This is a genomic window from Xanthomonas sp. LF07-6 (genome assembly GCF_034105445.1).
Lineage (GTDB): Bacteria > Pseudomonadota > Gammaproteobacteria > Xanthomonadales > Xanthomonadaceae > Xanthomonas_A > Xanthomonas_A sontii.
The window spans coordinates 115,343-173,013 of the sequence record NZ_JAXGGI010000004.1; the positions used below are offsets into that span (position 1 = coordinate 115,343).

The 57,671-nt window shown below is 70.5% G+C and carries 39 protein-coding genes and 1 pseudogene (1 of these 40 cut by a window edge); 13 read left to right on the top strand and 27 right to left on the bottom strand.

The annotated features are described in order from the left end of the window. Positions 1-37: 37 nt before the first annotated feature. From SLW56_RS09485 to xerD, 18 genes and pseudogenes are all read right to left on the bottom strand, one after another. Positions 38-871, bottom strand: coding sequence for a hypothetical protein (locus tag SLW56_RS09485; RefSeq protein ID WP_043093238.1), 834 nt, complete (start codon positions 869-871; stop codon positions 38-40). Between the two features lie 4 nt (positions 872-875). Then, complete coding sequence (gene gspD, locus SLW56_RS09490; RefSeq protein ID WP_043093240.1) at positions 876-3,164, bottom strand: type II secretion system secretin GspD; 2,289 nt, start codon at positions 3,162-3,164, stop codon at positions 876-878. Between the two features lie 11 nt (positions 3,165-3,175). Further along, positions 3,176-3,949: a type II secretion system protein XpsN gene (gene xpsN, locus SLW56_RS09495; RefSeq protein ID WP_026143492.1), complete on the bottom strand. Its 774-nt coding sequence runs from the start codon at positions 3,947-3,949 to the stop codon at positions 3,176-3,178. 172 nt (positions 3,950-4,121) lie between these two features. Beyond that, a pseudogene (gene gspM / locus SLW56_RS09500) lies at positions 4,122-4,766 on the bottom strand (type II secretion system protein GspM); the annotation flags it as partial. Further along, positions 4,747-5,871 (bottom strand): PilN domain-containing protein, encoded by a 1,125-nt coding sequence (locus SLW56_RS09505; RefSeq protein ID WP_152237094.1) that lies wholly within the window; start codon positions 5,869-5,871, stop codon positions 4,747-4,749. The pseudogene gspM and the gene SLW56_RS09505, both read right to left, overlap by 20 nt. After that, entirely contained in the window at positions 5,868-6,725 is an 858-nt protein-coding gene (locus SLW56_RS09510; RefSeq protein ID WP_017908494.1) for a type II secretion system protein GspK, read from the bottom strand. Before SLW56_RS09510 ends, SLW56_RS09505 begins: the two co-directional genes overlap by 4 nt. Beyond that, entirely contained in the window at positions 6,722-7,375 is a 654-nt protein-coding gene (locus SLW56_RS09515) for a type II secretion system protein J (protein WP_017914611.1), read from the bottom strand. Before SLW56_RS09515 ends, SLW56_RS09510 begins: the two co-directional genes overlap by 4 nt. Next, positions 7,372-7,788 carry a prepilin-type N-terminal cleavage/methylation domain-containing protein gene (locus SLW56_RS09520; RefSeq protein ID WP_017908496.1) on the bottom strand — a complete coding sequence of 139 codons (417 nt, stop codon included), beginning with the start codon at positions 7,786-7,788 and terminating at the stop codon, positions 7,372-7,374. Before SLW56_RS09520 ends, SLW56_RS09515 begins: the two co-directional genes overlap by 4 nt. Then, a complete protein-coding gene (locus tag SLW56_RS09525; RefSeq protein ID WP_043082891.1) occupies positions 7,785-8,234 on the bottom strand; it encodes a GspH/FimT family pseudopilin in 450 nt (149 codons plus the stop codon). The genes SLW56_RS09520 and SLW56_RS09525 overlap by 4 nt, the downstream gene beginning before the upstream one ends. Before the next feature lie 78 nt (positions 8,235-8,312). Beyond that, positions 8,313-8,750, bottom strand: a complete 438-nt coding sequence (gene gspG / locus SLW56_RS09530) for a type II secretion system major pseudopilin GspG (protein WP_026143220.1) — start codon at positions 8,748-8,750, stop codon at positions 8,313-8,315. Between the two features lie 675 nt (positions 8,751-9,425). Next, positions 9,426-10,640 carry a type II secretion system F family protein gene (locus tag SLW56_RS09535; protein WP_152237093.1) on the bottom strand — a complete coding sequence of 405 codons (1,215 nt, stop codon included), beginning with the start codon at positions 10,638-10,640 and terminating at the stop codon, positions 9,426-9,428. A 139-nt stretch (positions 10,641-10,779) separates the two neighbouring features. After that, positions 10,780-12,510: a type II secretion system ATPase GspE gene (gene gspE / locus SLW56_RS09540; RefSeq protein ID WP_017908692.1), complete on the bottom strand. Its 1,731-nt coding sequence runs from the start codon at positions 12,508-12,510 to the stop codon at positions 10,780-10,782. Between the two features lie 280 nt (positions 12,511-12,790). After that, on the bottom strand, positions 12,791-14,686 hold the full coding sequence (locus SLW56_RS09545; RefSeq protein ID WP_320694758.1) for a S8 family peptidase: 1,896 nt from the start codon (positions 14,684-14,686) through the stop codon (positions 12,791-12,793). A gap of 156 nt (positions 14,687-14,842) precedes the next feature. Next, the gene (locus tag SLW56_RS09550) at positions 14,843-23,065 is read right to left on the bottom strand and encodes an ESPR-type extended signal peptide-containing protein (protein WP_320694759.1); all 8,223 of its coding nucleotides are present in this window, start codon (positions 23,063-23,065) and stop codon (positions 14,843-14,845) included. 1,097 nt (positions 23,066-24,162) lie between these two features. After that, entirely contained in the window at positions 24,163-28,254 is a 4,092-nt protein-coding gene (gene purL / locus SLW56_RS09555) for a phosphoribosylformylglycinamidine synthase (RefSeq protein WP_320694760.1), read from the bottom strand. 300 nt (positions 28,255-28,554) lie between these two features. Next, complete coding sequence (locus tag SLW56_RS09560; protein ID WP_148829808.1) at positions 28,555-29,361, bottom strand: DsbC family protein; 807 nt, start codon at positions 29,359-29,361, stop codon at positions 28,555-28,557. Between the two features lie 106 nt (positions 29,362-29,467). Next, the gene (locus SLW56_RS09565; protein ID WP_320694761.1) at positions 29,468-31,669 is read right to left on the bottom strand and encodes a hypothetical protein; all 2,202 of its coding nucleotides are present in this window, start codon (positions 31,667-31,669) and stop codon (positions 29,468-29,470) included. Positions 31,670-31,726: 57 nt separating this feature from the next. Next, positions 31,727-32,701: a site-specific tyrosine recombinase XerD gene (xerD, locus tag SLW56_RS09570; protein WP_320694762.1), complete on the bottom strand. Its 975-nt coding sequence runs from the start codon at positions 32,699-32,701 to the stop codon at positions 31,727-31,729. A gap of 286 nt (positions 32,702-32,987) precedes the next feature. On the opposite strand from xerD, the gene SLW56_RS09575 reads away from it, so the two are divergent. After that, a complete protein-coding gene (locus SLW56_RS09575) occupies positions 32,988-33,464 on the top strand; it encodes an RDD family protein (RefSeq protein ID WP_320694763.1) in 477 nt (158 codons plus the stop codon). Positions 33,465-33,649: 185 nt separating this feature from the next. On the opposite strand, the gene SLW56_RS09580 is transcribed toward SLW56_RS09575, so the two are convergent. From SLW56_RS09580 to lptF, 3 genes are read right to left on the bottom strand one after another with little or no spacing between them, the layout of a single operon-like run. After that, positions 33,650-33,979 carry a hypothetical protein gene (locus SLW56_RS09580; protein WP_267124479.1) on the bottom strand — a complete coding sequence of 110 codons (330 nt, stop codon included), beginning with the start codon at positions 33,977-33,979 and terminating at the stop codon, positions 33,650-33,652. A 2-nt stretch (positions 33,980-33,981) separates the two neighbouring features. Further along, the gene (gene lptG, locus SLW56_RS09585) at positions 33,982-35,088 is read right to left on the bottom strand and encodes an LPS export ABC transporter permease LptG (RefSeq protein WP_017916644.1); all 1,107 of its coding nucleotides are present in this window, start codon (positions 35,086-35,088) and stop codon (positions 33,982-33,984) included. Further along, positions 35,085-36,170 carry an LPS export ABC transporter permease LptF gene (gene lptF, locus SLW56_RS09590; protein WP_010343579.1) on the bottom strand — a complete coding sequence of 362 codons (1,086 nt, stop codon included), beginning with the start codon at positions 36,168-36,170 and terminating at the stop codon, positions 35,085-35,087. The genes lptG and lptF overlap by 4 nt, the downstream gene beginning before the upstream one ends. Positions 36,171-36,277: 107 nt before the next feature. Between lptF and SLW56_RS09595 the strand changes: the two genes are divergently transcribed. From SLW56_RS09595 to SLW56_RS09605, 3 genes are all read left to right on the top strand, one after another. Further along, positions 36,278-37,762: a leucyl aminopeptidase gene (locus tag SLW56_RS09595; RefSeq protein WP_320694764.1), complete on the top strand. Its 1,485-nt coding sequence runs from the start codon at positions 36,278-36,280 to the stop codon at positions 37,760-37,762. Positions 37,763-37,886: 124 nt separating this feature from the next. Next, positions 37,887-38,312, top strand: coding sequence for a DNA polymerase III subunit chi (locus SLW56_RS09600; RefSeq protein WP_026144777.1), 426 nt, complete (start codon positions 37,887-37,889; stop codon positions 38,310-38,312). A gap of 109 nt (positions 38,313-38,421) precedes the next feature. Continuing rightward, entirely contained in the window at positions 38,422-41,325 is a 2,904-nt protein-coding gene (locus SLW56_RS09605; RefSeq protein ID WP_320694765.1) for a valine--tRNA ligase, read from the top strand. Positions 41,326-41,772: 447 nt separating this feature from the next. Here the strand turns inward: SLW56_RS09605 and SLW56_RS09610 are convergent, their stop codons facing one another. The 4 genes from SLW56_RS09610 to pssA form a co-directional block, all read right to left on the bottom strand. After that, on the bottom strand, positions 41,773-42,927 hold the full coding sequence (locus tag SLW56_RS09610) for a pectate lyase (RefSeq protein ID WP_153752129.1): 1,155 nt from the start codon (positions 42,925-42,927) through the stop codon (positions 41,773-41,775). 616 nt (positions 42,928-43,543) lie between these two features. After that, entirely contained in the window at positions 43,544-44,032 is a 489-nt protein-coding gene (rimI, locus tag SLW56_RS09615; RefSeq protein WP_010343574.1) for a ribosomal protein S18-alanine N-acetyltransferase, read from the bottom strand. Next, complete coding sequence (locus SLW56_RS09620; RefSeq protein WP_295936750.1) at positions 44,029-44,505, bottom strand: alanine acetyltransferase; 477 nt, start codon at positions 44,503-44,505, stop codon at positions 44,029-44,031. The genes rimI and SLW56_RS09620 overlap by 4 nt, the downstream gene beginning before the upstream one ends. 14 nt (positions 44,506-44,519) lie before the next feature. After that, on the bottom strand, positions 44,520-45,296 hold the full coding sequence (pssA, locus tag SLW56_RS09625) for a CDP-diacylglycerol--serine O-phosphatidyltransferase (RefSeq protein ID WP_017913906.1): 777 nt from the start codon (positions 45,294-45,296) through the stop codon (positions 44,520-44,522). Between the two features lie 77 nt (positions 45,297-45,373). Between pssA and SLW56_RS09630 the strand changes: the two genes are divergently transcribed. From SLW56_RS09630 to SLW56_RS09640, 3 genes are all read left to right on the top strand, one after another. Continuing rightward, positions 45,374-45,766, top strand: coding sequence for a DUF4124 domain-containing protein (locus SLW56_RS09630; protein WP_043093277.1), 393 nt, complete (start codon positions 45,374-45,376; stop codon positions 45,764-45,766). A 100-nt stretch (positions 45,767-45,866) separates the two neighbouring features. Continuing rightward, a complete protein-coding gene (locus SLW56_RS09635) occupies positions 45,867-47,561 on the top strand; it encodes a proline--tRNA ligase (protein ID WP_320694766.1) in 1,695 nt (564 codons plus the stop codon). A 250-nt stretch (positions 47,562-47,811) separates the two neighbouring features. Beyond that, positions 47,812-48,273 (top strand): H-NS histone family protein, encoded by a 462-nt coding sequence (locus tag SLW56_RS09640; protein WP_017907458.1) that lies wholly within the window; start codon positions 47,812-47,814, stop codon positions 48,271-48,273. Between the two features lie 59 nt (positions 48,274-48,332). Here the strand turns inward: SLW56_RS09640 and SLW56_RS09645 are convergent, their stop codons facing one another. After that, the gene (locus SLW56_RS09645) at positions 48,333-49,592 is read right to left on the bottom strand and encodes a threonine/serine exporter family protein (RefSeq protein ID WP_043093281.1); all 1,260 of its coding nucleotides are present in this window, start codon (positions 49,590-49,592) and stop codon (positions 48,333-48,335) included. A gap of 100 nt (positions 49,593-49,692) precedes the next feature. Between SLW56_RS09645 and SLW56_RS09650 the strand changes: the two genes are divergently transcribed. The 4 genes from SLW56_RS09650 (at position 49,693) to SLW56_RS09665 (ending at position 53,310) form a co-directional block, all read left to right on the top strand. After that, positions 49,693-50,805, top strand: coding sequence for an ABC transporter permease (locus tag SLW56_RS09650; protein ID WP_010340194.1), 1,113 nt, complete (start codon positions 49,693-49,695; stop codon positions 50,803-50,805). Positions 50,806-50,886: 81 nt separating this feature from the next. Continuing rightward, positions 50,887-51,708 carry an ABC transporter ATP-binding protein gene (locus tag SLW56_RS09655; RefSeq protein WP_267085163.1) on the top strand — a complete coding sequence of 274 codons (822 nt, stop codon included), beginning with the start codon at positions 50,887-50,889 and terminating at the stop codon, positions 51,706-51,708. Between the two features lie 4 nt (positions 51,709-51,712). Next, positions 51,713-52,639 carry an MlaD family protein gene (locus SLW56_RS09660; protein WP_152246356.1) on the top strand — a complete coding sequence of 309 codons (927 nt, stop codon included), beginning with the start codon at positions 51,713-51,715 and terminating at the stop codon, positions 52,637-52,639. Beyond that, positions 52,636-53,310 carry an ABC-type transport auxiliary lipoprotein family protein gene (locus SLW56_RS09665; protein ID WP_320694767.1) on the top strand — a complete coding sequence of 225 codons (675 nt, stop codon included), beginning with the start codon at positions 52,636-52,638 and terminating at the stop codon, positions 53,308-53,310. The genes SLW56_RS09660 and SLW56_RS09665 overlap by 4 nt, the downstream gene beginning before the upstream one ends. Positions 53,311-53,565: 255 nt before the next feature. Here SLW56_RS09665 and SLW56_RS09670 read toward each other — a convergent pair whose 3' ends face one another. Next, positions 53,566-54,186: an alpha-ketoglutarate-dependent dioxygenase AlkB gene (locus SLW56_RS09670; RefSeq protein WP_320694768.1), complete on the bottom strand. Its 621-nt coding sequence runs from the start codon at positions 54,184-54,186 to the stop codon at positions 53,566-53,568. Positions 54,187-54,299: 113 nt separating this feature from the next. On the opposite strand from SLW56_RS09670, the gene SLW56_RS09675 reads away from it, so the two are divergent. Together SLW56_RS09675 and SLW56_RS09680 are read left to right on the top strand one after the other, a co-directional pair. After that, positions 54,300-55,943 (top strand): electron transfer flavoprotein-ubiquinone oxidoreductase, encoded by a 1,644-nt coding sequence (locus tag SLW56_RS09675; RefSeq protein ID WP_320694769.1) that lies wholly within the window; start codon positions 54,300-54,302, stop codon positions 55,941-55,943. A gap of 11 nt (positions 55,944-55,954) precedes the next feature. After that, positions 55,955-57,671 carry the 5' portion of a glycoside hydrolase family 99-like domain-containing protein gene (locus SLW56_RS09680; protein ID WP_320694770.1) on the top strand. Its footprint extends 350 nt past the window's final position, so only the first 1,717 of its 2,067 coding nucleotides appear in the window; it begins with the start codon at positions 55,955-55,957; the stop codon falls past the right edge of the window.

A 57,671-nucleotide genomic window follows, 5' to 3' on the forward strand; every position in this document is an offset into this window, starting at 1 on the left:
CCAGCGATGGGCAAGCCGCAGGTCGGGCGGCGACAGGCTAGGCATCGAACAACGCCCGTTGCGGATCCGGCGGCGGCAGCGTGTCGTACAGGCGCTGCAGCTCTTCGCGGCAGGCGCGCAGCGGATCGTGCATCAGGAAGCCGGCCAGGCGCGCGTGCCAGGCCGGCCAGCGCGTGGCCAGCGCATCCATGTCGCCGTCGGCGGCGCGGCCTTCGCCGCTGCAAGCGACATGCGCGGTCTCGCACAGCACGTTGCGCCAGCCGAGTCCGGCCATGCGCAGCGACAGGTCGGTCAGCGCCGCATACCAGGAGCCATAGCTGCTGGCGTCCAGGCCGCCGGCACGCTGCCGGGCCACGCCACGCAGCACCACCGCATGGCACACCGCCGACGGCAGTTCCGGATGCAGCGGCGGCAGCGCCGCGCAGGCCCGCGCCAGGCGCTCGGGATCCTCCGGCGGCGGATTGATCTCGCCCAGCCGCGGCCACGCGCAGGCTTCGCCGGCATTGCTCCACGGCGTGGCGCTGGCGATGGCCGCGTCGCGCGCCAGGCAGGCGCTCAACTGCAGCAACCAGCCCGGCCCGGGCTGCGCGTCGGCCGCCAGCACCGCCACGTCCGCATCGCCGCAGGCACGCAGCATCTCGTCCACATGCGCCACCTCGCCGAGCATGCGCGGCCGCCGCGTGTAGTCGGCCTGCAGGCGCGTGCGCGCCAGCCAAGCCTCGATCACCCGGATGCCGCGCGGGCCGGCCTGCGCATCGTCGGCCAGCCACACGCGGGTGCCGGCCGGGGTGTTCGCTTCCAACGCGCCCAGGCAGGCGTCCAGCGCGACGTCGTCGACGCCGACCGCCAGCAGCACGATGGGCAGGCTCACCCGCTTACTTCTTGCCGCGTGCCGGCAGCGGCTTCATGGCCTCGAACTTCTGTCCGTATTCGTCGGTGAGATTGCGCGCTTCCTGCGGGTTGCGCACGATCGAGGGGGTCAGCAACACGATCACTTCCTGCCGATTACTGTCCTGGGTCTTCTGCCCGAACAGCGCACCGACCACCGGCAGCTTGCTGAGGTACGGCACGCCGTTGCTGCCGTCGGTGGTGCTGTCGCTGATCAGGCCGGCCAGCATGATGGTGTCACCGCTCTGTACCGCCGCCTCGGTCTTGACGCGACGGGTGTTGATCGGGACGTTGCAGGCGACGCTGGTGCCGGCGCTGGTGCCGCAATTGGTCGGCGCCGCGCCGGGCGAACTGACTTCCTGGACGATGTCCAGGAACACCATGCCGTCCTTGGTCACACGCGGACGCACCTTGAGGATCACGCCGGTATCCAGGTAGTTCACCGAGGAATATGTAGCGCCGGTGCCCAGGCCCGTGTCGACGCTGACTGAATTGATCGGGATGCGCGTGCCCACGTTGAGTGTTGCTTCGGCATTGTTGCGAACGAACACCGAAGGCGTCTGCAGCAGTTTGACATTGGTGACCTGATCCAGCGCAGAAATCACCGCGGCTGCGTTCCTGCCCAGGAAGGTCCAGCCCAAACCGCTGCTGCCAGTGATGCTGCCGGCGATGTCGCCCCAGATCTTGCGGCCGGCCGCGCTGGGCAGATTCGCGCCACCGCCAATGCCGATGTTGTCGGCATTGGCCGGCGCATTCACCGCCTGCTCGAAGTACCAGTTGACGCCATACTTCAGTTTACCGGTCAGATTGACCTCGGCCACCTGCGCCTCGATATGCACCTGCATCGGCATCACGTCGAGCTTCTCGACCACGTCGCGGATCGAGCGCCAGGCCTGCGGGGTCGAGCGCACCAGCAGGGTGTTGGTTTCCTCCACCGCCGACACGCCGACCTTGTCGCCCTGCACTTCCAGGGTCACGCTGCCGTTGCCGGACGTGCGCGGCGACAACTGCAGGCTGCCATTGCCCAGGCCGCCACCGCTGCTGCCGGAGGAGCTGCTGCTGCCCAGGCTGTCGCTGCTGCTGCCCAGGCTGCCGCCCAAACTGCCGCCGCCCAGGCTGCTGCCGTCGCTGCCGTTGAAGCCGCCCAGGCCGCCGCCGTTCAACTGGCTCATCTGCGAGCCCGGCATCAGCGAGGCGTTGGAGTCGCCTCGGTTGCCGCCGCCGGCGCCGAACACTTCGGCCAGGCGGTCGGCCAGATCCTTGGCCTTGATGTACTTGAGTTCGTAGGAGAACAGCCGCGCGCCGCCGCCGGCGCTGTCGATGCGGTCCAGCCACTCCTGGATCTGGTCCAGGTAGCGCGCCTGCGGGGTGATCACCAGCACCGCGTTGGCGTTCTCCAGCGGCATGAAGCGGAACATGCCGGCGCTGGGGGTCTTGCTGTTCTCGCCGAACACCTTCTCCAGGTCGGCCGCGACCTGTTCGGCCTTGCCCGACTGGATCGGGAACACCCCCACCGACATGCCCGACAGCCAGTCGACGTCGAAGATCTGCACGGTGCGCAGGTAGTTCTCCAGCTCGGCACGGGTGCCGCCCAGGGTGATGACGTTGCGCGAGCCGTCGATGCCGACGATGGCGTTCGGCCGCGCGTACGGCTCCAGCACCTTCTTCATCTCGCTGGCGGAGATGTACTTTAGCGGCACCACGCGCACCTCGAAGCCGCGCGCGTTGGCCGGCGAGGCGGTGCTCGGCGCCACCGTGCCGGCCAGGGCCTGGTCGGCGGGGACGATGTTGTAGCGGCCGCCGCTGTAGACCATGCGCGCGTTGTTCCAGCCCAGCACCATCTCCAGCAGGTTCAGCGCCTGCGCCGGCGACACCGGCTTGGGCGTGGCCAGGGTCACCGTGCCCTGCACGCCCGGCGCGATCACGTAGTTCTGCCCGAGCATGTCGCCGAGGATGGCCTTGACCACCGCCTGCAGCGATTCGCCCTCGAAGTTGAAGGTGGCGCTGCCGCTGCTGGCGTTGCCCAGCGACGGCGCCGGCGCCGCGGCGGCCGCGGAATTGATCATGGTGCCGCTGCCGCGGCGGATCACCGGGGTGGCGCGCTCGGGCAAGGCGTTGGGATCAGCCGGGCCGCCCTGGCCGTCGCTCTGGGTGCTGCCGGCCGCGCCGACCTGGGGGTTGATCGCGGCGCCGCGACGGATGTCCGGCGAGGGCGTGGTGGCGCAGCCGGCCACCAGGCCGATGGCGAGGAACAGGGAAAACAGACGCGGCGTCATGCGATCACTCTTCAAGGGTTCTGACCTGAGGGGTTGTTCTGGCGCTGTTGCTGCAATTGCCGACGGCGCGCTTCGATCCGCTCGCGGATGGCCTGCAACTGCTCCGACGACGGAGCCGGCGACGACGGCTGAGGGGCGCTCGGGGTCGGTGCCTGGTTCGGCACCGGGTTGGGGGTGGACTGGTTCGGCGGGCGCGGCGCGTTGGCGTTGGACTGGCCATTGGGCGCGGACGCCGGCGGCGGCATCTGCCCCTGCGCGGCACGCCCGGCCTGGCCGAGCACGGTCGGCGGCTGCCCGCCCTTGCCGTCGAACACCTTCAATTCCAGGGTCTGGGTGCCGCCGCTGCCGCTGACCGTGGCCTGGCGCGGCGCCAGCGACAGCAGCCGCCAGCCCTGCACGGCGTCGCCGCCTTCCTTGAGGCGCAGCGATTCGCCCTGCTCGGTGGTCAGCGTCGCCATCTTGAAGCGGTCGGTGAGCAGCACGCCGGTCAGGCGCACGTTGGGCGCGGCGGCCTGGCCGTTGTCGGCGCTGAGGAAGAACGGATGCGGACGGCGATCCTCGGCGAACACCGGGCGTGCGGCGATCTCGCCGTACTGCGAGAAATCGCCCAGGCGCTGTGTGGTGGCCGCGGGCAAGCCTGGCAGCCGCTGCAGCATCGACGGATCGTCGGGCAGCGGCGCCACGCGTTCGCCGAGCCCGCCCAGGCCCAACGCCCAGATCAGCAGCCCCCACAGCGCCAGCGTACCCAGCCACACGGTACGCAGGCCCATCGCTTCAATTCGCATGGCGGCCCTCCACCTGTTGCGGCAGGTCCGCCGGCGCGGCATTCGCGGCGCCGGGCGCACCTGGCGGGTTGGTCGCGCTGGGCGTGGCCGGCGGCGGCGACGGCACGGCGGCCGGCTCGGTCGGGCCAGCGCCGGCGGAACCGCCGGCGTTCATCACCGGCGTGGCCGCGGCGGGGGCCGCTGCTGCCGACGGGTCCGGTGTGGCGGACGCCGCCGGCAGCGCCGGCATCGCGTTCGGGCGCAGGTAGCCGGCCAGTTCGAAGGCCACGTCCAGGCCGTTGCCGCTCTCGCCGGGCGAGAGCTGGTAGCGCTGCGCCATCACGTTGAGGTTGTCGATGAACAACGCCGGCGTGCCGCTTTCCAGCGCATGCAGTACCGCCGCCAGCTCCGGCGTGCCGCAGCGCAGACGCACCTGCACCGCAACGCGGGTGAAGCGATCGCTGCGGTTGTCGGCGGCCAGCGGCGAGCGGTTGCTGATCGCGCAACTGCGGTTGCCGGGACTGGCCGTGGCCACCGCGCTTTCCAGGCGCTGCACCAGGCCGGCCGAGGCCAGTTCGGCCGACGTCTCGCGCAGGAAGCCCGGGCGCGTGGTCAGTTCGCGCTGCGCCTGCTGCAGCCGTTGCGCCACCTGCGGCGCCTGCTGCAACTGCATGCGCACGCGCAGTTCGCGCTGCTGCAGTTCCTGGATCTGCGCATCGACCTCGCGCATCGGCACGGTCCACCACGGATGCACCAGCACCAGGTAGCCCAGCGCCAGCGCCGCCAGCAGCAGGCCCAGCGCCAGCCAGCGGTCGCGCTTATCGACCTGCACCGGCATCGGCGGCCTCCTTGCGCTTGGTCCCGGCCAGCTCGGCGGTGAGGGTGAAGCGGTCGCGGTGGCTGCCCGGGTCGGCCTGCAACACGCCGGTCAGCGAGGGCGTGCGCCACAGCGGCGAACCTTCCAGCCGCCCGACCAGCGACGAGGCTTCGCTGCTGAGGCCGATCAACTGCAACTGGTTGCCCTCGATCGAGAACTTCTCCAGATAGGTGCCCTCCGGCAGGCGCTTGCTCAATTCGTTCCAGACCTCCACCGAGGCCGGGCGCTCGGCACGCAACTGGTCGAAGAACGCGGCGCCTTCGACCAGATCGACCAGCTGCTGGCGCTGCGCGGCGACTGCGCGCGCGCGCTGCGCACCGCTGTCCACCTGGGTGCGCAGGTGCTCCAGCGCATCGCGGCGGTTGTCCAACAGTTGCCAGCCGGCCGCGCACAGCGCCAGCAGCGCGGTGGCGGCAAGGATCGCGTTCCAGCGCCGCATCGGGTCGGCGCGACGGTGGCGCTGTTCCTGCGGCAGCAGATTCACTCCCAGCGGCGCACCATCGCTGCCGGCGACGTCGATGCCGGCCAGGGTCGGGCGCAGCGCGCCGGCGCTGGCCTGCAGGTCGTCCAACACGCGGCGCGGGGCCACCACCAGTTCGGCGTCGAGCTGGGCGTCGTCGCGGCGACCGTCGGCGCGCACGTCGTAGATCACCTGGTCGGCCTGGAACGGGGTCTGCCGGTCGATCTCGAACTTCACCACCTCGCGCAGGTGCTCGGCGGCCGCCGCCGGCAGGCGCAGATGGCGTTGCAACGCCGCCTCGGCCGGCAACAGCCACACCCGCGGCAGCGCCGCCAGGCGCGGCCCCAGCAGCGCCTCCAGTTCGTCGGGCAGCAGCGGCCACGGCAGCGCCAGCGGCGCGCCCAGTTCGGACTCGACCTGCCGCGCCAGCATCAGCTGCTCGCCCTCGCGCCACAGCAGCAGCCGCGCCTGCGACCAGCCCAGCTGCAGTTGCCAGCGCGGCGGCAGCCACGCCATCAGCGAGCGCTGCCACCAGGCCAGCAGCCCGCCCGCACCGGGGGCGATGCGTACGCCAAGTTTGTCCATCGTGTCGCGCCACGCCGTCATCGCACCGTCGTTCCTTCTTCCCAACGCAACACAGTGTAGGCGGAGCCCGGCAGCGCCGACGAGCCTGGGCGCACCACCGCGCGCAACACGCCCTCGCGGCCATTGCCCAGCCGCGCCCGGCTTTCGATGCTGTAGGTGCCGCCACCGCCCATGCCGACCATGCCGAGCTGGGTCTGGTCGGTGCGTTCGCGCTGCGCCAGCACCTGCTGCGCGTCCAGGCCGAGCGCGGTCAGCACCGGTCCCGGCGCGAAGTCCGGCGTCGGCCGCGACACCCCGCCATACAGGGTCAGGTTGGGCAGCAGCTTGGCGTACAGCTCCGGGTCCATGCCCAGCACCAGCTGCAGCTCGGCCAGGCTTTCGAACGGCGCATCCTTGGCGCCGTAGGGCAAACCGGCGGCGGCATAGTCCGGATCCTCGGCGCCATTGGGCTGGGTCAGGTTGTCGGGATCGCGCCAGTCCACGATCGCCGCGGCGATGCGCTCGGCGCGCTGCGGATCTTCGCCGACCGCGCGCACCAGCGCCGCCAGCAGTTGCGCATCGGCCATGTTCAGATCGACCTTGCCGCTTTCATCGGTGACCCGCAGGTCGACCGTGGCGCCCTCGTACTGCCAGCGGTAGCGCCGGCCGTCGGCACGCCAGCCCGGCTGCGTGGGGGTGCCGGCGAGACGGGTCAGCGCGTATTCCAGGCCGGCGCGGGCGCGTTCCTGCGCCTCGGCGCCGTCGCCGAGCACCTTGCCCTGCAGGTTCTCGGTGCGCGCGGTCAGCGCGAAGGCGCCGATCAGCGCGGTCAGCAGCGCGATCAGCCACAGCACCAGCACCAGCGCCGCGCCGCGGTGGCGATGCGTCGCGCTCATTGCCGCATCTCCGCGCCACCAGCCTGGCGCAGCGCCACCACCAGCGGCGGCCACGCCGTGCCGTCGCCGCTGCGCAACTCGATCGAGACCAGCAGCGGCAGCGTGTCGGTGCGCTCCCAGCGCTCCTGCCAGGGGCCGATGGTGCCGCGCTCCGGGTCCAGGCCGCGGTAGCGGAAGCGCACCTCGCGCAGGTCGCGCGCCAGCGGCTCGGGCGGGCGCGGCGGGGTCTCGGCGAGTTGCTTGCCGGCCTGCACCTGCACCAGCGCGATCGCCAGTTGCCGGTGGTCGCCCTCGCCGCTGACGCGCAGGTCGTGCAGGTAGGGGCCGCCGCGGCCGAGGTACTCGGGCAGATCGGCCACGAACTGCATGCGCTGCGGTTCGCCGACAAAACGCACCGGCTGCAGGGTGTGTGTGTCGATATCCAGCGGCAGCGATTGCGCGCCGCTCAGGCGCCTGCGCAGGAAGCCCTCGACCGCGCGCATGCGTTCGCTGCGTCCGGCGATCGCCTCGCCGCGGCCGCTGATCGCCATCGCCGAGCGCAGCGTGGCGAAGGCCAGGGTCAGGCCGCCGACCAGCAGCACCGTGGCTAGCAGCACTTCGATCAGGGTGAAGCCGCGCGCGGCGGCGCGCGGCGGCGCGCGCGTGGTCATTGCGGCACCCCGTTGCCTTGCGGGGCGACCAGGCGCAGGGTCTTCCACTGCAGCGCCTGCGCCGGCGCATCGCCCCAGCGCACTTGCAGGGTCAATTGCAGCAAGGTCGGCGCGCCGGGCGTCACCGCGGCATCGGGCGGCCGCCGCGGGTCGGCGTAGGGCGCCACGTCCAGGGTCCAGCGGTAGCGACCCTGATCCAGCGTGCCCTGGCTGCGCCCCGGCTGCAGCGGCTGCTCCACGCCCTGCGCCGCCAGCAGCGACTGCGCGTACAGGGTGGCGCGGCTCAACTGGTCGGCACGCTGCACCTGGCGTGCGGCGCCGGACAGCGAGCCCAGCAGCAGGGTCAGCGCCAGCGCCAGCAGCGCGAACGCCACGATCACCTCGATCAGGGTGTAGCCGCGCTGGCGGTTCATGGGCCCGCCTGGTCCGGTGCGCGCCCGACCGTGACTTCGCCGGTCAGCCAGGTCACGTCGACGCGCCAGCGCGCCTGGCGCGCCTGCAGGTCGATGCGCCCGCCGGTGGAGGCGCCGTCCTCGAAGAACTGGATCGCGCCCTCGCCGTCGCGGCGCTGCGCCTGACGCGCACCAGTGAAGCGGATCGTCAGCGACGGCGGGATCTCGCCGTGGCGGCCGTTGGGCGCCTGCCAGCGATGCGCCTGCGGATCGATCAGGAACCGCTGCGGCTGGCCGCTGGCGATCGCCTGGGCGCGGGTGTAGCGCAGCTGCGAGGCGATCTCCTTGGCCGCCGAGCGCAGGCGCATGCCGTCGATGCCGCCGGTCAGCACCGAGGCCGCCAGCAGCGCGGCGATCGCGATCAGGCCCACCACCAGCAGCATCTCCAGCAGCGACACGCCGCGCATGCGCGCACGCGCAGCCGGCGCGCACGCCGGCACGCCGAAGCGCAGCGCGCCGGCAGGGGCCCGTATCACGGCGCCGGATCACTCGTACTTGATGTCGGCGTCGTAACTGCTGCCGCCGGGCTGGCCGTCCTTGCCCAGGCTGATCAGATCGAACGGCCGGCCTTCGCCGGGCACCTTGTATTCGATCGGGTGGCCCCAGGGGTCGTTCAGTTCGGCCGGCTTGGCGTACGGACCGAGCCAGCCGCTGACGCCGCCCGGCGCGGTGACCAGGTCGTCGAGCTTGGACGGCAGCTTGCCGGTGTCGAGCTGGTAGTTGTCGACCTTGCCGGCCAGGGTCTGGATCTGCGACTTGGCCAGGTTGGCCTTGCCGCGGTCAGCGCCGCCGAGCACGCGGCTGCCGACCAGGGTCAGCACCGCGCCGATCAGCACGATGACGATGATGATTTCCAGCAGGCTCATGCCCGCCTGGCGTGCGGCGGACGGGGAACGGGTCAGGGAGCGGCGAAGAGTGCGCATTGCATCAGATCCTTGCGGTGGAAGACCTATGTAGCCGAACACAGTGACGATGGCAGCCGGCGGCGGCCGGCGGTACAGCGGCGCGTCACGCACGCCGTCACGCCGGGCGGTGGAGGATCCGCGCCGCGCGCACGCACGGCCGCGGCCGGCGCGCGCGGCGCCGCTGGCAATGGGACAGGGGCGGCGGCGGAAGGTTCCCGGCCGGGACCGCGCGGCGTCACATTCCGCGGCAGTCGCCCGAGGCCCGGACGGGGCCGGGCGTTCGGCGCCACATGCGCCATGGCGCCCCGCGCGGACGCAGCAGGCAAGGCCGCTGCCGTCCATGGCGTCGCATTACCGGCTCCGGAGAGACCGGCCCGGCCATCCATGGCCGGGCGTTCGGCCATGCGCGAACCGGTGGTTCGCAAGCGCATGGCCTCCTTCGATTCATTGATCCGCTGCGCCAGACGCACGCGCTGCCATCCGTGGCGCAGCACTACGAGCGCCGGAACCACCGGCCCGACCATCCCTGGCCGGGCGTTCGGCACCACATGCGCCATGGCGCACCGCGCGGACACGCCAGGCAAGGCCGCTGCCGTCCATGGCGTCGCATTGCCGGCTCCGGAGAGACCGGCCCGGCCATCCATGGCCGGGCGTTCGGCCATGCGCGAACCTGCGGTTCGCAAGCGCATGGCCTCACCCAATCGCATTGGTGAGGTCGTAGAGGGGGACGAGGACGGAAATGATCACCAGGCCGACCACCGAGGCCAGGACCAGGGTGATCGCCGGCACCATCGCCGCCAGCAGGCGGTCGATGGCCTGCGCGGTCTCCTGCTCGAAGGTGTCGGCGGTCTTCAGCAGCATGATGTCGAGCGCGCCCGATTCCTCGCCGACCTGGATCATCTGCAGCGCCAGGCGCGGGAAACGCTTGCCCTTGGACAGCGACGCCGACAGCCCATGGCCGTTCTTGACGTCGTCGGCGGCGGCGCCGACGTCGGCGGTCAGCGCCAGGTTCGACAGCACGTTGCGGGAGATGCCCAGCGCCGCCAGCAGCGGCACGCCGTTGCGCAGCAGGGTGCCGAGGGTACGGGTCAGGCGCGCGGTCTCCAGCCGCGAAATCAGCACGCCGACGAAACGCTGGCGCAGCAGCCAGGCGTCGAAGCTGGCACGGAACGCGGGGTCGCGGCGCTTGCGATCCACCGCCAGCACGGTTACCCCGGGCACCACCAGCAGCACGATCCACCAGTCGCGCACGAACAGGCCCACGCTCAGCACCGCCTGGGTGAACCACGGCAGGGCCACGTCCAGGCTCTCGTACATCTGTGCGAACTGCGGCACCACGTAGCCGAGCAGGAACAGCAGCGCGCAGCCGACCACGCTGACCAGGATCGCCGGATAGATCAGCGCGTTGATCACCCGCCCGCGCAGTTCGCGGCTGCGCTCCAGGTACTCGGCCAGGCGCTGCAGGGTGTCGTGCAGGCTGCCGCCGGCCTCGCCGGCGCGCACCATGTTGATGTACAGGCGCGAGAACAGCCCGTGCTGGCGCTCCAGCGCGGTGGACAGCGGCGCACCGCCGCGCACCGCGTCGCGGATGTCGCCGACGGTGCGCTTGGAACGTTCGTCCTCGGGCAGCTCGAGCAGGATCGACAGCGCGCGATCCAGCGGCTGGCCGGCGCCGAGCAGGGTCGCCAGCTGCTGGGTGAACTGCACCAGCGCCGCGCCGTCGAACGGCTTGGGCCGGAACAACCCGCGCAGCGAGGTGCCGCCGCCTTCGGCGGCGAGCCGGGCCTGCATCGGCATATGCCCCTGCTCCTGCAGGCGCAGCGCCACCTCCGCCTCGCTGGCGGCTTCCATCTGCCCTTCCAGGACCTCGCCATGCGAGTCCAGGGCCTTGTAGCGATAGAGCGGCATCAGGACTGAAGCTGGGACTGGAGAATGGGGAATCGGGAATGGGAACGCGCGTCGTGCGCGGTCCATGCGTTCCCGAGCGCGGACCGCCGGCGCATGGCGCGGCGACACGTCGTCACCACCGGAGCGCACGCCGCGCGCATCAGGTTTCCTCCGTCACGCGCAGCACTTCCTCGATCGTGGTCTGGCCGCTGAGCGCCTTGGCCAGGCCGTCCTCGTACATGGTGCGCATGCCGGCCTCGCGCGCCAGTTGCTCGATCTCGCCCATGCCGGCGTGGCGCATCACCGCACGGCGCAGCACGTCGTTCATCACCAGGAATTCCATGATGGTGGTACGACCGACATAGCCGGTCGGCGCGATCGCCGAGGGCCGCGGGCGGTACAGGAAGATCTCGCCTTCCGGCTGCAGCCGGCGCAGTTCGAACTTCTCGATCTCCTCCGGCGAGGCCGCATAGCGCTCGGCATGGGTCGGCTCCAGCCGCCGCACCAGGCGCTGGGCGAGGATGCCGTTGATGGTGGAGGTCAGCAGGTAGTCCTCCACACCCATGTCGAGCAGGCGGGTGATGCCGCCGGCGGCGTTGTTGGTGTGCAGGGTCGACAGCACCAGATGGCCGGTCAGCGCGGACTGGATGGCGATGCGCGCCGTCTCCAGGTCGCGCATTTCGCCGATCATGATGATGTCCGGGTCCTGGCGCACGATGCTGCGCAGCGCATGCGAGAAATCCAGGCCGATCTGCGGCTTGGCCTGGATCTGGTTGATGCCCTCGATCTGGTACTCGACCGGATCCTCGACGGTAATGATCTTGACGTCGGCGGTGTTGAGCTGGCTCAGCGCGGTGTACAGCGTGGTGGTCTTGCCCGAGCCGGTAGGGCCGGTGACCAGCAGGATGCCGTGCGGCTGCTCCAGCACCTTGCGGAACTGCGGCAGGAACGCGTCGGTGAAGCCGAGCCGGTGGAAGTCGAACACCACGGTCTCGCGGTCGAGCAGGCGCATCACCACGCTCTCGCCGTGCGCGGTGGGCACGGTGCTCACGCGCAGGTCCAGTTCTTTGCCCTGCACCCGCAGCATGATGCGGCCGTCCTGCGGCAGACGGCGCTCGGCGATGTTGAGCTTGGCCATGATCTTGACGCGGCTGATCACTGCCGCGGTCAGGTTGGCCGGGGGGCTCTCGCCATCGATCAGCACGCCGTCGACGCGGTAGCGCACCTTCAGCCGGCTCTCGAACGGTTCGATGTGGATGTCCGAGGCGCGCAGTTCCACCGCGCGCTGGATCACCAGGTTGACCAGGCGGATCACCGGCGCCTCGGAGGCCAGGTCGCGCAGGTGCTCGATGTCGTCGGCGGCGACGCTGTCGCCGTCGGCAGTTTCCACGATCGCGCCCATCGCGCTGCGGCCCTGGCCGAACCAGCGCTCGATCAGGTCGTCGATCTCCGAGCGCAGGCCGACCCGCGGCAGCACCTGCAGGCCGGTGGCCAGGCGCACCGCGTCGGCGGCGTACGCGTCGTGCGGATCGGCCATCCACAGTTCCAGCACGCCGTCGCGCTCGCCGAGCGGACACACATGGAACTGCTTGAGGAAGCGCAGCGACAGCGGCTGCGCCTCGGGCAGGCTCTCCGGCGCGGTGGCCGGCAGCTGCTTGGCGTCGAGCAGGGGCAGGCCCAGGACTTCGGCGCTGAGCTCGGCATGGTCGCGCTCGGAGACCAGGCCCAGGCGCGCCAGCAGCGCCAGCAGGCTGCCGCCGGACTCGCGCTGCAATTGCCGCGCGCGCGCCAGGTCGCCGTCCTTGAGCCGGCCCTTGGCCAGCAACGCCGCGATGATGCGGGTTTCGGGCGTCTCCACGGCGACGGCAGTGTCCTTCACGAGCGCATTCACGCGATCCCTCCCAGATGACCGTGCGACTTTAGCAGTTCGGCATGACCCGACGCCGAATCCGGCGCACTCCCCCGCCGCTGTCTACCGGGCGGCCAGCGGACCGGCACCGGCAGGCCCGCCAAGGTCATCGGCCTGACATCCTGGCAGGACATGCTGGGAAGTTGCGTTGCGCGCTGCAGCGGTCGCGGAGTGGGCCGACACGGCGCTGCCCCAGATGCAGGAAACCCGGCCGGAGCCGGGTTTCCTGGAACCGCATGGCGCTTCCCTGCGCCGCGTACGCTTACTGGCGCGCGACCAGGCTGACGCCGTTGTAGGTGCTCTCGCCGACCAGCTTGATGTAGTAGGTGCCGGCCTGCGGCGCGGTGAAGCGCACCGTCTCGTTGTTGCCCGGACGGGTCGACTTGGCGTCGGCGTTGCCGGTGCCCGGCTCCTTGCCGAAGCTCACATACAGCGACACATTGCCGCTGCCGCCGTAGGTGAGGAAGCTCAGCACCGCACCGGCCTTGGCCTCGAAGCTGTACAGCGCCTCGTTGCCCGCGGCACCGGCCAGGCCCGCCACCGCCACCTTGTTGGTCAGCGCGGTCGCCGGCGGCGCGCATTGCTCGGTGGCCGGATCGCACGGCTCTTCCAGCGCCTTGGCCAGGGCGGCCTTGGCGTCGACGATGCCGGTGCCGATCGGGGTGCTGGACGGGATCGACACCGGGAACGGACGCGCGGTCTGCTTGAGCAGGGTTTCCAGCGCGGCCGGGGTCAGCGGCGCTTTGCCCGCGGCGATCAGCGCGCTCTGCACCAGCGCGGCCACCGCGGCCACGTGCGGCGAGGCCATCGAGGTGCCGCCCAGGCCCATGTAGGTGTAGCTACCGGAGGTCGGCGTGGTCGCGCCGCTGTAGCCGTTCTGCCAGATGTAGCCGCCCGGGTTGCCGTCGACGCTGCCGCCGCCGCCCGGACCGGACAGGTCCACCTTGGCGCCGAAGTTGGAGTAGTAGGTGATGCCGCCGGTGATGCGGGTGGCGCCGACCGCGATCACGTTGTCGCAGCTGGCCGGGCTGAAGTTGGCGGCATTGGCGGTGTTGTTGCCGGCGGCCACCACCACCGTGGTGCCGCGCGACACCGCGCCGTTGATCGCGTCCTGGGTGGCGCTGTCGCAGGCGCCGCCGCCGCCCAGGCTCATGTTGATGACCTCGGCCGGGTTCTGGTTGGCCGGCACGCCGGACACGGTGCCGCCCGAGGCCCAGACGATGGCGTCGGCGATGTCGGAGGTGTAGCCGCCGCACTTGCCGAGCACGCGCACCGGCAGCACGGTGGCGTTGGGCGCCACGCCGGCCATGCCGATGCCGTTGTTGGTCGCTTCGGCGACGGTGCCGGCGACATGGCTGCCGTGCCAGGAGCTGTCCTCGGCCACCGAGCCGGCGTAGCACTCGTTGTCGTTCTCGACCCAGTCGCCGTAGTCCAGCGCGCCCGGCACGCGGGCGTCGGTCGGACGCCGCGAGACCTCCTTGTCGGAGATGAAGTCGTAGCCCTGCAGCAGGTTCACCGCCACGTCCGGGTGATTCGGCAGGATGCCGGTATCGAGCACCGCGACGACGACACCGTCGCCCTTGGACACGTCCCACGCGGCCGGCAGGTTGATGCCGCCGGTGGCGTTGCTGTAGTGCCACTGATACTGCGCGTACAGCGGATCGTTGGGCACCAACTGCGGCTGCACCTGCGTCTTGGCCCGCAGCACGTCGACCGGCCGCAGCTTGGCGTCGACCTGCGCGTACTTCACCGTCGGGTCGGCGGCGATCTCCGCCACCACCTTGTCCAGGTCGGCCTTGCTCAGCTTGCCGGTCAAGCGGATCAGATCCGCGCCGATGCCCAGGGTCCGCACATACTCGGCGCGCACGCTGGCCGCCGCCGCGCGCGAAATGCCGTTGCTGCCGCCGAGGCTGGCACGGCCCACCGCCGACTGCACCGTCGACAGCTTGGCGCTGCGGTCGCTGGCCGCGGCGGTGCCGGCGTTGTAGCGCACCAGGATGCGGTTGGAGGTCACCGCATCGGCCGGCGCGGACCTGCCCGGTTCCTTGACCGGCAGCGGCGCCGAGGCGCTGGCCGCGATCGCGCTCGAGGCTCCCAGCGACATCGCCAGCATGGCGGCGGCGATGGCATTGATACGAAGGTTTTGCTTGTCGATCACGTTGACGTCCTCTTCAAAGTTTCGTGGATCAGGCGACAGTTGCGGCCGTAAAACTCCCTTTTCCGAATCCGTTGGCCGGCCCAGCCAAGGTCCTGTGGTCTGCCCCCTCAGGCCATTGCGTGGCGGACGGCGGCACGCGCCGCCGTCCGCGATGGATCACCAGCCGAAACCGGCACCGATGCCGATGGAGCTGTCGTCGCTGCTGAAGGCACCGCCGATGGTCACCGTGGCGCGGTCGCTGAAGGCGCGCTGGTAGCCCACCGACAGCGCCGACTCGCCGTTCTGGAAGCCGATGCCGGCACCGACCCGGTTCTGGGTGCGGATGCCGGCGGCGCTGGTGGCCATGTTGAGCATGGCCGCGCTCATCGCGCCCTGGCGGTCGATGCGGCGGTCCTGGTCGCGCAACCGCGCATCGACGTCGCCGCGCAGCACCTCGAAGCTGTCGGCCATGGTGCCGAAGCGCGCATCGGTGTACGACTTGGCCGTAGCCACGCCGTTGTCGAGCTGGCTCTTGTTGACCGCATCGGTGGCCTGGGTGCCGGCGGCGACGTTGGCGAGCTGACGCTCGTTGCCGGCGCTGCCGATGGAGACCGTCTGCGCGCGATCGGCCACCGACCCCTGCCCCAGGGCGACCGCCCCCTGCGCGGTGGCGCTGGCGCCCTGGCCGAGGGCGGTGCCCGAGGCCGCACTGACGCTGGCGCCCTCGCCCATCGCCACCGCGTTGGTCGCCACCGCCGCGATGTGGCTGTTGGCGCCCACCGCGGTGCTACCGTCGGCATTGACCTTGGCGTTGCTGCCGATGGCGGTGTCGTTGGGGCCGTGCGCGTAGGCGCTGCCACCGATGGCGGTGCCGGTGACGTCGTTGGCGCGCGCGGCGGTCCCCACCGCCGTGGCGCTGGAGGCGACCGCCGTGCTTTCGCCGACCTGCGCGGTGCCGATGCTGCCGGACACCGGCGTCGCCGCCGCCGCGGTTGCAGCGGTCGCGGCCGACGCCGCCGGCGCCGCTTCGGTGGCCTGCGCGGCCACCGCACTGGTGCCGACCATACGCGCGCTGCGTGCCGCAGTGCCGCTGCCGCCGGTGCGCGCATCCAGTTCGCTGACCTTGCCGTCCAGCGCCGCCAGCGCCGCACCGACGTTGTTGTAGCTGGCGCCCTGGATCACGTACGTGGGCGCCACGAACAGGCCCTGCGCGCCGAGTCCGGCGCCGCCGCCCAGGAACGTGGCCATATTGCTCAGCGACTGGTACAGCTGGCCGCCGTTGATCGCGTCGGTGCTGCCGGCGGCGACGCTGCCGGCGGTCAGGTTGACGATGCGCCGGGTCGCCGGGCCGCCACGGCCGTTGCCGCTGCCCAGCGACACGGTGTCGGCCTCGTACACCCGCGAACCGGCACCGAGCGCGACCGCGTTGTCCGCCGAGACGCCGGCATTGGCGCCGAGCGCGACGCCGTTGCTGCCGCTGTTGCGGACGAAGCTGTTGTAGCCCATCGCCACGCCGTTCTCGCCGATCGCGTTGGTCTGCAGGCCGATCGCGGTGCTGCGCGCACCGGTCGCCGAGCTGCCGGCACCGGTGGCGGTGGCACCGGCGCCGGCCGCGACGCTGCCCACGCCCAGCGCGGAACTGCGCAGGCCGCTGGCGGTGGCGCCGGCACCGGCCGCGGTGCTGTCCACGCCGCTGGCGCTGGCCACCGCGGTACCGGAGCTCTGGAAGCGCGCGCTGGTGTCGCCGGCCGCGGTGGCCACCGCGTCCAGCTGCGCCTTGTTCACCGCATCGGTGGCGTTGACCGCCGCGCCGACGTTGGTGATGCGGCGCGTGGCCGGCGCGGTGACGCCGTTGCCGCCGCCCACCGACACCACGTTGGCTTCGCTGGTGCGCGCGCCCGAGCCCAGGGCGACGCTGCCGGCGCCGCTGGCCGAGGCGTTGATGCCCAGCGCGGTGGCGTTGGTGCCGCCGTAGGCGAAGGCGTTCTGGCCGATCGCGGTGCCGCCTTGCGCCGTAGCCCAGGCGAACTGGCCGACCGAGGTGGTCTGCGCCGCCGTGGCCCAGGCCGAGGCGCCGAGCGCGGTCGCATCCTCGCCGGTGGCGCGGGCGCTGTAGCCCAGCGCCGCGGCATAGGCGCCGGAGGCGGTGCTGCCCCAGCCCAGCGCCGAGGCGTAGTTGCCCGCCGCCGCCGCGCCGTAACCGAACGCGCTGGTGCGAGTGCCACTGGCGGCGCTGAAGGCACCGACCGCGGTGCTGTAGTCGCTGCCGGCGTTGGCCTTGTAGCCGTCGGCCGTGGCCTGCAGGCCGCTGGCGATGGCACCGGCGCCACTGGCGCTGCTGAACGTGCCGCTGGCCTGCGCACCCGCGCCCAGCGCGGTGGCGCCGGCGGCGCTGGCGGTGGTGGTGCCGTCGAGCAGCACGTTGCCGGACGCGTCGGTGTAGTACAGCGAGCCGCCGATCGCGGTGCTGGATTCGCCGGTGGCGGTGGCGTTGTAGCCGGACGCGGTGGCGTAGCGGGCACCCGCGAGCGCGCCGCTGCCGAAGGCCGAGGCGCCGGTGCCGTAGGCGTTGCTGGCTTCGCCGGCGGCGGTGGCGTAATTGCCCTCCACGTAGCTGCCGACATCGTCGGCCGGGTCGCTGCCGCCGCTGGCCTTGAACTGCTTGCCGGTGGCGTCGGCGGACTGCTTCACCTCGTTCAGTTGCGCGACGTTGACCGCATCGGTGGCCTCGGTACCGGCGGCGACGCTGGTGATCTGCCGCTCCTTGCCGGCGCTGCCCACCGAGACGGTGTTGTCGCGCGACGCTTCGGAGTTCGCGCCCAGGGCCACGCTGTTGACGCCGGACGCATAGGCGCCGTAGCCGAACGCGCTGGCACTGTCGGCGCTGGCGTAGCTGAGGCTGCCGAGCGCGCTGCTGAAGTCGGCGGTGGCGCCGGCACCGGCACCGAACGCCGCGCTGTTGGCGCCCGAGGCCTCGGCCGGGATCAGGCCGAAGAACGAGGTGCCGCCGACCGCCACGCTCTCCTCGCCGGAGGCCACGCTGTACTCGCCCACCGCCACGCTGCCGCTGCCGGACGCGGTGGAGGAGACGCCGACCGCGGTGCCGTAGCTGCCGGAGGCCAGCGCGCCATAGCCCAGTGCCGAGGACAGGTAGCCGGTGGCCTCGCTGTAGCCGCCCAGTGCGGTGGCGCCGATGCCCGAGGCAGCGCTGCGGAAGCCGGTGGCCGTGGCCTGGTTGTCCGAGGCCACCGCTTCGTTGCCGGTGGCGGTGGCATAGGTGCCGCTGGCCTGCGCGCCGGCACCGCTGGCGGTGGCGCCGATCTCGCTGGCCTGGGCGTTGCTGCCGATGGCGATGCTGTTCTCGCCCGACGCCTGGCTGGCGTTGCCCAGCGCGACCGCATCGACCCCGCTGGACACGGCGTTGAAGCCGATCGCGGTCGCCCCGGCGGCCACGGCATTGGCGCCGCCGCCGAGCGCGGTGGCACCGTCGCCGGTGGCGTTGGCCGCCTCGCCGGCCGCCAGCGCATTGTCGCCGTCGACCAGGGCGCCGGCATCGCTGTCGGCACTGCCGCTGGCCTGGAAATACTTGCTGGTGGCCGCCGCCGCCTGCTTCACCGCATCCAGCTGCGCGACATTGACCGCATCGGTGGCCTCGGTGCCGGCAGCGACGTTGGTGATCTGCCGCTCCTGCCCGGCGCTGCCCACCGACACGCTGTAGGCGCGGTCGGCGACCGCCCCGGCACCCAGCGCCACCGCATTGGCGGCGGTGGCCTCGCTGCCGGCACCGATGCTGATCGCGCTTTCCGCGTCGGCCACGGTGTTGGTGCCGATGGCGATGGTGTTGACCTGGTTGCCCAGCGCCTGGAAGCCCATCGCCACGCTGTAGTTGCCGTAGCCGAAGGCGCCGCGACCGACCGCGGTGGCGCTCAGCCCCGGCGCCCAGCTGTTGAAGCCGATCGAAGTGGCGCCGCTGCCGCTGGCCCACGCCCCGGTACCGAACGCCGAGGCATTGGTGCCCGTGGCCCAGGCCGAGGTTCCGAACGCCGACGCGCCATCGGCCGTCGCCCAGGCATAGGCGCCGACCGCACTGGCGTCCTCGCCGCTGGCCCAGGCGTTGTCGCCCTGCGCCAGGCTGTAGTTGCCGGTCGCACGCGCCTTGTAGCCGCCGGCGGTGCTGTGGTCGCCGGTGGCCTGCGCACCATAGCCGGTGGCGGTGGCGACGCTGCCGGTGGCCTGCGCGCCCGCGCCGAGCGCGGTGGCGTTCTCGCCGGCATTGGCGCCGACCAGCACCGGCTTGCCGTCGGCATCGACGATCGGCTGGTTGTACTGGTCGTAGGCCTGGCCGCGGCCGCCGATGGCGGTGCCGCCGGTGCCGCTGGCGCTGCTGCCGTTGCCCAGCGCCACCGCGTCATCGCCCATCGCCGCTGCGCCGCTGCCGAACGCCGCCGCACCGCTGCCATAGGCATTGGCCGCATCGCCGGCGGCCAGCGCGCCCTCGCCGTCGGCATAGGCGCCGACCGTGCCGCCGCCGCTGTGGGCGAAGAACTTGGAGGTGCTTTCGGCGGTGGCGCGCACCGCATCCAGCTGCGCGAGGTTGACCGCATCGGTGGACTGCGTGCCCGCGGCGACGTTGACAACCTGCCGCTCGCTGCCGGCATCGCCGACCGAGACCGTGTTGGCCCGGCGCGCCACCGCGTTGGCGCCCAGCGCCACGCTGTCGGCCGCAAACGCGGTGCTGTAGTAGCCGAGCGCGGTGCTGTTGGCGCCGCTGGCCCAGGACTGCGCGCCCAGCGCGCTGGCATGGTCGCCCGGTGCATAGGCGAAGTAGCCCAGCGCGGTGCTCTGCAGGCCCGAGGCCTCGGTCATGCTGCCGCTGGCGGTGGACTCGTCGCCCGAGGCGATCGCGCCGGCGCCGAACGCGGCGGCATTGGCGCCGCTGGCCTGGGTCTGTACGAACAGGCCCAGCCCCGGAATCAGGTCGGCCGGACCGCCGACCGCGACGCTGCTGGTGCCGGTGGCCACGCTCTGCGTGCCGACCGCCGTGGCGTAGTCGCCGGTGGCGTTGGCCACCGCGCCGAAGGCCGACGCCTGCGCACCGCCGGCGTAGGCGCCCACGCCCACCGCCGAGGCGGCGAAACCGCTGGCATCGGCGCTGGCGCCCAGCGCGGTACCGCCGACCCCGGCGCTGGTGGCGCCGGTATCCACCGCCACGCCGCTCTTGGTGATCAGCGGCTCGCCGTTGGCGTCCACCGCCACCCCGCCGACCGCCACCGCCGCCGGCCCGGTGGCCTGCGCGTTGGTGCCGAAGGCGGCGCTGTTCTGCCCGGCGGCCACCGCGCCGCTGCCGACTGCGGTCGCCCCGCTGTTGAGCGCATCGGCGCCGGCGCCGAGCGCAGTGCTGCCGTTGCCGATGGCATTGGCGGCCTCGCCGGCGGCGAGCGCGTCGTCGCCTTCGACGTAGGCGCCGGCATCGCTGTTGCCGGCGCTGGCCTGCAGGTACTTGCCGGCCTCCTGCAACTGCGCCACGTTGACCGCGTCGGTGGCTTCGGTGCCGGCGGCGACGCTGGTGATCTGCCGGGTCAGGCCGTTGCCGACATCGCCGACCGACACGCTGTTGTCGCGCGCGGCATAGGAATGGGCACCGAGCGCGACCGCATTGGTCGGCGCCTGGTTGCGCGCATCGTCCAGCCAGGTGCTGACCCGCGCGCCGTAGCCGATCGCGGTGGCATCGCTGCCGTTGGCCTGGCTGTCGGTGCCGAGCGCGGTGCCGTTGCTGTGGTAGATCGACGTCACCGCACGTGCGCCCAGCGCGACGCTGTCGGGGTTCCAGGCGGTGGCCTTGTAGCCCAGCGCGATGCCGCTGTCGCCGGCGGCCAGCGCATAGCTGCCCAACGACACCGTGCGCGGCGCGAACGAACCGGCGCTGTGGCCGATGGCGACCGAATCGACGTTGCCCGGCAGGTTCGGGAACACGTTGGCGTTGTAGCCCAGCGCGATCGCGTAGTCGGACTGGCTCTGCGCGCCGGCGCCCAGGGCGATGCCGCCGACGCCGGTGGCGGCGGCGATGCCCACGCTGTTGCCGGCGCTGGCCGCGGCGGTGCTGACGCCGCCCACGGCGACGCTGTCGGTGCCGCTGGCCAGCGCGTTCATGCCCATCGCCACCGCACTGGTGGCGGTGGCGCGCGCGCCGATGCCCATCGCGGTGGCGTAGTCGCCTGCGGCGCGAGCGCTGTAGCCCACCGCCGTGCCCAGGTCGCCGGCCACTTCGGACAGGCCGCCGACCGCGGTGGCGCCATCCTTGAAGGTCTGCGCGTGATAGCCCAGCGCGGTGCTCTGCACACCGCCGGCCGAGGTGCCGGTGCCGACCGCGGTGGTCAGCGGATCCAGCGCCTGCGCGCCGCCGCCGACCGCGGTGGCGGCCACGCCCAGGGCCTGGGTGGTCTGCTCGCGGCTGCCGACGATGAAGCCGTTCTCGTCGTACTCGTACACCGTCGCGGTGCTGCCGATGGCCGTGGCCGAGGTGCCGACCGCCGTGGCATCGGTACCGACCGCACTGGCGTGGGCGCCGCTGGCGACCGCGCCGCTGCCCAGCGCCGAGGCGCCGAGGCCGGCGGCGGTGCTGGTGGACCCCACGGCGGTGGTGTAGTCGCCATCGGCCAGCGCATCGGCGCCGGCGGCGGTGGCCTGCTGGCCCTGCGCCAGCGCGGTGCCGTCGCCGCTGCCGGCGAACAGCCGCGCGGTGCCGTCGGCCACCTGCTTGACCGCGTCGAGCTGGTCCAGGTTCACCGCATCGGTGCCTTCGGTGCCGGCGGCGACGTTGGCGATCTGCCGCTCCTTGCCGGCGCTGCCCACCGAGACGGTGTCGGCGCGATCGGCGACCGATCCCTGGCCGAGCGCGACGCTGCCGCTGGCCGCGGCCTTGGCGCCGTAGCCCAGCGCGGTGGAATCGTCGGCCTGCGCCCAGGACGCGGCGCCGAACGCGGCGCTGGACGCGCCATCGGCCGAACTGAGCCAGCCGACCGAGGTGGAGAACGCACCGTTGGCCCAGGCGCCGGCGCCGAATGCGCTGCCGCCCTCGCCCTGCGCCTCGGTGGTGAACAGGCCGAGCACGCTGCCGCCAACCGCGGTGCTGGACGCCCCGCTGGCCAGGCTCGAATAACCCAGCGCCACAGCATTGCCGCCGCTGGCGTTGGCGCCGTAGCCGACCGCGGAAGCGAAGTCGCCGCCGGCCTGGCTGAAGCCGCCGTTGGCGGTCGCGGCCAGCCCTGTGGCGGCAGCGGAGAAACCGGTGGCGGTGCTCTGCAGGCCGTCGGCGCGTGCCGCCGTGCCCAGTGCGGTGGAGAACGCGCCATTGGCCTGCGCGCCGGCGCCGAACGCGCTGGCGCCCTGCTCGGCCGCCGTGGTGGTGCCTTCCAGCAGCACCTCGCCGTTCTCGTCGACGATCGACAACGCGCCGCCGACTGCCGTTGCCGAGGCGCCGACGGCGGTGGCGTTGCTGCCGACCGCAGTGGCGTTGCCGCCGAGCGTGGTGGCGCCGCTGCCCAGTGCGCTGGCGCCGTTGCCGATGGCGTTGGCGCCTTCGCCGGCGGCGATCGCATTGGCGCCCTCGACGTAGGCGCCGGCATCGCTGGCGTCGCTGCCGCTGGACTGGAAATACTTGGCGGTGGTGTCGGCGGTCTGCCTGACCGCGTCGAGCTGGGCCACGTTGACCGCATCGGTGGCCTCGGTGCCGGCGGCCACGTGGGTGATCTGGCGCTCGCCGCCGGCCTTGCCGACCGAGACGCTGTCGTCGCGGTCGGCCACCGCGTCGGCGCCCAGCGCCACGCTGTTGCGGCCCTGCGCGACCGCGCTGTTGCCCAGCGCGGTGCTGTTGAAGCCGCTGGCGCTGGAGAAGCCGCCGACCGCGGTGGCGTATTCGCCGGTCGCGTCGGCCGCCACGCCGACCGCGGCGCTGGCCGCGCCGGAGGCGATGCTCTCGGCGCCGAGCGCGGTCGCGCCATCGCCGCTGGCGGTGCTGTAGTAGCCGAGCGCGCTGGCTTCCACGCCGCTGGCGTCGCTGAGAGTGCCGCTGGCCACGCTGCCGTCGCCGCTGGCGTTGCTGGCCGCGCCGGTCGCGGTGCTCTGCGCGCCGCTGGCGTTGCTCTCGGCACCGACCGCGGTGGCGTAGTCGCCGCTGGCGCTGGCGTTGTCGCCGATCTGCACGGCCTGCGCCTGGGCGCTGCCGGGAAGGGCGCCGGCGCCCAGCGCCAGGGCGATCGCGCCGGCCAGGGCCAGGCCGTGTGCGCGTGCGGCACGGCGATCGCGGACGACCGCACCGCGGGCATCGCCGCTGGCCAGTTCCGACGCCACCACCCACATCCCCAACGCGTTGTTCCAGACCTTGCGATAAATCCGATTCATCGACGACTGCTCCTCAATTCGGCTGGTTTTTGGTCAAAAAGCCACCCTCGCCCGGCGTTCCGGCCGGCCGACCCCCTGTCGGTTTTTTGGTGCCGCACGTCCCTTGCCGGGACGCGAGAGGCTCACGCCTGTCGCTGCTCGGAGCTGTAGATGAACCGAGGTGGAATGCGGAACTGACCCGAGTGTTAACTCGGCCTCTCGAGTACGTCAAGTTTTTGACTTAATGCGACACGCGCCGTGACACAGACCGCGAATTCAGCCTGATTTCGTTAAATTTTCGATAAATATCAATGAAAACAACCAACTCGCGCCAATTTTTCGGCACGGACCTTGCCAGCGTTGACACACCGCGCTTCGGGCGATTTCGTTTCCTGTCAAGGACTTGACGCGGCCGGGTGGTAGAAGCGCAAAAGCGCGCCCAGGCATGCCGAGTGACGGCTCCAGACGGCTGCGCATGGCGCCGACTGCGCGAAATGGGGCGAGCGGTCGCGCGGCGGAGCGACCTTGTGCCGCACGACGGGCGGGTGCTGCCGGGCCGTCGCTACACGGCGAAGAGCACCACGCGCGGGAGGACGCACCATTCGCTTGCAAGCGGTGGCGGATGGCGCAGGCACACGCACGCTGCAGCGATGACGGCACCGCGCAAGGCGCACCGCACCGCGATATCCCGCAGGAACGGCTTCAGCCGCGACCGCGCACGGTCAGCTCATGCGCAGGCGGGATGCGCCGAGGAAACCCACTCGACACACGGGAAATCGACGGCATCGGCCGTCAAACCGCCAGTTCGGCCGGCCTGGATGCGGTCCTGCGTCGGGACTGCAGTCCTTCCCACATGGGACACTGCGACCCGCGATTCGGCGCATGCGCCACGCCACCAATCACGGCAGTGCATTGTGCATCCCACAGCGATGGCAGCGCGGCACAGACCCGAGCAACGTAGCCGGCAGCGCCGGCCCGCACATCGCGGCAGCAGGCGCTGCCGACGGCGCCCTGGCAAGAGCCAGCGCCAGCACGCGATCAGGTCGCAGAACACGTCGCCGTCGGCAGCCCACCAGACAGGCGCGCCGCCATCGCGGCGAGCGCGCCGGGGGCGGGCTTCAGCCCACCCACACCCGCGCATTGCGGAACATGCGCAGCCACGGCGCCTCGTCCGGCCACTCGGCCGGATGCCAGCTGAGGTTGAGCGAGCGCAGGGTGCGTTCCGGGTGCGGCATCAGGATGGTCACCCGGCCGTCGTCGCTGGTCAGGCCGGTGATGCCGTCGGGCGAGCCGTTCGGGTTCAGCGGGTACTGCGTGGCGACGGCGCCATGGCCGTCGACGAAGCGCAGCGCCACGCGCGCGGCGGCCTGGTCCACGGCAGTGTCGAACTCGGCGCGGCCTTCGCCGTGCGCCACCGCCACCGGGATCCGCGAGCCGGCCATGCCGCGCAGGAAGATCGACGGCGATTCCACCACTTCCAGCAGGCTGGTGCGCGCCTCGAACTGCTCGCTGCGGTTGCGCAGGAAGCGCGGCCAGTGCTCGGCACCGGGAATGATGTCCTTGAGCTGGCTGAGCATCTGGCAGCCGTTGCACACGCCCAGGGCGAAGGTGTCCGGACGCGCGAAGAACGCGGCGAAGGCATCGCGCAGCGCCGGCCGCTCGAGGATCGAGGTGGCCCAGCCGCGACCGGCGCCGAGCACGTCGCCGTAGCTGAAGCCGCCGCAGGCGGCCAGGCCGACGAAGTCGGCCAGGTCCACGCGGCCGGCGATGAGGTCGCTCATGTGCACGTCGAAGGCGCGGAAGCCGGCGCGCTCGAACGCATTGGCCATCTCGATCTGGCCGTTGACGCCCTGCTCGCGCAGGATCGCCACCTTCGGCCGCTGGCCGCTGGCCACGAACGGCGCGGCGACGTCCTCGGCCGGGTCGAAGGCCAGTTTCGGCTTCAGCCCGGGCGCGGCGAAATCGCGCGCCAGCGCGCGCTCCTCGGCGGCGCTGTCGGGGTTGTCGCGCAGCGTCTGCATGGCGTGGGTCACCGACCACCAGGCATCGAACAACTCGTCCCAACGCCATTCGGCCAGGGTCTTGCCGCCCAGCCCCACGCGTACCGCCGCAGCGGTGCTGGGGCGGGCGATGCGCTGCGCACACTCGGTCAGCGCATGGCGCTCGACAAGGTCGGCGAACGCCGCGCGGTCTTCGCGCGCGACCTGCACCACCGCGCCCAGTTCCTCGTTGAACAGGCTGCGGAACGGATCGTCGCCCCAGGCATCGAGGGTGATGTCCAGGCCCTGCCGCGAGGCGAACGCCATCTCGCACAGCGTGGCGAACGCGCCGCCGTCGCTGCGGTCGTGATACGCCAGCAGCAGACCAGCCTCGCGCGCATCGCGGATCAGTTCGAAGAACGCGCGCAGCCGCTGCGGATCGTCCAGGTCCGGCACCGCCCCGCCGAACGCCGGCAGCGCACCGTCGCCATGCACCTGCGCCAGCACCGAACCGCCCAGGCGCTGCTTGCCGCCGCCCAGCCCGATCAACCACAACTCGCTCTCGGCCTCGCGCGCCAGCAACGGCGTCAACTGCGCCCGCGCATCGGCGACCGGCGCGAAGGCGGAGACGATGAGGGAGACGGGCGAGACGGATTTGTGGGTGGCGGCGGGACCCGGGACCCGGGACCCGGGACCCGGAACAGCGGCGCCGTCGGTAGCCGCAGATTTAGCGTCCCAAGGCGCAGCATCCTGCTTTTGCCGTTGCTCTTGCTCCTCCCGGGTCCCGGGTCCCGCGTCCCGGGTCCCGGCCAAACTCCACTGCGCCTGCATTGACAGCGAGTCCTTGCCCACCGGGATGCTCAGGTCCAGCTGCGGACACAGTTCCATGCCCACCGCCTTGACCGCGGCGTACAGGCGCGCGTCCTCGCCGTCGTGGTTGGCCGCGGCCATCCAGTTGGCCGACAGCTTGACCTGGTCCAGCGCCTGCACCGGCGCCGCGCACAGGTTGGTGATCGCCTCGCCCACCGCCATCCGCGCGGCCGCGGCGGCGTCGAGCAGGGCCAGCGGGGTGCGCTCGCCGATCGCCATCGCTTCGCCGGCGTGGGTGTCGAAGCCGGCCAGGGTGATCGCGCAATCGGCCAGCGGCAACTGCCAGGGACCGATCATCTGCTCGCGCGCGGTCAGGCCGCCGACGCTGCGATCGCCGATGGTGACCAGGAAGCTCTTCGCCGCCACCGTCGGATGGGCCAACACACGCAGCCCGGCCTCGCGCAGATCCAGCGCCTCGGTGTCCAGCTCCGGCCAGCGCGGCGCCGGCGGCTGCCGGGTGTCGCGATGCATCTTCGGCGGCTTGCCGAAGAGGACGTCCATGGGCAGATCGATCGGATGCTGGGAATGGGGAGTGGGGAATGGGGAATGGGCAACAGCGGAGTCTGCCTGCTTTTCACCATTCCCGATTCCCGATTCTCCATTCCCACCGCCGAGCACCCCGTACCCCACGACGAGCCGTTCCTCGGCGGTCGCCACGCCCACGGCGGCAAACGGGCAGCGCTCGCGTTCGCAGATCGCGGCGAATTCGGCCAGGCGCGCCTGCGGCACACCGAGCACGTAGCGCTCCTGCGATTCGTTGCACCACAGCTGCATCGGCGACAGCGACGGGTCGTCGCTGGGCACGCGGTCCAGGTCGATGAGGCCGCCTACGCTGGAATCGTGCAGCAGTTCGGGAATGGCGTTGGACAGGCCGCCGGCGCCGACGTCGTGGAACCAGCGGATCGGGTTGTCCGCACCCAGCGCCACGCAGCGGTCGATGACCTCCTGCACGCGCCGCTCCATCTCCGGGTTGTCGCGTTGCACGCTGGCGAAATCCAGGTCCTCGGCGCTGTCGCCGGAAGCCACCGAACTGGCCGCGCCGCCGCCCAGGCCGATCAGCATCGCCGGGCCGCCGAGCACGATCACCGCATCGCCGGGCTGCAGCGGGATCTTCTCCACCTGCACGCGATCGATCGCGCCCAGACCGCCGGCCAGCATGATCGGCTTGTCGTAGGCGCGGGTCAGGTCCTGCGTCTCCGGCAGCTCGAAGCTGCGGAAATAGCCGAGCAGGTTGGGCCGGCCGAATTCGTTGTTGAACGCGGCGCCGCCGAGCGGGCCGTCCAGCATGATCTCCAGCGCCGGCGCCATGCGCGGGTTGAGCGGCCGCGCGCCTTCCCACGGCTGCGGCAGGCTGGGAATGCGCAGGTGCGAGACGCTGAAGCCGGTCAGGCCGGCCTTGGGCTTGCCGCCGCGGCCAGTGGCGCCCTCGTCGCGGATCTCGCCGCCGGCACCGGTGGAGGCGCCCGGGAACGGCGCGATCGCGGTCGGGTGGTTGTGGGTCTCGACCTTGATGCAGAACGCCGACGGCGTCACCGCCTCGCTGCGGTACTCGCCGCTGGCCGGATCCGGGCGATAGCGCGCGGCCGGATGGCCTTCCACCACCGCCGCGTTGTCGCTGTACGCGCTGAGCGTGTGCTGCGGGGTCTGCTGGTGGGTGTGCTTGATCATCCGGAACAGCGAGCGGTCCTGCTCCTTGCCGTCGATGGTCCAGCTGGCGTTGAAGATCTTGTGCCGGCAGTGCTCGGAATTGGCCTGCGCGAACATCATCAGTTCCACGTCGGCCGGATCGCGGCCGAGTTCGCCGAAGCGCTGGCGCAGGTAATCGATCTCGTCCTGGGCCAGGGCCAGGCCAAGGCGCGCGTTGGCCGCTTCCAGCTGATCCAGCGGGATGCGCTCGACCTCGCCGCGCGCCGGCGCCTGGAACAGCGCCTGCGCCTGTGCGGCATCGTCCAGCAGCGACTGCGTCATCGGATCGTGCAGCAGCTTGGCCAGCGCGGCCTGGTCGGCCGGCGCCTGCGGCCAGCCGGCCAGGTCCAGGCGGGTACCGCGCTCGACCCGGCGGATCGCCAGCCCGGCACCGCGGACCAGTTCGGTGGCCTTGCTCGACCACGGCGAGCGCGTGCCCAGCCGCGGCACTACGTAGCGCGAGCAGGTGCCCGCCTCCGCCGGCGCCGGCGCGTCCTGCGCCTGCAGGATGCGGCGGGCCGCGACCAGGTCCAGTTGCCCGGCGTCGTCGCCGTCGAGGAAGTACACGTGCCAGGCGCCGACGATGCGCACGCCGGGAACGAGGGACTGCAGGCGGGTTTCGAGCCGAGCGCGACGGAACGGCGAAAGGGCGGAAGCGCCCTCGAGGACGATCATGTCCGGGGAACCGTGTGAGGAAACGGGCTGGCTATTGTAGCGGAGAGCTGGGAATGGGGATTCGGGAATGGGGAATCGGCACAGCCGGCCGCCGAGCGGGGTCGGCGCCAGCGGACGTGCTAGAGGTGGTTGGGCGACAGCGGACGCGGCGCTCCAGCGGCAAAACGCGCGGTGGCACCAACGGTGGCGCAAAGGCCGCACCGCCGACCAAGGGGGAGAGACGGGCGTTCAGCGGCCGTGGCCGCGGGAACGAGCGACGTCGCACCCATTCCCGATTCCCGTTTCCCCATTCCCGGCCGCTCAGCGGCTTCCGCCCGCCTTCGTCGCTTCCGCCGCGCGCTTGTCCAGCGCCTCGCGCATCTTGGCCGGGGGCAGGTAGCCGCCGATCTGGGTGCCGTCCGGGGCGAAGATCGCCGGGGTGCCGTTGACGCCCAGGCGCTGACCCAGGTTGTACTGCATGGTCACCGGGTTCTTGCAGTTGGTCGCGCTCGGCACCTTGCCGTTGGCCTTGGCGTCGGTCAGCGCCTGCTTCTTGTCGGCCGCGCACCACACCGCGACCATGTCCTTGTAGTCCTGGCTGCCCAGGCCCATGCGCGGGTACGCCAGGTACTCCACGGCGATGCCCTGCTTGTTGAGCTCGCCGATCTCGCTGTGCAGCTTGCGGCAGTAGCCGCATTCGATGTCGGTGAACACGCTGATGGTGTACTTGGGATTGGCCGGGGCGAACACGATGCGGTCGGCACGCGGCGCCGATTCCAGCAGCTTGCGGCGGTAGCTCAGCAGGCCTTCGCTGGAGGCGAACTGCTTTTCCTGGATGTCGAACGGCTGCGCCTGGAACAGGTAGCGGCCGTCGTCGGAGACGTACAGCACCTGCCCGCCGACCACCACTTCGCGGAAGCCGGGGAACGGCGCGGCGCCGATGTAGTCGGGCTTGAAGTTGGGATCGAGCTGCAGCAGCGCCGCGCGTACGCGCTGCTCGCCCGGTGCGCCGGCAGGAGCGGCGGCGGCCGGCTTGGCAGCGGCAGCGCCGCCGGTGGGCGAAGCCGGCTGCGCGCAGGCGGAAAGAGAAGTGGCGCACAGCAGCGCAAAAAGAGCAAAACGGAGCATTGGCTATCCATGAGGGCTGCGGATCGGCCGGATTGTCGCATACCCCCTTGTCCGCTCGATGTAGACAGGCTGAGCGGGGGGCACGCCGTCGCAGCAAGGGCGCGGATCAGTATTTCGCGTGCTCCGGATAGCTGCCCGCACCCGCCGGATCGCGCAGCGCCAGTGGCAGCGACCAGCGCAGCAGACCGCCATCGGTCAAGGCCCAGAGCGTGGCGCCGTCCCACGAAAACGCCAGTGTGTTCAGCGAACCGCGCGCCGGCGAGGCCAAGCGCAGCGGTGTCTGCGCGGCGGCGATCTGCCACAGCGCCAGCTGCGGCCCGGCCGCGGCGGGGGCGTCGCTGCCCAGCGCCAGCAGCCGGCCGTGCGCCGAACGGGCCGCCGCCTTCAGCGCGTCGGCGCACCCCAGCAAGGCCGACAGGCGCACGCGGCCGTCGTCCATATCCAGCACATGCATACCGACGAAGCGCGCTTCGGGCTGCGCCTTCGACGCGCCGGACGGCGCGAACTGCGGCGTCCCGGTGCCTTGGTCGGCCAGCATCAGCACGAAGCCGCTGGCGATCCAGCGACCCTGCAGCGACCCCAACGGGGTGGGCACCCACTGTGCCACGCCGGAGGCGTCGGCCGGATCGGGGCGACCGAAACGCTGCGGCAACGCGAACGCGCGCAGGACACGCCCGCTGGTCGGATCGAGGGCGGCGATGCCCTGGGCATCCTCCACCCACAGCGCATGCGGGTCGCGCAGGCGCACCGGCCACAGCTGCGCATTGCCCTTCTTCGCCGCATCCATCAACGCCTGTCGCGGCGCGCCGAACACCGGCGCGAACGCCCAGGGTCCATCAGCCGCCGGTACCGCAGCGGTCGGCGCATTCAGGATGAACCGACTGCTGCCGAACGCACCGCCACCGCCACCGCCAGCGTAGCTGTGATCGAAATACACGGGGCGCTGCGCGGCATCCAGTTCCCAGCGCGCGTCGCCATCGCTGCCCTCGCCATCGACCCGGTAGCGACGCAGGCGCCGCGAGGCGACGTCATAGGCATACAGAACGGCGGACTCGCCAGCGGCGCCGGCCAGGAACCACACGCGGCTGCCCTGCGCATCGGACATCAGCCGTTGCGCACCGCCCTCGCCCTGCCAGACCGTTTCCGTCTGCCAGCGCGTGCCGTCGTGATGCAGCCGCCACAGCCGGGTGCTGGCGTCCGTCCCGCCCAGCACCTGCATGCTGAGCAACAGATCGCCGTCGGGCAGCGCCAGCAGATCGCGCGGGTAGCGGGCGCCGCTGTCCGCCGTGGCCAGTTCGCCGCCGAGCGCGTCCCAGGGCAGCGCGTCGAACGGCAACAGCGGCACGTCGTTGCGCGGCGGGACAAACGCGATGGCCGGCGCCGCACGGGCGCGCTGCGGCGGCAGCGTCCATGCCAACGGCGACGCGGCCACACGCACCGGCTGCTGCGGCACGCTCGCGGCGAGCGCCTGGCGCACGGCCTGGAACAGCACCGCCGGCACCACGCGCTGGCTCAACCGCGACGGCTGCGACGCACCGCCCAGCGGATTGAACTGGGTGATCTGCCTGATCACGCTGTAATCCGGATTGGCGTAGTTGTCGGTGCGCTCGATGCTCAGCGCGGTGGTCGCATGCCCCATGGCCGCGGTCATGTCGAAGACGCATACCCTCAGTTCCAGACGCCCGCTCAGTCCCTGGCGTTCGCTGCGCGTGGCGCAGTATTCCGCATAGCGCGTCTCGCGGAACACAGCCAGTTCGGCGCGATCCTGTGGCGCCCAATCGCTGCGCTCGCGCGCCTGTTGCAGGCGCGTGCGCGCCTCCTCCTCAGTCAGCGCGCCCTGCTCCACCGCCGCCTGCAGCATCGGCTGCGCGAAGCGCTCGGCCAGCGCCGCGCGCAGGTCCTGGCGGCGTGACAGCAGGACCCGGCCCCAATCGTCGGGCAGATACGACAGCGGCAAGGTCTCGTTGCCTTCCTGGAAGCCCCCCTGCGCCTGCACGACGCCACGTACCGCGGCCTGCACCTGGGCATACGGCGCTGCGATCAGCAGATGCGCCGCCGTGGCCGGTTCGCGCTGCCCTCCCGGCAGCGTCCAGAACAGCAGATCGTCGTGGCGACGCACCGCCGGTGCCTGCGCCTCCAGCGCCGTGCCGGCAGCCGCGATCTGCCACGCGCTGTCGCCAGGCTCGGCCGCCAGCATGGCGGACGGCTGCACCGGCCCGGCCGCGAACGCGCTGCCGAGCGCGAGCAGCAGCAGGCCGGCACAAGCTCGTGCTGGCGCATGGGAAACGCGATGTCGCAACTCGCTCATGGACGCACTCGATGGAAGGGAAAGGATGCCATCGCCGGCGGCAGCTGCAGTTGCCGCTCAGCCACGCGGATGATGCTTGCGGTGCAGGCTCTGCAGGTGCTCGCGCGCCACCAGCGTGTAGATCTGGGTGGTGGACAGGGAACTGTGGCCGAGCAGCATCTGCAGCGCGCGCAGGTCGGCGCCGCGGTTGAGCAGATGCGTGGCGAAGCTGTGGCGCAGGCCGTGCGGGCTGATCCGCACCGGATCGATCCCGGCCACCGCCGCATAGCGCTTGACCAGCCCCCAGAACTGCTGGCGGGTCAGCGCGCGGCGCGCGGCGTCGATGAACAGCGGCACCACGCCATCGCTGGCCGGCACCGCCTGCCCCGCCGCCAGCGCCGGGCGGGCGCTGTCCAGATAGCGCTGCAGCCAGTGCTGCGATTCCTCGCCCAACGGCACCAGCCGCTCCTTGCTGCCCTTGCCGGTGACCCGCAGCACGCCCTGGCGCAGATTGACCGCGTTGGCCGGCAGGTTCACCAGTTCGCTGACGCGCAAGCCGGCGGCGTACATCAGCTCGAGCATGGCGCGGTCGCGCAGGCCCGCCGGCGCGGTCGCGTCCGGCGCCGCCAGCAGCGCATCGACCTGGCTCTCGGCCAGCGCCTTGGGCAGCGAACGCGGCAGCCGCGGCGGTTCCAGCAGCGCGGTCGGGTCGTCGCTGCGCTCGCCGCGGCGCACGCGCAGCGCGAAGAACGCGCGCAGCGACGACAGCCAGCGGGCGTTGCTGCGCGGCGAATAGCCCAGCTCGGTACGCCATGCCAAGTAATCGAACAGCGCCTGTCGATCGGCACCGGCCAGCCCGCCGCCGGCACCGTCGCGCCAACGCGCGAAGCCCTCCAGGTCGCGGCGGTAGCTGTCCAGGCTCTGCCGCGCCAACCCCTGCTCGGCCCAGGCCGCATCCAGGAACTGCTGGATCGCCAGCGCATCGGCCTCGCGCAGCGGCGCGAGCCGTTGCGTCTGCTGGCGGCGTTCGGCGGGGGAATGCAGGGAGGGCATTTGGGGGATTGGGGATTGGGGATTGGGGATTGGGGATTGGGGATTGGGGATTGGGGATTGGGGATTGGGGATTGGGGATTGGGGATTGGGGATTGGGGATTGGGAATCGGGAATCGGGAATCGGGAATCGGGAATCGGGAATCGGGAATCGGGAATCGGGAAAGCCTAGCGGCTTTGCCGGGGGGCGCAAGGTCGATGTGGGCGGGACGAGCGCAGGGCTGCGCATGCCCGAGCCGCGCGCAACGCAGTCCACCGCAAAGCGTGCGACTGGCTCTAAGCTGTGTCGATGAGCGCACCGCCTCCCGCTTCCGCCCCCCGTCCACGCGCGCTGCTGCTGTGGCGGCTGCTGGCGCTGTTCTACGACGCCTGGCCAGTGCTGGCGCTGTGGTTCGTGGTCTCGGCGCTGTTCACCCTCGGCTACACGCTGGAGGGCCATGCGCCGCGCGAGAACATCGCCCCGTTCAGCGCCCTGCAGTGGCTGCTGTGGCTGTGCTGCTGGGTGGTGGCCGGCCTGTACGCGACGCTGAGCTGGCGTCGTGGCGGCCAGACCCTGGGCATGCGCCCATGGCGGCTGCGCCTGCACGGCGCCGACGGCAACGCGCCAGGCTGGGGCGCGCTGTGGCGGCGCTATCTGGTCGGTACCGTGTCGTTGTTACTGGGCGGGCTGGGGTTCTGGTGGGCGCTTTTTGATCGCGAACGGTTGACATGGCATGACAGGGCCAGCGGCACGCGCTTGAGCCGCCAGCCCAAGGCCAAGCCCTGACCGCAGCGCATGGGCGCTCGGCAGCGCGCCAACCGCTCCTGGCACATCGAGACCGCTGCGGCGCGGCACGACCGTGCCAGCGGCACTCGCCTGACCCGGCTACCGAGAACGAAGCCCTGACTGCACTGCCTGGGCGCGCGGCGGGGTGTGACCCACGTGGCGTGCGAAGACGGCGAGCAGCGTCATTACCGATCCTGGTGCTTGCGCAGCGATTCGGCCTTGCGCGAGGCGAGCTTGGCGCCGATCCATCGCTCCAGGAATCGGCCCAGCCAATAGCTCCCCCACAGCATGCACAGGAGCAACAGCAACGGCACGACGGCCTGCGGCAACCGATCCAGCAGCGGCATCAGTCCGATTGTGGCCAGCGGAAGCAAGATGGGCAGGAACGGCAGTATCTTCACCAACGACCGCACATGGCCATCGAAATGCGGATTGCTCGCCAGCCACTGACAGCACGCCATCGTTGCCAGATACAGAACGCAGAACGCCAGCCCGGTCGTGCTCGGACGCCGCATCGCTAACTGCTGCGTTTGCGGAACAGCAACCAGGACACGGTGAGCATCACCAGCGGCGGCAAGGCGTAGGCGATGCGGTAGTCGAACTTCAGGGCGCCGGCCATGCGTCCGAAGAACAGCTGCAGCAGCCAGAACACCAGGGCGAACAGGATGCCGAGGAACAGGCGCTTGCCCATGCCGCCACTGCGCAGCGCGCCGAACGCGAACGGGATCGCGGCGAAGCACAGCGCCAGCACATTCAGCGGATAGAACCAGCGGCTCCAGTACTGGTCCTCGTAGTCGCGCGCGTCCAGGCCATTGCGGCGGCGGTACTCGATGCTGGTGTGCAGGTCGCGCGCCGACAGGTTGCGCGGCTTGGCCAGGCCCGAGGCCAGCGCCGCCGCGTCCAGCTGCGATTGCCACGGCAGGCTGTCGAACTTCTCGCGCTGCACCGAGCGTTCGGCGAAAGTGTCGCGGTAGGCCTGCTTGAGCGTCCAGCCGTTGTGCCGGTGCTCGGCGATGGCGGCATGGGTCAGCGACGCCAGCCGGCCGCTCTCGTCCAGCGTGTACAGGCGCACGTCGCGCAGCTCCAGCCAGGTGCCGCCGCCGTCCTCCAGGTGCTCTTCGCCGGCCTGGGCATTGAGGAAGGTGTTGCCCTCGCGCGCCCACAGTCCGGAATAGCGCGCCATGCTCATGTCGCCGTTGTACTTGGCGTTGGCCTTGATCGCGTCGGCCTGGTTCTGCGCCCATGGCGCCAGGGTCTCGCCGTTGACCACCATGACCACGGTCAGCACCGCCATGGTCGAGGCCGCGGCCAGGCTCAGCCGGCGCCGCGACAGGCCCAGCGCGCGCAGCGCGGTCAGTTCGGAGGTGGCCGCAAGCTGGCCCAGGCCCATCAGCACGCCGATCACCGCGCCGGTGGGGAACAGGGTGTAGGCGCGGCGCGGCACCGTGTAGGCCACGAACGCGGCGGCATGGCCCAGGCTGTAGCTGCCGGTGCCGATGACCTTGAACTCGTTGGACAAGGCCATGATCACGTCCAGGCCCAGCAGCACCGCCCAGGTCAGCAGCACCGTGCCGAGCACGGCGCGGCCCACGTACACATCGTGCAGGTTCGGACGCAGCCTCATGCCGGCTGCCTCCGCGGCCGCGACAGCCGGCCATCGCGCAGGTACATCCACACCGACAAGGCCAGCAACGGCAGGGTCAGCCACCACAGGCCGAGCGCGCGCGGCAGCTTCTCGGTGCTCAGCCACTGCGTGCCGAGAAACATCAGGTTGGTGCCGACCAGGTAGGCCAGGAACGCCAGCATGATCCGGCCATAGCGCTGCTGCCGCGGCGAACTGCGCGACAGCGGCAGGGTCAGCAGCGCGAAGGCCAGCGCCAGCAGCGGCGGCGCCAGGCGCGCATGCAGCTGCGCATTGGCCTGCGGGCGCGGATCGCCGATCAGCTTGGCGGTGGGCAGCAGTTCGGGGTCATCGTCCTTGCGCGCGGCGTTGCGGTCGGGCAGCGCCACGTCGTTGCTGACGAAGCGCATCATCCGGTAATCCAGCCCGTCGCCGGCCAGCGGCCCCTCGACCCGGTAGCCGTCCTCCAGGCGCAGGTAGCGGTCGGCCTTGCCCTCGAAGAACATGGCGCCGCGCTGCGCGGTGACCACGTCCAGGCGGCCGTCCTTCTGCCGCTGCATGAACACCTTGCTGAGCTTGGTGCCGTCCCCGGACAGGGTGCTGATGTAGACGATGCCGCCGTCGGACAGCGGGGTGAAGCGCCCCGCCTCCAGCCCGGCCATCAGCAGGCTGTGGTTGGCCTCGTCGATCAGCCGGTCGGAGGTACGGTCGGCCCAGGGGCCCAGCCACAGCGAGCACATGCCGACCAGGGTCACCACCGGGATCACCAGCATCAGGATCGGCCGCAGCAGGCGCCGCGGGCCCACGCCGATGGCGGTGATCACCGCCATTTCCGAGTCGCGGTACAGCCGCGCCAGCGCCAGCAGCAGGCCCAGCATCAGCGCCAGCGGCAGGATCAGCGGCAGGTACACCACGAACTGCAGGCCCAGCTGTGAAAACAACAACTTGGCCGGGATGCGGCCATCGGCGATGTTGCCCAGGATGTCCACCAGCACACCACCGACGCTGACCACCAGCAGCACGATCAGGGTGGCCGAGAAGCTCTGGACGAAATCGCGCAGCAGGTATCGATCGAGCTTCGGCATGGGGGTGGGTTGATTTAAACTCTCGGATTCGTTCGCGGCTGCCCCAGCCTATCCGACTGGGGGTAAAGAGTCCGCGATTGTACGGATTTGCCAACGGAATCTGATCAATGGCCCTGGAATTCACCCTGAACCACGACGCCCCGGCCACCGCGGCGTTCGACTGCATCGTCGTCGGCGTGTTCGCCGACAAGCGCCTGTCCCCGGCCGCCCAGGCCCTGGACGCGGCCAGCGGCGGACGCCTGACCGCGCTGGCCGATCGCGGCGACGTCAGCGGCAAGACCGGCGCCACCGCCCTGCTCCACGACCTGCCCGGCGTGCAGGCGCCGCGCGTGCTGACGGTGGGCCTGGGCGACGCCGCCAAGTTCGGCGTGCCGCAGTATCTGAAGGCGGTCGGCGACGCCGCGCGCGCCCTCAAGAGCGGGCCGGCGGCCAGCGCGCTGCTGACCCTGAGCGAGCTGGAGGTCAAGGGCCGCGACCAGGCCTGGGCGATCCGCCAGGCGGTGATCGCCAGCGACCACGCCTGCTACCGCTACACCGCCACCCTCGGCAAGAAGAAGCCCGACGACAGCGGCCTCGCCCGCCTGGCCGTGCACGGCGACGACACCACCGCGCTGGCCCAGGGCGAGGCGATCGCCGCCGGCGTGAAATTCGCCCGCGAACTGGGCAACCTGCCGCCGAACCTGTGCACCCCGGCCTACCTGGCCGAGACCGCCGCCGCCTTCGCCCGGGGCGTGGACGGCGCCGAGGCCGAGATCCTCGACGAGACGCAGATGCAGGAACTGGGCATGGGCTCGCTGCTGGCGGTGGCGCGCGGCTCGGCCAACCGCCCGCGCCTGCTGGTGCTGAAGTGGCATGGCGGCGGCGACGCCCAGCCCTACGTGCTGGTCGGCAAGGGCATCACCTTCGACACCGGCGGCGTCAACCTGAAGACCCAGGGCGGCATCGAGGAGATGAAGTACGACATGTGCGGCGGCGCCAACGTCATCGGCACCTTCGTCGCCGCCGCGACCGCGCGCCTGCCGCTGAACCTGGTGGTGGTGGTGCCGGCGGTGGAGAACGCGATCGACGGCAACGCCTATCGCCCGTCGGACGTGATCACCAGCATGTCCGGCAAGACCATCGAGGTCGGCAACACCGACGCCGAGGGCCGCCTGATCCTGTGCGATGCGCTGACCTACGCCGAACGCTTCAAGCCAGCGGCACTGATCGACGTGGCCACCCTCACCGGCGCCTGCATGGTCGCCCTCGGCCACCAGACCGCCGGCCTGATGAGCAAACACGACGACCTGGCCGCCGAACTGCTGGCCGCCGGCGAGCACGTGTTCGACCGCGCCTGGCGCCTGCCGCTGTGGGACGAGTACCAGGGCCTGCTGGATTCCAGCTTTGCCGACGTCTACAACATCGGCGGCCGCTGGGCCGGCGCGATCACCGCCGGCTGCTTCCTGTCGCGCTTCACCGAAGGCCAGCGCTGGGCGCACCTGGACATCGCCGGCGTGGCCAGCGACGAAGGCAAGCGCGGCATGGCCACTGGCCGCCCGGTGGGCTTGTTGTCGCAGTGGTTGCTCGACCGCGCCGCAGGCGGCGCGGCGTGATTAGGGAGTCGGGATTGGGGATTCGCGAAACGCGCCTCCGCGTTTCCTTTGCGTGTCCCCTGCCCCAGCAGGCGACCATGATACGCGGTTGCCAATCCCCAATCCCCAATAACGAATCCCCGCTCTGATGCGCGCCGACTTCTACCTGATCGCCAAGCCGCGGTTCCTCAACGAACCGCTGCGGCTGGTGTGCGAACTGGCGCGCAAGGCCAACGACGCCAACCTGTGGACGCTGGTGCTGGCGCGCGACATGGCCCAGGCCGAGGAGCTGGACGAGTTGCTGTGGGCGTTCGATGCCGACGCCTACATCCCGCACCAGATCGCCGACGCCGATGCCGACGAGGAAGAGGCGCAGGTGCTGATCGTCCCGCCCGGCGTCGACGCGCCGCAGCGGCCGCTGGTGATCAACCTGCGCGATGCGCCCTACCTGGGCGCCTGCGACCGCGTCCTCGAAGTGGTGCCGGCCGACCCATCCGCGCGCGACCCGCTGCGCGAGCGCTGGAAGCAGTACAAGGCCCAGGGCTACGCGGTCAGCAAGCACGATATGTGAGGGGCCGGGATTGGGGATTCGGGATTCGGGATGAGTCCCCGCCCCACTCCCTCATCGGCACCGCACGGCAAGAAATCCCGAATCACCAATCCCCAATCCCGGCTTCTCCATGACCACCCTCGCCTCCAGCTACGATCCCACCTCCTTCGAATCGCGCCTGTACGCGCAATGGGAAGCGTCCGGTTACTTCGTGCCGTCCGGGAAAGGCACGCCGTACACCGTGCTGCTGCCGCCACCGAACGTGACCGGCACGCTGCACATGGGCCACGCCTTCCAGCAGACGCTGATGGATGCGCTGGTGCGCTACCACCGCATGCGCGGCTTCGACACGCTGTGGCAGGTCGGCAGCGACCACGCCGGCATCGCCACCGAGATGGTGGTGTCGCGCAACCTGACCCTGGAAGGCAAGGGCGAGACCCGCGATTCGCTGGGCCGCGACGGCTTCATCGCCAAGGTCTGGGAGTGGAGGCAGCATTCCGGCGACACCATCGAGCGGCAGATGCGCCGCCTCGGCACCTCGGCCGACTGGTCGCGCAGCACCTTCACCATGGATCCGCAGCCGTCGGCGGCGGTGATCGAGGCCTTCGTGCGCTGGCACGAACAGGGCCTGATCTACCGCGGCCAGCGCCTGGTCAACTGGGATCCGGTGCTGAAGACCGCGATCTCCGACCTGGAAGTGGAGAACGTCGAGGAAGACGGCTTCCTGTGGTCGATCGCCTACACACTGGACGACGGCGCCAGCTACGAACACGTCGAGCACGACGCCGACGGCAACGAGACCCTGCGCGAGACCCGCGACTACCTGGTGGTCGCCACCACCCGCCCGGAAACCCTGCTCGGCGATACCGCGGTGATGGTGCACCCGGAGGATGCGCGCTACGCGCACCTGATCGGCAAGACCGTGACGCTGCCGCTGACCGGCCGCCGCGTGCCGGTGATCGGCGACGATTACGTCGACCGCGCGTTCGGCACCGGCGTGGTCAAGGTCACCCCGGCGCACGACTTCAACGACTACCAGGTCGGCGTGCGGCATGGGCTGCCGATGATCAACCTGTTCACGCAGACCGCCGCGCTCAACGACAGCGTCCCGGAAAAATACCGCGGCCTGGACCGCTTCGACGCGCGCAAGGTCGTGCTGGCCGACCTCGAAGACCTCGGCATCCTGGTCGAGACCAAGCCGCACAAGCTGCAGGTGCCGCGCGGCGATCGCACCGGCCAGGTGATCGAGCCGTACCTCACCGACCAGTGGTTCGTGAAGATGGACGCGCTGGCCAAGCGCGGCCTGGAACTGGTCGAGTCCGGGCAGATCCAGTTCGTGCCGCCGAACTGGATCAACACCTATCGCCACTGGATGGAGAACATCCAGGACTGGTGCATCAGCCGTCAGCTGTGGTGGGGCCATCGCATTCCGGCCTGGTTCGACGACGCCGGCAACTGCTATGTCGGCCGCGACGAGGCCGACGCGCGCGCCAAGGGTGGCCTGGCTGCCGACGTCGCCCTGCACCAGGACAGCGACGTGCTGGAAACCTGGTTCTCCTCGCAGCTGTGGCCGTTCGCGACCATGGGCTGGCCGGATCCGCAGGCGATGGCCGAGCGCGGCTTCGACCGCTACCTGCCGTCGAGCGTGCTGGTCACCGGCTTCGACATCATCTTCTTCTGGGTGGCGCGCATGATCATGGCCACCGACAGCTTCACCGGGAAGGTGCCGTTCCGCGACGTCTACATCACCGGCCTGATCCGCGACAAGGACGGGCAGAAGATGTCCAAGTCCAAGGGCAACGTGCTCGATCCGCTGGACATCATCGACGGCATCAGCATCGAGGACCTGGTCGCCAAGCGCACCACCGGGCTGATGCAGCCGCGCATGGCCGAGAAGATCGAGAAGGCCACGCGCAAGGAATTCCCCGAGGGCATCATCGCCCACGGCGCAGACGCACTGCGCTTCACCATCGCCGCACTGGCCGGCCACGGCCGCGATATCAAGTTCGACCTGGGTCGCGCCGAGGGCTACAAGAACTTCTGCAACAAGCTGTGGAATGCCAGCCGGTTCGTGCTCATGAACACGCGCCAGGACGATGTGGACGCAGCGACCATCACGAACGCGTCGCCACGCGCCCAGGTGGCGAACCACGCGGACACCGCTTCGAATGCCGGTTCAGCCTCGCTTGCACCGGCCACCGATGCCGAGAAGTGGATCCTGCTGCGCCTGCAGGCGGTCACGGCCGAGGCGCAGGCGCAGTTCGCCGCGTACCGTTTCGACCTGCTGGCGCAGTGCCTGTACGAATTCGCCTGGAACGAGTTCTGCGACTGGTTCCTGGAACTGGCCAAGCCGGCGCTGAGCGGCGACGATGCGGCCGCCGCCGACAGCACCCGCCACACCCTGCTGCACGTGCTGGAAACCCTGCTGCGCCTGCTGCACCCGCTGACCCCGTTCCTCACCGAGGAGCTGTGGCAGCAGGTGGCGCCGCGCCTGGGCATCGCCGCACCGACCATCTCGCTGCAGCCCTATCCGGAGGCCGCGTCGATGGACATGGCCGCCTACGCCGGCGCCGCGGCCGACGTGGAATGGCTGAAGGCGATGGTGTCGGCGCTGCGCCGCGTGCGCAGCGAACTGCAGGTGGCGCCGTCGCGGCAGGTGCCGCTGCTGCTGCAGGGCGGCCAGGCAGAAGACCGCGCGCGAATCGAACGTTTCGCCGCGCAGCTGCGCTTCCTGCTCAAGCTGGAGTCCATCCAGTGGCTGGACGACGGCGCGCCGTCGCCGGCCGCGGCCACCGCGATCGTCGGCGAACTGACGCTGCTGGTGCCGCTGGAAGGCCTGGTCGACCTGGATGCCGAACGCCTGCGCCTGGACAAGGAGATCGCCCGCGTCGCCGCGGAGAAGGACAAGAGCGAGGCCAAGCTGGGCAAGTTCACCGACAAGGTGCCGCCCGCGGTGATCGAGCAGGAACGCCAGCGCCTGGCCGACTGGAGCGCGCAGCTCGACGGCCTGCGCGCGCAGCGCGCCAAGCTGTAGCGCGAGCGATTGGGCCGCCTCCGCCCATCACGGCGGTGGCGGAGGCATCATCATGCAGTATCGCGCGTCTGACGAATGCGCGATGTGGGAGGGACTTCAGTCCCGACGCGCTGCACCATCAGACGGCAAGCAATGCTGTCTGTCGTGGCCGAAGCCGCTCCTGCAGCGGGTCCCCGTCGTTATTGGATCCGCTCTGGAGTCGCTCCCACAGAAATTCTCGGCGAGTTGTTTGGTGCACTGGTGGAAGGACTTAGCCCAGACTGCTATCGAAGCCGGTGGCGATCTGCACTTCGCTCGTCGCGACTGAAGTCGCTCCCTCAGTTGGCTCCCACAACGCACCTGCGACGAGCGCGGCCAACGTTAAAAGCCGCTCTACGCCCGACCACTGGCATTCCACGCAACACGCACACCGCCGCCCGGCCTTCCAGGCGGCGGCGTAGCGATCCCTCAGAGCTTCCCGGCGCCGGCCTTGGCCTTGACGTCCGCCGCCACCTTGTTCGCCGGCAACAGCGAATAGGTGTACGGCGGGGTCCAGCCGATGTTGTTGTTCCACGAGCAGGTCAGCGCCTGGCCGTTGAGCAGCGAGCCGAAATCGCGGTAGACGCTGCCGCCGTAGTCGGCCGCGATCTTGTCGCAGCTGCTCACGCCGCTGATGTCGAAGACGTTGTTCTCGGAGAAGATCTTCGATTCCTTGCCGACGCCGTGCGCGTAGGAGAACGGATACACCGCATTGCTGGTGCTGCCGACGTGGTAGTTGTTGTACAGGTGCACCTGGCCGAAGCGCACCCGCGGCGCGCGCGCGGAGATGTTCTCGAACAGGGTGTTGTGGATGGTCACCTTGAGCTTGCCGCTGTCGGTGCTGGAGGCGCTGTCGCTGGAGCCGATCAGGTTGTTCTTCTCGTGCGACTTGAACACCGAGTACGACACGGTGACGTAGTTGGCGCCTTTCTTGATGTCCAGCGCGCCGTCGTGGTGCTGCTTGGGGCGGCCGTTGGCGGTGCCGTTCTGGTCGTCGGTGCGGCGGCCGTCGGTGAAGGTCACGTGGTCCACCCACACGTTGCTGGCGCCCTCGATGGTCATGCCGTCGTATTCGGAGTTCCAGTTGCCGGCGCTGCCGTCGTTCGGATCCCATACCGGTTGCGGATCCCATGGATTCTCGATGGTCAGGTTGCGCACGATCACGTCGTTGGCCTTGACGTAGAAGTAGCCCTCGCGGATCTCGGCGTTGCTGCCGACGCCGATCAGCGTGGTCTTGGTGGGCACGTCCAGGCGCGCGCGGCTCTTCATGTCCGCGGTGGTGCTGTACGGCGTGCCTTCGCTGATGTCGATGATGCCGTTGACCTTGATGATGCGGCCGTTGCTGCCGGCACTGGCCTTCAGCGCAGCCTTCAGCTGTGCCGCGGTGCTGACGCTGTAGACGTCGGCCGCGGCGGCCTTGGAACCGCCCTTGGTACCGCCGTTCTGCGTGGCCCAGCCGGTGCTGGCGACCTCCAGGCTGGCGTCGGCATGGGCGGCGCCGGCCAGGCCGGCCAGGCACAGGGCCAGGCCGAACGTGCGCAGCGGCGAGCGCGGCGATGAAGCGATGAGGGACTGCGTGGTCATCCTGGAAACCTCGTGAGCGTGCGTGGTTTGGACGCAGGCGCGCGCGCTCCGCAGCAGCGGAATGCACGGCGACGCCTGCGCGATCGCTGTCCCCTCGGACAACTGCGGGTCATGCCTTCGTGGGAGGCAGGCGCCGAAGAGGCGCGCACTGTAGACAGCGCGTGGCACGTGTAAAGAGGGGTTGGAGAAACGCGCGATCCAACCGCACAATGTGTGAACCACGTCGCACGAATCACCTGCGCGCGCCAGGGCGAAGCGGCACCATCGCTGCGGGACAACAACGCTGTCCCACCGACAGAAGGCGACATTGCGGAGGCCGCCTGCGACAGCGCAAAAACACCGAAAGCCGCAAACGGCAGGTGGCAGCCGCCGGGCCTCGCCCATCGACACGCAGCACGCAGGTGCGATTGCCACAACGAACACTGCCGGCGCCAACGCCGACCGCATGCAGCGGCATCGCCAGGATCAGGTTGGGGGACGCATGCGGCACAGCGCCGCCGCGCCGGCCGGGAGTAGGCCGGTACCACCTACACCGGCGCTTGCGCCAACGCCTTCCGCATCCAGGCGGCGGCACTCGAACGAAACCGCACGCCGCCCGCGGCGGACGCGCAGGAGCTCAGGACATGCCGTCGAAGAACAGCTCGATCGCCATCACCAGCGCGTCCTCGCGGCCGTTCGCGGCCGGGTAGTAGCGCGGGCGCCGGCCGATCTCGTTGAAGCCTTCGCTGTGATACAGGGCGATCGCATTGGGATTGGACGGCCGCACTTCCAGGAACACCCGTCGCGCGCCGAGATCGACGCCGTACTTGATCAGCGCGCGCAGCAGCAGCCGGCCGTAGCCGCGCGATTGCCGCTCCGGCGCCACGCAGACGTTGAGGATATGCGCCTCGTCGGCGGCGACGCTGATCACCCCATAGCCGACGATCGTGCCCTCCTCCACCAGCACCCAGCCCGGGTAACCGGCCTGCAGGCAGTCGCGGAAGATGCCGCGGGTCCAGGGGAACGGATAGGCGCGGCGCTCGATCTCCATCACCGCGTCCAGGTCGGCCTCGCGCAGGGCGCGCAGCGTGGCCGGCGGCGCCGACGCCGAGCCGAGCGCGCTCATCGCGGCGCCCGCTTGCGCAGCGCGCGCAGCTGCGGCCACAGCGCGCGCTTGGCCGCGGCGTTGCCGCGCAGTTCGTCCAGCGGCCAGGTCGCCATCAGCGCCTGCGTGGCCGGATCGTTGGGATTGAGGCCGGAAGCGCGCAGCAAGGCGATCTGCAGGCGGTCGGGCAGGCGCAGGCCGACCCGGCGCGCACCTGCCGCGGGCGCCGCACGCGGCGCGTCCGGCTGCACCGCCGGTGCCGGGGGCGCAGGTGCGCGACGCCGCTCCGGTGCGTCGCCGGCCGGCATGTCGGCGGCATGGCCGCCACGCGGCGGCGCCGATGCCGATGGCGCGCGCTGCACCGGCGTCGCCGGCTCGGTCGCCGGCGACGGGACGGGCTCGGGCTCGACCACGGCCGCGGCATCCACATACACGGTGTGACCCAGCGCCTGCAGCCAGCCGACCTGTTCGGCCGACCACAACGGCGCATGCATGGACGCGGGCTCGCTCATGCCGCGTCCGGCACCTTGCGCCAGCGCCGCCACAGCCACAGGCACGGCCCGGACAGCGCGTACAGCACGCCGATCGCCAGCAGCGCCCGCGCCAGGTCGATCACCAGCACCGCCAGCACGATCGGCGCCAGCACCAGCATCAGGAACGGCACCCGGTCGGTGCGCGGGCCCTTCTCGCCACTGCCCTTGAAGCTCCAGAAGCGGATGCGGCTGACCATCAGCAGCGCCGCGGTCACGGTCAGACCCAGCGCCACGTAGCGCAGCTGTTCGCCGTCCCAGCCCAGCGAGCCGTCGGCGAAGGACCACACGAAGGCCATCATCAGCCCGGCCGCGGCCGGGCTGGCCAGGCCCACGAACCAGCGCTTGTCGACCGTGCCGACCTGGGTGTTGAAGCGGGCCAGGCGCAGCGCGGCGCAGGCCGCGTACAGGAACGCCGCCGACCAGCCGACCCGGCCCAGCATGCTGCCGTCGAACTTCAGCGCCGACAGCGACCAGTGGTACATCACCAGCGCCGGCGCCATGCCGAAGCTGACCAGGTCGGCCAGCGAGTCGTACTGCACGCCGAATTCGCTGCTGGTGCCGGTCAGCCGCGCCACGCGCCCGTCCAGCCCGTCCATCACCGCGGCCACGAACACCGCCACGCTGGCGTGCACGAACTGGCCGTTGGCGGCGGCGATGATGGCGTAGAAACCGGAGAACAGGCCGGCGGTGGTGAACAGGTTCGGCAGCAGGTAGATGGTGCGCGAACGGGGGGGCGGTCGGGATGGGTCCATCCCGCCAGTCTAATCGACTTGCCAGGCCCGTCGGCGGGTGCTGCAATCGGCGCTCCCGCCGCGCCCTGGAGACCGAGATGCGCGCCCTGCCCCGGTTTTGCTGCCTGCCCCTGCTCGCCGTCAGCGGCATGCTCGGCGCCACCACCCTGTACCAATGGAAGGACGCGCAGGGCGTCACCCACTATGCCGAGACCCCGCCCCCCGGCGGCAAGTACCAGGTGCGCAAGGTCGATACCCGTGGCGATGCCCCGACCGAGACGCCCGAGGCGGCCCCGGCCGAGAACGCCAGGTGCCTGACCGCGCGCAAGAACCTGGACATCCTCGACAAGCCCGGCAAGATCACCACCGACAGCGATGGCGACGGCAAGCCGGACGGGGAACTGGACGAATCCCAGCGCGGCGCGCAGAAGGCCCTGGCCGAGGCCGCGATCAAGGCCTACTGCACCCCGGCCGCCGTACCCGCCAAGTAAGCCGAACGCGCCCCGAACGCACGCGGCCGGCCGCGGGCGATGCCCGCAGCGCCGGCAATGACTGGCAAAATGGGCGACCCGCCGTCTGCGAAGCCCCTCGATGCGCCTTTCCCAGTTCCACCTGCACACCACCAAGGAAACCCCGGCCGACGCCGAACTGGTCAGCCACCAGTTGATGCTGCGCGCGGGCATGATCCGCAAGCTCGCCTCAGGCCTGTATACCTGGTCGCCGCTGGGCCTGCGCGTGCTGCGCAAGGTGGAAGCGGTGGTGCGCGAGGAAATGAACCGCGCCGGCGCGGTGGAAGTGCTGTTCCCGACCATCCAGCCGCGCGAGCTGTGGGATGCCACCGGGCGCTGGAGCAAGTTCGGCGGGCTGATGCTGCGCATGCAGGACCGCAAGGAACAGGACTATTGCTACAGCCCGACCGCCGAAGAGGCCGCCGCCGACTTCGCGCGGCAGGAGCTGAGCAGCTACAAGCAGTTGCCGGTCAACTTCTACCAGATCCAGACCAAGTTCCGCGACGAGATCCGCCCGCGCTTCGGGGTGATGCGCGCGCGCGAGTTCCTGATGAAGGACGCCTACTCGTTCCACATCAGCGACGAGGACCTGGCGCGCGAGTACGAGAACATGAAGGCGGCCTACACCCGCATCTTCACCCGCCTGGGACTGCAGTTCCGCGCGGTGCAGGCCGATTCCGGCGACATCGGCGGCGACGCCTCGCAGGAATTCCACGTGCTGGCCGCCTCCGGCGAGGATTCGCTGGCGTTCTCCACCGGCTCGGACTACGCGGCCAACGTCGAAGCCGCCGTCGCCGCGGCCCCGGCCCCGCGCCCGGCTGCCGGCGAGGAGCTGCGCAAGGTCGCCACGCCCACCCAGAAGACCTGCGAGGCGGTGGCCGAGCTGCTCGGCATCCCGCTGCAGCGCACGGTCAAGTCGGTGGCGGTGATGGCCGGCGAGACCTTCGTGCTGGCGCTGGTGCGCGGCGACCACACGGTCAACGAGATCAAGCTGGGCAAGGTCGCCGGCCTGGCCGGCTATCGCATGGCCAACGAGGCCGAGATCCTTGCGCATCTGGGCAGTGAGCCGGGCTTCCTCGGTCCGCTGGGTCCGCGCCAGCCGATCCGCGTGGTCGCCGACCGCGACGTGGCGGCGCTGGCCGACTTCGTGGTCGGCGCCAACGAACGCGGCTTCCACCTGGCAGGGGTCAACTGGGGCCGCGACCTGCCGGAACCGGACGCCGTGGCCGATCTGCGCAACGTGGTCGAGGGCGAGCGCGCCCACGACGGCGGCGAGATCCGCCTGGCCCGCGGTATCGAGGTCGGCCATGTGTTCCAGCTCGGCCGCCAGTACGCGCAGGCGCTGGACGCCACCGTGGTGGACGAGAACGGCAAGACCGTGACGCTGGCGATGGGCTGCTACGGCATCGGCATTTCCCGCATCGTCGCTGCGGCGATCGAGCAGAACCACGACGACGCCGGCATCCGCTGGCCGCAGCCGATGGCGCCGTGGACGGTGGCGGTGTGCGTGATCAATCCCAAGCGCGACCCGGCGGTCGACGCCGCCGGCGAGGCGCTGCTGGCCGAGCTGCAGCAGGCCGGACTGGACGCGGTGCTGGACGACCGCGGCCTGCGCCCCGGCGCGATGTTCGCCGATATCGAATTGATCGGCGTTCCGCACCGGGTGGTGGTCTCGGAGCGGGGCCTGGCCGCCGGCACCTTCGAATATCGCGCGCGCAGCGGCGGCGATGCCGAACACCTGGATCGAACCGCCTTGCTGGCACGCCTGCAGGCATGACGAAAGGGCCGGGAGGATATCCCGGCCCTTTTTCTTTACGCCGCCGTCACGCCATATGGGGGAAACCAGAGCGGTCTGTTTTCAATTGATTACGGCCGCCAGGGATCCATAAAGACATATTCCCACGGGATTGCGACCGAAAATACCCGCCGCGAATTAAGCAGGGTATTTGTCAATCCGATAAAGCATCATTATGATCCTGCGCTAGCCAGGGAATGGCGGAAGCCACCACCCATTTTCCGGAGTAAAGATGACCATCGATCTCAGTGGCCTGTCGGCCAAGCAGTTGGGCGCCCTCATCAAGACCGCCAAGAAGCAGCAGTCCATCGTCGCCAAGCGCACCCCCATCGCCAAGGTCCGCACCCAGCTGGCGCGCCTGGCCAAGAGCCACGGCTACAGCATCGAGGAAGTCTTCGGCGGCGCCCCCGCCGCGCGCGGTCGCAAGGCCGGCAAGCCGGGTCCGAAGCCGGGCCGCAAACTGGGCAAGGTTCCTCCGAAATACCGCAATCCCGCCAATGCCGCCGAAACCTGGACCGGCCGCGGCAAGCAGCCGCGCTGGCTGGCCGACCTGGTCGCCAAGGGCAAGAAGGTCGACGATTTCCTGATCGCCGGCGGCGCCGCCAAATCCGCCGCGCCGGCCAAGAAGACCGCCAAGAAGGCGGTCAAGCGCGTCGCCAAGAAGGCCAGCAAGAGCGCTGCGCCGAAGGCCTGATCCGCCACGGCAACCGCAGTCGAAACGCCGGCGCATGCCGGCGTTTTTTATTGCCGCATTCAAAGATTCTTGCGCGCCGGCACCAACAGATTGCCGAACAGCAGGCCGGCGACCAGCGCCATCACGATATTGGTCACCGTCAGCAGCGCCGATTGCCCGCCGAGCACGTCCTGCTGCTGGACTAGGGTCAACAGCCCGCGCAAGCTGGCACTCCCGGGCACCAGCATGATGATGCCCGGCAACCGGACCAGCGCACCCGGCCGGTGCACGATGCGTCCGAACAGATTGCCGGCCGCGGTCAATACCATCGCCGACAGGAAGATGCCGACCGGGCTGCCCCAGGCGTCGCCGGCGAAACGCGCGATCGCGTAGCCGGCCACCGATGCCGCCATCACGAACGGATAATCGCGCAGGCTGGCCTTGAACAGCAGTGCGAACGCGTAGGCGGCCACCAGCAGCGAGGCCCATTCCACCCAGCCGTGCTGCGGCCGCGACGCCCGCACCATCGGCTCCAGGCCGAGCAGTTGCGCCAGGGTCACCGCGATCACCGCGCCGACGGTCAGCTTGACGATGGTGGTGACCGCGCCGGCGAAGCGCGCCGTGCCCGAGACCCAGTGCTGGCTGGTGAGTTCGTTGACCGCATTGGTCAGCGCCATACCCGGCAGCAGCACCACCAGCGAGGCGATGATCACCGTATTGAGATTCAGCGGCGCCACGAAACTGGCCACCAGGGTCGCGACGAAACCGGCCAGCAACGCCGCCAGCGCGTCGTTGGCTTCTTTGGTGGCCGGGCGTTTGTCGGTGAGCTGGGTGAGCACGCCGATCAGCAGGCCGATGGCGGTGGCGGTGGCGATGTCCAGCCACGGCAGGCGCCACAACCCGGCCACGCCGGCCGCGGCCAGGCCGAAGCCGAGCACCTGCATCGCCATCCAGCGCCGCCCCGGCGGCTGGTCCAGCTGGCGCAGCGCGGTGTGGCCCTGGGCCACGCTCATGCGCCCGCTGGCCACGTCGTCGGCGATGCGGTCGGCGACGCTGAGCTTGTGCAGGTCGTTGTCGCCGGGCGCCAGCCGCACCACGCGGGTGATGTCGCTGGAGCCGATCGCCTTGGTCGGGTCGCTGAAGCTGAGGATCAGCCCGGTCGGGTTGGACCAGGGCTCGCAGTCCAGGTCCAACTGCTGCGCCAGCGCCACCACCGCCGCCTCCAGCCGCTGCGCGGTGGTGCCGTAGGTGTGCAGTCGCCCGGCGATGTCGGAGACGAAGGCGATGCGCTGCGCGTAGGTCGCGTTGGCGGAGGGACTGACGGTGGGAGCGGCGGGCATGTCGGCTAGTATGGCGCGAACGCCGCGCCCGGCCACCCCGTCGCGATCACCACATCTGCAACACGGGCGAAACAGGTATGCTCGCGCACCGGACGCCCCCATGATCGAACCGCAACCGCCCAAACTCAGCCAGGACGACCGAGACCCCTCGCGGGTGCGGCTGACCGGCAGTTGGACCCTGGCCACGGCTCTGGCGTCCTCGGAAGTGCTGCGCGGGATGCCGGCCGGCACCACCGGCATCGACGCCAGCGGCATCGGCCAGCTGGATTCGGCCGGGGTGCTGCAACTGATGCGCTACGCCACCCGCAACGGCATCGCCCACGAGGCGCTGGATTTCCGCCAGGACCACCGCGCCCTGGTCTCGACCATCGAGGACGTCGCCGACGACCGCCCCAAGCGCAAGCGCGACTATGGCTTCGCCGCGGCGCTGGAACGCCTGGGCTACGCGGTGCACCGCAACGGCAAGGAAATCGTCGCCCTGGTCGGTTTCCTGGGCGAGACCCTGGTCAAGCTGCTGCGGCTGCTGCACGCGCCGCGCCGGTTCCGCCTGACCGCCACCGTGCACCACATGGAACAGGTCGGCCTGGACGCGGTGCCGCTGGTGGCGCTGCTGTCCTACCTGGTCGGCGCGGTGATCGCCTTCCTCGGCTCCACGATCCTGCGCGACTTCGGCGCCGAGATCTACGTGGTGGAGCTGGTCAGCATCGCCTTCCTGCGCGAGTTCGCGGTGCTGCTGACCGCGATCGTGCTGGCCGGGCGCACCGCCAGCGCGTTCACCGCGCAGATCGGCGCGATGAAGGCGCGCGAAGAGGTCGACGCGATCCAGACCCTGGGCCTGGACCCGATGGATCTGCTGGTGATCCCGCGGCTGGTGGCGCTGCTGCTGATGCTGCCGCTGCTGACCTTCGTGGCGATGATCGCCGGCCTGGCCGGCGGCGTCACCGTCGGCGCCTTCGACCTGGGCATCCCGCCGCAGATGTACCTGGCGCGCATGCACGACACCATCCAGATCCGGCACATGCTGGTCGGCCTGTCCAAGGCGCCGATCTTCGCTATCGTGATCGGCCTGATCGGCTGCCTGGAGGGACTGCGCGTGGAAGGCACCGCCCAGTCCGTCGGCGAGCGCACCACCTCCAGCGTGGTGCAGACGATCTCGCTGGTGATCATCATCGACGCGATCGCCGCGCTGTGGTTCATGAACATGGGGTGGTGAGTTGAAGCCGGAAATCGGGAATCGAGAATCGGGAATGGGGAACGCCGGCTGCGTCAGCGACGTCGGCCGGGAGTGCATGCCTTGACCATTCCCGATTCCCCACTCCCGATGCCCGACCAGGAACTGGCCATCTCCGTCCGCGGCCTGGTCAATCGCTTCGGCAGCCAGACCGTGCACGAGGACCTGGACCTGGACGTGCGCCGTGGCGAGATCCTCGGCGTGGTCGGCGGCTCGGGGACCGGCAAGTCGGTGCTGATGCGCACCATCCTCGGCCTGCGCGAGCCCGATGCCGGCAAGATCCAGGTGCTCGGCGTGGATACCGATTCCGGCCGCCGCGCCGATCGCCTGCACGTGGAGCGCAATACCGGCGTGCTGTTCCAGGACGGCGCGCTGTTCTCCTCGCTGACCGTCGGCGAGAACGTGCAGGTGCCGCTGAAGGAGCATTTCGGCGAACTGCCCGACAGTTGGCACTACGAGCTGGCGCTGCTGAAGGTGAAGCTGGCCGGCCTGCCCGCCGACGCGCTGAACAAGCTGCCCTCGCAGCTGTCCGGCGGCATGCGCAAGCGCGCCGGGCTGGCGCGTGCGCTGGCGCTGGACCCGCCCCTGTTGTTTCTGGACGAACCCACCGCCGGGCTGGACCCGATCGGCGCAGCCGCCTTCGACCGGCTGATCCGCACCCTGCAGGAAGCGCTGGGCCTGACCGTGTTCCTCATCACCCACGATCTGGACACCTTGTACGCTATCTGCGACCGCGTGGCGGTGCTGGCCGACCGCAAGGTCATCGCCAACGCGCCGCTGGCCGAGATCGAGCAAGTGGACCATCCGTGGATCCAAGAGTATTTCCACGGCCCGCGCGCCCGCGCCGCGCGCGATGCCAAGACCGCCTGGACCGAGACCCCCTGAGCCCATGGAAACCAAAGCCAATTACGTGCTGATCGGCGCCTTCACCATCGTGGTGGGGATCGCGCTGCTGCTGTTCGGACTCTGGGCCGCCAAGTACTCCTCCGACCGCACCTGGCAGGAGTACCGCGTGGTGTTCCGCGAAGCGGTGACCGGCCTGTCGGTCGGCAGCCCGGTGCAGTACAACGGCATCGCGGTGGGCTCGATCACCGAGCTGACCCTGGCGCCGAACGATCCGCGCCAGGTGGTGGCCCGGGTCCGGGTCAACTCGACCACGCCGATCAAGAGCGACACCCGCGCCAAGCTGGGCATCACCAGCCTGACCGGCCCGTCGATCATCCAACTGTCCGGCGGCACCCCGGAAGCGCCGGCGCTGACCTCGATCGACAACAGCGACGCGCCGATCATCCAGACCACGCCCTCGGCGCTGCAGAACATCACCGACACCGCCAACCGCATCGTCGAGCGCCTGGACGAGGTGCTCAGCGACCGCAATGTCGCCAGCATCACCGCCACCCTGCACAACCTGGAAACCATCAGCGGCGGCCTGGCCGACCGCGACCAGGGCATGCAGTCGCTGATCGTCAGCGCGCGCGATGCGGCGCGCAACCTGGACACCACGCTCAAGACCACCAACGGCACCATCCAGCGCCTGGACCAGAACCTGGTGCAGCAGTTGCCGCCGATCCTGGACAAGCTGGAGGACACGCTGAGCAAGCTGGATTCGGCCGCCGGCAATGCCGACAAGATCCTTGGCGAGAACCGCTCGGCGATCAACAGCTTCGCCAACGACGGCCTCGGCCAGCTCGGCCCGACCCTGACCGAACTGCGCGGCCTGATCCGCGACCTGCGCCGCGTCAGCGACCGCCTGGACAACAACCCCGCGCGCTACCTGCTCGGCCGCGACGCCCCGAAGGAGTTCAAACCCAAATGAAGCCGATGCGCGCCTTCCTCCTGCTCGCCGTGCCGGCCCTGCTGCTGACCGGCTGCTCGCTGCCCGGCGGCAACAAGGAGCCGGTGACGATCTACGCGCCGGACGTGCGGGTCACCGCCGACCCGGCCTGGCCGCAGGTGAGCTGGCAACTGGCGCTGACCAAGCCCAGCGCCGCGCGCGTGGTCGACAGTTCGCGCATCGCCGTACGGCCGACGCCCGACGAACTGCAGGTGTACGGCGGCGTCAGCTGGGCGCAACCGGCCACCGACATGCTCGAGGACATGCTGCTGCGCGCGTTCGAGGATTCCGGGCGCATTCCCGGCGTGGCCCGGCTCGGCACCGGCATCCGCGCCGACTACAAGCTGCTGCTGGACCTGCGCCGTTTCGAATCGGACTACGCCGGGCGCACGGTGCCGTCGGCGACCATCGAGCTCAACGCCAAGCTGCTGTACAGCGCCGACCAGCGCGTGGTCGCCTCGCGCACCTTCCTGGTGACCCAGCCCGCCGCCGGCACAGCCGAATCGCAGGTGGTCGACGCCTTCGGCCAGGCCATGTCGCAACTCGGCCACGACGTGGTCGGCTGGACCCTGCAGCAGGGCCAGGCCGATGCCGCCACCGCGCTGGCCCCCAGCGTGCCGCCGCCGGCCAGCCAGAAGCCGCCGCGGCGCTGATTGGCTCCCCTCTCCCGCCGGGAGAGGGGCTGGGAGTGAGGGTGCGAGGGCCAGGGAGCCATCTCACCCAGACACCTCCCTGGCAACTCCCACCCTCATCCGCCCCTTCGGGGCACCTTCCCCCGAAAAGGGGGCCATGGTCCCGAAGGGAGAAGGGATCAAAGTGTCGCTCCCCTCTCCCGCCGGGAGAGGGGCCGGGGGTGAGGGTGCGGCGGCCGCGGAGTCCTCTCCAGACAGCTCCCTGGCCACCCAACCTCATCCGCCCCTTCGGGGCACCTTCTCCCGAAGGGAGAAGGGATCAAGCGCAATGCGGCGAAACGTCAGGTTGATCCGCTCGCCGACCGGCTTGGCGGTGCGCGGCAGGGCGTGCCGGTACAGGCGCTGGGTGTCGCCTGCCATCAGCAGCAGCCCGCCGGAGGTCAGTTCCAGCGCCTGGCGCAGTGCCGGCTGCTGACGATGGCGCAGCACGAAGCGACGCGTCGCACCCAGGCTCAGCGAGGCGATCACCGGCGTCGGACCGAGTTCGCGCTCGTCGTCGCTGTGCCAGCCCATGGCGTCGCGGCCGTCGCGGTAACGGTTGGCGAGCACGCTGTTGAACGCCACTCCGGTCTCGGCCGCCAAGCGCGCGCGCAGCGGCAGCAGCGCCGCTGGCCACGGATGCGGCGCGAAGCGGGTGCCGGAATAGCGGTAGCTGGCGTCGGCGTCGCCGATCCAGCAGCTCAGCCGCGGCGAATCGACCAGCTTGCCGAACAGGCGGATGCGGTGCACCTCCCACGGCACCTCATGCAGCAACTGCGTGCACAGCGCCGCGGCCACGACCAGATCCAGCCACTCGGGATACCAGCGCAGATCGGCGCCGGGCAAGTCCAGTTCCATCGCGCCACGCTAGCACGCCGGCGGCCACCATACGCCAGCGTGCGGAATTTGCCCCTTCACGCGCAAACCCTGAAAATGCGGGCAGCCAGAACGAGCCAACGGGAGCGGAGCAGATGACGGGAACCGAGGGCGGCGCCAACGCGCCGCAGCCAGTGGAGCGCGACGTCATGGAATACGACGTCGTCACCGTCGGCGCGGGCCCGGCCGGGTTGGCGTTCGCGATCCGGCTCAAGCAGCTCAACCCCGACATCTCGGTCTGCGTGATCGAGAAAGCCAGCACCATCGGCGCGCATATCCTGTCCGGCGCGGTGATCGAACCGGCGCCGCTGGACGCGCTGCTGCCGGGCTGGCGCGACAACCCGCCGCCGATCTGCGTGCCGGCGGCCGAGGACGAGTTCTGGTACCTGAGCAAGGACGGCGGGCACAAGTTCCCGATGGTGCCGCCGGGCATGCGCAACCACGGCAACTTCATCGTCAGCCTCGGCGCGATGTGCGCCTGGCTGGCGCCGCAGGCCGAGGCGCTGGGCGTGGAGATCTACCCGGGCTTCGCCGCCGCCGAGACCCTGCACGCCGAGGACGGCACGGTGCTGGGCGTGCGCATCGGCGACATGGGCGTGGCCAAGGACGGATCGCACAAGCCCGGCTACACCGCCGGCATCGACATCCGCGCCAAGGTCACGGTGCTGGCAGAAGGCGCGCGCGGACACCTGACCAAGCGCCTGATCGCGCGCTTCGCACTCGACGCCGGCCACGATCCGCAGGCGTTCTCGATCGGCATCAAGGAGCTGTGGCAGTTGCCCGAGGGCCGCGTCAGCCCCGGCAAGATCGTGCACACCCTGGGTTGGCCGGCCGACAGCAAGACCTATGGCGGCAGCTTCCTGTACCACCTGGAGAACAACCAGGTGGCGCTGGGCTATGTCAGCGGCCTGGACTACCACGATCCCGAATACCGCCCGTGGGAAGCCTTCCAGCAGTGGAAGAACCACCCGATGATGAAGGCCCTGCTGGACGGCGGCACCATCCTCTCGGCGGGTGCGCGCGCCATCGCCAGCGGCGGCTGGCAGTCGCTGCCGAAGGTGGAGATGCCCGGCGCGCTGCTGATCGGCGACACCGCCGGCCTGCTCAACGTGCCCAAGATCAAGGGTACCCACCAGGCGATCCGCAGCGGCATGCTCGCCGCCGAACACCTCGCCGCCGGTGCCGCGCTGGACCCGGCCGGCTTCGACGCGCGCCTGCGCAACTCCGAAGTGATGGCCGAGCTCCGTCAGGTACGCAACATCAAGCCCGGCTTCAAGAAGGGGCTGTGGTTCGGCCTGCTCAACGGCGCCTGGGAAACCCTGGTCAAGGGCGCCTCGCCGTGGACGCTGAAGGTCGGCGCCGACTGGAAGAGCCTGGACCGACTGGGCGAGCACGAGCAGCCCAAGCGCGACTACGTGCAGCGCGAGCTGGCCCCGCGCGACCGCCTGCAGGGCGTGTACTTCGCCGCCACCGAGCACGACGAGGACCAGCCGGTGCACCTGCACGTGCTCGACCCGCAGATCTGCGTGACCCGCTGCACCGAGGAATACGGCAACCCCTGCACGCGCTTCTGCCCGGCGGCGGTGTACGAGATCGTCGACGACGCGGCCGGCAAGCGCCTGCAGATCAACGCCGCCAACTGCGTGCACTGCAAGACCTGCGACATCAAGGATCCCTACGCGATCATCGACTGGGTGACGCCGGAAGGCGGCTCCGGGCCGAATTACCAGAACCTGTGAGCGGTCACCGGATGAGCGACTCCATGCCGGCACGCCTGCGGGCGGGCCTGTACCGCGTGTTGCGTATCGCCTTTCGTGCGATGCCAATCTCAGAAGGACTCCGCGACCGATGGCGCAACTGGTTTCTCGATAGATACGCGAACTGGGTGCCGGAGGCGCCCAGAGGGCGCGTCGCGAGCGTCGGGAGCATGGCCCTGCGCCCTCTGCATCGCGCCGACGAGGCGGCGATCGGTCATGTGCCTTACCAGAAGGGCGTGCTGCCGTCGCCGCTGCCGGCGACCCTGGTCGCGTTCTATCTCCCGCAGTTCCATGCGATTCCGGAGAACGATGCATGGTGGGGCAAGGGCTTCACCGAGTGGCGCAACGTCAGCCGCGCCCTGCCGCAGTTCTATGGACACATGCAGCCACGGATCCCGGCTGATCTTGGGTTCTACAATCTGCGCGACCGCGAGGTGATGCGGCAGCAGGCGCAACTCGCCTCCGAGTACGGGATCGGCGCCTTCTGTTTCTATTTTTATTGGTTCGCAGGAACGACCCTGCTCGAGGACCCCATCCGCAACTGGCGCGATGACACGACCATTTCCCTGCCCTACTGCCTGTGCTGGGCCAACGAGAACTGGGCGCGCCGGTGGGACGGCCGCAATACCGACATCCTGATCGAGCAGCAACACAGCGACGCAGACGATCTGGCCTTCATCGCGCACTTGGCCACCTATCTCGCCGACCCTCGCTACTTGCGCATCGACGGCAAGCCGCTGGTGCTGGTCTATCGTCCGAATCTGATGCCGGATCCGAAGGCAACGGCGTCGCGTTGGCGCGCGTGGTGCGCAGCCAATGGGATCGGCGAGATCCATCTTGCGTACGTCCAGGGGTTCGAGCGTCCCGATCCGCGCGATATCGGCTTTGATGCTGCCGTGGAGTTTCCGCCCAATATGAGTGCGCCGCCCTCGGTGGCTGGCGCACAGTTGTTGATCAATCCGGATTTTGCCGGGGAGGTGCTGGACTGGCGCGTCCTGGCGACCGAGATGGCAGCCAGGCCGTTGCAGGACTATCCGCTCTATCCCTGCGTCAATCCCGGCTGGGATAACGAGCCCCGCCGCTCCGGCAAGGGCCGCGTGTATCTCCATGCCTCCCCGCGCGGCTACGGGACATGGCTGTCGCAGACCATCCATGACCGGCTTGCGCCCGTTCCGGCTGCGCAGCGCATGGTATTCGTCAATGCCTGGAACGAATGGGCCGAAGGCGCCGTCCTGGAACCGGATGCGCGCCTGGGCCACGCATGGCTGGAAGCGACTCGCCGCGCATTGCAACCAAAGCGCCCCGCAAACCAACGCCCGCACGTCGTCATCCATGCCTGGTATGTCGATGTTCTGGAAGAATTGCTGGCGCAGCTGCGCGAGGCGGCGTTCGACCACCAGCTCATCGTGACGACGACGGAACGCAACCTCGCCGGTGTCAACCTCGCCCTGAAACAACAGGGGATGGAGGCCGAGGTCGTGGTCCACGACAACCATGGCCGCGACATCCTGCCGTTCCTGCGGATCGCCGATCGCCTGCTCGATGCCGGCGTATCAGTGGTGCTGAAGCTGCACACCAAACGTTCGGTGCATCGCCAGGATGGCGATCAATGGCGGCGCGAAATGTTGGGCAGCCTCCTTGACCGCGACCGGGTCAAGGCGATCGTGGAGGCCTTCCAGCAGCGTCCGGAGCTCGGCCTGGTGGCCCCGG

Bases quoted from the DNA above. Each gene is read 5' to 3' on its own strand.
- gspD (WP_043093240.1), bottom strand. From the start codon at position 3,164: ATGACGCCGCGTCTGTTTTCCCTGTTCCTCGCCATCGGCCTGGTGGCC.
- xpsN (WP_026143492.1), bottom strand. From the start codon at position 3,949: ATGCGAATTGAAGCGATGGGCCTGCGTACCGTGTGGCTGGGTACGCTG.
- SLW56_RS09505 (WP_152237094.1), bottom strand. From the start codon at position 5,871: ATGACGGCGTGGCGCGACACGATGGACAAACTTGGCGTACGCATCGCC.
- SLW56_RS09510 (WP_017908494.1), bottom strand. From the start codon at position 6,725: ATGAGCGCGACGCATCGCCACCGCGGCGCGGCGCTGGTGCTGGTGCTG.
- SLW56_RS09515 (WP_017914611.1), bottom strand. From the start codon at position 7,375: ATGACCACGCGCGCGCCGCCGCGCGCCGCCGCGCGCGGCTTCACCCTG.
- SLW56_RS09520 (WP_017908496.1), bottom strand. From the start codon at position 7,788: ATGAACCGCCAGCGCGGCTACACCCTGATCGAGGTGATCGTGGCGTTC.
- SLW56_RS09525 (WP_043082891.1), bottom strand. From the start codon at position 8,234: ATGCGCGGCGTGTCGCTGCTGGAGATGCTGCTGGTGGTGGGCCTGATC.
- gspG (WP_026143220.1), bottom strand. From the start codon at position 8,750: ATGCGCACTCTTCGCCGCTCCCTGACCCGTTCCCCGTCCGCCGCACGC.
- SLW56_RS09535 (WP_152237093.1), bottom strand. From the start codon at position 10,640: ATGCCGCTCTATCGCTACAAGGCCCTGGACTCGCATGGCGAGGTCCTG.
- SLW56_RS09550 (WP_320694759.1), bottom strand. From the start codon at position 23,065: ATGAATCGGATTTATCGCAAGGTCTGGAACAACGCGTTGGGGATGTGG.
- purL (WP_320694760.1), bottom strand. From the start codon at position 28,254: ATGATCGTCCTCGAGGGCGCTTCCGCCCTTTCGCCGTTCCGTCGCGCT.
- SLW56_RS09560 (WP_148829808.1), bottom strand. From the start codon at position 29,361: ATGCTCCGTTTTGCTCTTTTTGCGCTGCTGTGCGCCACTTCTCTTTCC.
- SLW56_RS09565 (WP_320694761.1), bottom strand. From the start codon at position 31,669: ATGAGCGAGTTGCGACATCGCGTTTCCCATGCGCCAGCACGAGCTTGT.
- xerD (WP_320694762.1), bottom strand. From the start codon at position 32,701: ATGCCCTCCCTGCATTCCCCCGCCGAACGCCGCCAGCAGACGCAACGG.
- SLW56_RS09575 (WP_320694763.1), top strand. From the start codon at position 32,988: ATGAGCGCACCGCCTCCCGCTTCCGCCCCCCGTCCACGCGCGCTGCTG.
- SLW56_RS09580 (WP_267124479.1), bottom strand. From the start codon at position 33,979: ATGCGGCGTCCGAGCACGACCGGGCTGGCGTTCTGCGTTCTGTATCTG.
- lptG (WP_017916644.1), bottom strand. From the start codon at position 35,088: ATGAGGCTGCGTCCGAACCTGCACGATGTGTACGTGGGCCGCGCCGTG.
- lptF (WP_010343579.1), bottom strand. From the start codon at position 36,170: ATGCCGAAGCTCGATCGATACCTGCTGCGCGATTTCGTCCAGAGCTTC.
- SLW56_RS09595 (WP_320694764.1), top strand. From the start codon at position 36,278: ATGGCCCTGGAATTCACCCTGAACCACGACGCCCCGGCCACCGCGGCG.
- SLW56_RS09605 (WP_320694765.1), top strand. From the start codon at position 38,422: ATGACCACCCTCGCCTCCAGCTACGATCCCACCTCCTTCGAATCGCGC.
- SLW56_RS09610 (WP_153752129.1), bottom strand. From the start codon at position 42,927: ATGACCACGCAGTCCCTCATCGCTTCATCGCCGCGCTCGCCGCTGCGC.
- rimI (WP_010343574.1), bottom strand. From the start codon at position 44,032: ATGAGCGCGCTCGGCTCGGCGTCGGCGCCGCCGGCCACGCTGCGCGCC.
- SLW56_RS09620 (WP_295936750.1), bottom strand. From the start codon at position 44,505: ATGCATGCGCCGTTGTGGTCGGCCGAACAGGTCGGCTGGCTGCAGGCG.
- pssA (WP_017913906.1), bottom strand. From the start codon at position 45,296: ATGGACCCATCCCGACCGCCCCCCCGTTCGCGCACCATCTACCTGCTG.
- SLW56_RS09630 (WP_043093277.1), top strand. From the start codon at position 45,374: ATGCGCGCCCTGCCCCGGTTTTGCTGCCTGCCCCTGCTCGCCGTCAGC.
- SLW56_RS09635 (WP_320694766.1), top strand. From the start codon at position 45,867: ATGCGCCTTTCCCAGTTCCACCTGCACACCACCAAGGAAACCCCGGCC.
- SLW56_RS09640 (WP_017907458.1), top strand. From the start codon at position 47,812: ATGACCATCGATCTCAGTGGCCTGTCGGCCAAGCAGTTGGGCGCCCTC.
- SLW56_RS09645 (WP_043093281.1), bottom strand. From the start codon at position 49,592: ATGCCCGCCGCTCCCACCGTCAGTCCCTCCGCCAACGCGACCTACGCG.
- SLW56_RS09650 (WP_010340194.1), top strand. From the start codon at position 49,693: ATGATCGAACCGCAACCGCCCAAACTCAGCCAGGACGACCGAGACCCC.
- SLW56_RS09660 (WP_152246356.1), top strand. From the start codon at position 51,713: ATGGAAACCAAAGCCAATTACGTGCTGATCGGCGCCTTCACCATCGTG.
- SLW56_RS09665 (WP_320694767.1), top strand. From the start codon at position 52,636: ATGAAGCCGATGCGCGCCTTCCTCCTGCTCGCCGTGCCGGCCCTGCTG.
- SLW56_RS09670 (WP_320694768.1), bottom strand. From the start codon at position 54,186: ATGGAACTGGACTTGCCCGGCGCCGATCTGCGCTGGTATCCCGAGTGG.
- SLW56_RS09675 (WP_320694769.1), top strand. From the start codon at position 54,300: ATGACGGGAACCGAGGGCGGCGCCAACGCGCCGCAGCCAGTGGAGCGC.